Raw genomic sequence first — 57,436 nt, 5'->3', positions numbered from 1 at the left:
GGTACCCAGAAAATTCCGCGCAAAGCGAACATCCTCCGCGTGTGTCGGATCCTCGTCACAACGGCAGCGTGACGCGCATGACCAGGCCGCCGCCCTCGCGGGGCTGCGCCGCGATGTGGCCGCCGTGTGCGCGGGCCACGGACCGGACGATGGACAGGCCGAGGCCCACGCCCTTGTCGCTGCCCGTGCGCTCCGTACGGAGCCGTCTGAAGGGCTCGAAGAGGTTGTCGATCTCGTACGCCGGCACGACCGGCCCGGTGTTCGAGACGGTCAGCACCGCCTGCCCGTGTTCCACCTCGGTGGTCACCTCGACCCAGCCCGCCTCGGGCACGTTGTAGCGCACCGCGTTCTGCACGAGGTTCAGGGCGATCCGCTCCAGCAGTACGCCGTTGCCCTGTACCACGGCCGGCTTGCGCTCGCCGCGGATCTTCACGCCCTTGGCCTCCGCCTCACCGTGCACCTGGTCGACGGCCTGGGTGGCCACCTCGGCCAGGTCGACCGGCTTGCGCTCGACGATCTGGTTGTCGCTGCGGGCGAGCAGCAGCAGGCCCTCCACCAGTTGCTCGCTGCGCTCGTTCGTGGCCAGCAGCGTCTTGCCGAGCTGCTGGAGCTCCACCGGTGCGTTCGGATCGGACAGGTGCACTTCCAGGAGCGTTCGGTTGATCGCCAGCGGCGTGCGCAGCTCGTGGGAAGCATTGCCGACGAAGCGCTGCTGGGCGGTGAAGGCCCGCTGGAGGCGCTCCAGCATGTCGTCGAAGGTGTCCGCCAGCTCCTTCAGCTCGTCGTCAGGGCCGTCCAGCTCGATCCGGCGGGACAGGTCGGATCCGGCGACCTGGCGGGCGGTGCGGGTGATCCGGCCGAGCGGGGACAGCACCCGGCCCGCCATCGCGTAACCGAACGCGAAGGCGATCACGGCAAGGCCCAGCAGGGCGAGCAGGGAGCGGCTGAGCAGGTCGTCCAGTGCGGCCTGGCGCTGTTGGTCGACGCACTGGCTGATCGCGTCCTTGAAGTCCTGCAGCGGCAGGCGGGTGGTGTTGATCGCGGGGCAGTTGTCGCTGGAGACCTTGAGGTCCTGGAAGCTGACGATCTTGAACAGGGGCTGGTTGCCGGTGCTGATCGCCTGCGCGGCCAGCAGGTAGATGATCGACAGCAGCAGGATGCCGGCGATCAGGAACATGCCGCCGTACAGCAGCGTGAGCCGTATGCGGATGGTCGGGCGCAGCCACGGGAAAGGGGGCTGCGGCCGCCGGGGGTCCCAGGTGGGTTTCGGAGGCGCCTGGGGCGGCGCGGGTGTCGCGGCCACGGCGGATCAGATCCGGTAGCCGGAGCCGGGCACGGTGACGATCACGGGCGGCTCGCCGAGCTTGCGGCGCAGCGTCATGACCGTCACGCGCACCACGTTGGTGAACGGGTCGGTGTTCTCGTCCCAGGCCTTCTCCAGCAGCTGCTCGGCCGAGACGACCGCGCCCTCGCTGCGCATCAGCACCTCCAGGACCGCGAACTCCTTGGGCGCGAGCTGGACCTCCTTGCCGTCGCGGAAGACCTCGCGGCGGTTGGGGTCGAGCTTGATGCCGGCGCGCTCCAGGACCGGCGGCAGGGGCACGCTCGTACGCCGTCCGAGGGCGCGCACGCGCGCGATCAGCTCGCTGAACGCGAACGGCTTGGGGAGATAGTCGTCGGCGCCGATCTCCAGGCCCTCGACCCGGTCACTGACGTCGCCGGACGCGGTGAGCATGAGCACGCGCGTGGGCATGCCCAGCTCCACGATCTTGCGGCAGACGTCGTCGCCGTGGACGAGCGGGAGGTCGCGGTCGAGGACGACCACGTCGTAGTCGTTGACGCCGATGCGCTCCAGGGCGGCCGCACCGTCGTACACGACGTCGACGGCCATGGCCTCCCGGCGCAGTCCGGTGGCCACCGCATCGGCGAGCAGCTGCTCGTCCTCGACGACGAGTACGCGCACGTCGGTTGTCCTTCCTGTGTCCGCCCGCGCAGCGCTCTGTGACCGCGCGCGGGCAGGGGTGTCCGTGGGATGTGACCTCCATCCTGCCCTTTTCGGCCATAAGTCGGCGGTAAGACGGGGTCCGGACCGCAGGGATCCCGCTGCCGGGGCGGGAATGCGGGATTTTCTCGAGTGGTTGAGGTTTCCGCGGAAGGGAGCGGGGGGAGGACGGCTTTACACCCCGCGATCACGCTCTGCACGTGCCGCAACACCATGCGGTACTTCGCGATCCGCTTCCGCAGAGCGGGCGTGGGTGTCCGGCACCGTCGCCGCCCGGCAGGGCAGCGCTGGGCACCTGCGAGAGACGTGATCGCCCCTTCTGAACGGCACACCCCCGTGCCACCGACCCACGACCCAGGACGAGGGGGCGCAGCATGGACGCATTCACCGCAGGACTTCTGCAGCGCATAAAGGCGACCGAGTCCGACCTGTCGCGGGCTCGTGACGAGGGCGACGACTTCCTCGCCGAGGTGGAGCAGGCAGAGCTCGACGACCTGCGCCGCCTCGCCGCCGAACACGGTGTGGAGGTCGGCGCGTCACGCGTCTGATCGGCCCGAAACGCACAGGGCAGGCCCCCCCGGTGAATCCAGCGCCGGGGGGCCTGCTTTTTTGCCCGGAACTGCCGGACGCGGCGCGGCCCCCGTCAGTCGTGCCACGCCCCGAAGCCGTCCAGCAGCCGCTGGAGCGGCTCGAAGACGCCGGGGCTACCGGCGACCGTCAGATCGCGTGACGGGCGCTCTCCGGGCCGTCCACCGGTCAGCGCACCCGCCTCCCGCGCGATCAGGTCCCCCGCGGCGAAGTCCCAGGCGTTGAGTCCCCGCTCGTAGTACCCGTCCAGCCGGCCGCAGGCCACGTCGCACAGGTCGACCGCGGCCGACCCGCCGCGCCGGATGTCCCGCACCAGCGGGATGAGCCGGGCGGCCACCTCGGCCTGGTGCGCGCGGACGTCGGCGACGTAGTTGAAGCCGGTGGAGACCAGCGCCTGGTCCAGCGGGGGCGCGGGGCGGCAGGACAGCGAGCGCTCGCCCTCCCACGCGCCGGCGGCCCAGGCGCCGCCGCCGCGTACCGCGTGGTACGTCTCGCCGCGCATCGGAGCCGCGACCACCCCGACGACGGTCTCGCCGTCCTGCTCGGCCGCGATGGACACGGCCCAGGTCGGCAGCCCGTACAGGTAGTTGACCGTGCCGTCGAGCGGGTCGATCACCCAGCGGATGCCGCTCGTGCCCGCGGTGTCGGCGCCCTCCTCGCCGAGGAAGCCGTCGCCGGGGCGGCGGCCGGAGATCAGGTCGGTGATCAGCTTCTCCGCCGCGATGTCCATCTCGGTGACGACGTCGATCGGACTCGACTTGGTCCTGGCCACCGCGAGGTCGGCAGGGCGTCCGTCGCGCAGCAGCTCACCGGCGCGGCGGGCGGCCTCCTGGGCCAGGTCGAGCAGTTCCCTGTGCAGGGGGTCGGTCACGGGTCTCCTCACGCGTACGGGGGTGTCTTCTGGATCAGGTCGGCGGAAGGAAACGGTGCCTGGCCGACCTGAGCGGGGTCCGGGGGAAGCGCGCGCCGGACTCCGCGTCGCCGGCATGGTCCGGGCGACACCCCGCTAAAGGCTGTCGGCGCCCGCGGCGGCCGGGCGGGGGGTGCGGGACGGGCAGCAGCCGACCGGGCAGACGTTGTGGCTCGCGCCGAGCGCACCGAGGGCGCACGGCATGACCTGCTCCCCTCGCTCCACGCCCGCACGCTCCAGGATCAGCTCGCGGATCGCGGCGGCGAACCGCGGGTCGGCGCCCACGGTGGCCGAGCGGCGCACCGGCAGGCCCAGTTCCTCGGCCCTGGCCGTGGCCTCGGTGTCGAGGTCGTACAGGACCTCCATGTGGTCCGAGACGAAGCCGATGGGCGCCATGACGACGGCCGGGACGCCGGCGGCATGCTGCTCGTCGAGGTGGTCGCAGATGTCCGGCTCCAGCCAGGGGATGCGCGGGGCGCCGGAGCGGGACTGGTAGACGAGCCGCCAGGGGTGGTCGACGCCGGTGCGCTCGCGGACGGTGTCGGCGATCAGCTGGGCCACGTCCAGATGCTGCTCGACGTACGCGCCGCCCTCGCCGTGGGCCTCGACCGGGCCGGAGGTGTCGGCGGCGGCGGTCGGGATGGAGTGGGTGGTGAACGCGATGTGGGCGCCGGAGCGTACGTCCTCGGGGAGGTCGGCGAGGGAGCGCAGCACTCCGTCGGCCATGGGCTCGACGAAGCCGGGGTGGTTGAAGTAGTGCCGCAGCTTGTCGATCTCCGGCAGTTCCAGGCCCTCGGTCTGGAGGGCGGCCAGCGCGTCGGCGAGGTTCTCGCGATACTGGCGGCAGCCGGAGTAGGAGGCGTAGGCGCTGGTGGCGAGCACCAGGATGCGGCGGCGGCCGTCGGCGACCATCTCGCGCAGGGTGTCCGTCAGGTACGGCGCCCAGTTGCGGTTGCCCCAGTAGACCGGCAGGTCCAGGCCGTGGTCGGCGAAGTCCTTGCGCAGGGCGTCCAGCAGGGCGCGGTTCTGGTCGTTGATCGGACTGACCCCGCCGAACAGGAAGTAGTGCTGCCCGACTTCCTTGAGGCGCTCCTTGGGGATGCCGCGCCCGCGCGTGACGTTCTCCAGGAAGGGGACCACGTCGTCCGGGCCTTCGGGGCCGCCGAAGGAGAGCAGGAGCAGGGCGTCGTACGGTGTGGCATCGAGCGCGTCTGGCATGCCTCGATCCTGCCACCCGGCACCGACAGCCGGGCAACAGCGGGGTGAAGAGTCGAGTTCCAGTGGGTTTAGTCCGGTATTTCCCGCTGTGATTCCCGATGCGATGAGGGTGACCTAACTCGTAACCTGTACCGGCAGCCTTCGCGCCTTACCGACCCGCCCCGGAGACCACGTGCCCAGCCCTTATCGCGCCCTGTTCGCCGAGCCCGGCACCAAGGGCTTCTCCGCCGCGGGTTTCGTCGGCCGGATGCCGCTGTCGATGATGGGCATCGGCGTCGTCACGATGGTCTCCCAGCTCACCGGGCGCTATGGCCTCGCGGGCGCACTGTCGGCCACCATCGCGCTGTCCGCCGCCGCGATCGGGCCGCAGATATCCCGGCTGGTGGACCAGCACGGCCAGCGCCGGGTCCTGCGCCCCGCGACCCTGGTGGCGCTCCTGGCCGCCGCCGGGCTGCTGCTCGCCGCGCATTTCGAGTGGCCCGACTGGGTGCTGTTCGTCTGCGCGGCCGGGATCGGCTCGGTGCCGAGCCTGGGCGCGATGATCCGGGCCCGCTGGGCGGCCCTGTACCGGGGCACGCCGAAGCTGCACACCGCCTACTCGTTCGAGTCGGTGGTGGACGAGGTGTGCTTCATCTTCGGGCCGATCATCTCCATCGGTCTGTCCACGGCCTGGTTCCCGGAGGCGGGCCCCCTGCTGGCCGGCTGCTTCCTTGCCGTCGGCGTCTTCTGGCTGACCGCCCAGCGCGCCACCGAGCCGGAGCCGCACCCGCGCGAGCGGCACGAAGGCGGCAGTGCGCTGCGCGCGGCCGGGCTCCAGGTCCTGGTGGCGACCTTCGTGGCCACGGGGACGATCTTCGGGTCCGTCGACGTGGTCACCGTCGCCTTCGCCGACGAGCGCGGCCACAAGGCCGCAGCGAGTGTGGTGCTGGCGCTGTACGCGGCCGGTTCCTGCCTGGCCGGCGTGATCTTCGGACTGCTCCGCTTCGCGGGGAAACCGGAACGTCGCTGGCTGCTGGGCGTGGCGGCGATGGCCGTGAGTATGATCCCCCTCCTACTGGTCGGAAACCTGCCGCTTCTGGCCGTGGCGCTGTTCGTTGCGGGGCTGTCCATCGCACCGACGATGATCACGACGATGTCCCTCATCGAAGAGCACGTACCTCGCGCGAAACTCACCGAGGGGATGACCTGGGTGAGCACCGGCCTCGCGGTCGGCGTCGCGCTCGGCTCCTCCGTCGCCGGCTGGGTGATCGACGCAGCCGGCGCGCGTGCCGGGTACGGGGTTCCGGCCGTGTCCGGTGCCGTCGCGGTCGCGGTCGGTTTCCTCGGGTACCGCCGGCTGCGCAGGCCGGCCGCGGGTCGGGGAGGCACCGTTGAGCACCACAGCGAGCGCGAAGAACGGCACCTGGCGTAACTGGGGCGGCAATGTCGCCGCCCGCCCTGCCCGGCAGGTCGCACCGGCCTCGGTGGAGGAACTGGCGGCGGCCGTACGCAGGGCCGCCGAGGACGGCCTGAGAGTGAAGGCGGTCGGCACCGGGCACTCCTTCACGTCCATCGCCGCCACCGACGGTGTCTTGATCCGCCCTCAACTGTTGACCGGTATCCGCAACATTGACCGGGACGCCATGACCGTCACGGTCGAGGCGGGCACCCCGCTCAAGAGACTCAATGCGGTCCTGGCGCGCGAGGGGCTCTCGCTCACCAACATGGGCGACATCATGGAGCAGACCGTCTCGGGGGCCACGAGTACGGGCACGCACGGCACCGGCCGGGAGTCCGCCTCCATCGCCGCCCAGATCAGGGGACTCGAACTCGTGACGGCGGACGGCTCGGTGCTCGCCTGTTCCGAGAAGGAGAACCCGGATGTCTTCGCGGCCGCGCGCATAGGCCTCGGTGCCCTCGGCATCGTCACCGCGATCACCTTCGCCGTGGAGCCGCTCTTCCTGCTCACCGCGCGCGAGGAGCCGATGACCTTCGACCGGGTGCTGGCCGAGTTCGACCAACTGTGGGCCGAGAACGAACACTTCGAGTTCTACTGGTTCCCGCACACCGGCAACACCAACACCAAGCGCAACAACCGCAGCGCGGGCCCCGAGCAGCCGGTGGGGCAGCTCGCGGGCTGGTTCGAGGACGAGTTCCTCTCCAACGGCGTCTTCCAGGTGGCCCAGTGGGTCGGACGCGCCGCGCCGGCGAGCATTCCCGCGATCGCCCAGGTCTCCAGCAAGGCCCTGTCCGCGCGGACTTACACCGACATCCCTTACAAAGTCTTCACCTCGCCGCGCCGGGTGCGCTTCGTGGAGATGGAGTACGCCGTCCCGCGCGCGGCGCTGGCCGAGACGCTGCGCGAGCTGAAGGCCATGGTCGACAACTCCGGCCTGCGCATCAGCTTTCCGGTCGAGGTGCGCACCGCACCGGCCGACGACATCACCCTGTCCACCGCCTCCGACCGGGACAGCGCCTACATCGCCGTCCACATGTTCCGGGGCACGCCGTACCAGGCGTACTTCACCGCAGCCGAGCGGATCTTCACGGCGCACGAGGGCCGGCCGCACTGGGGCAAGGTGCACACGCAGGACGCGGAGTACTTCTCCGAGGTGTACCCGCGCTTCGGCGAGTTCACGGCACTGCGGGACCGCCTCGACCCCGAACGACTGTTCCAGAACGACTACTTGCGGAGGGTTCTGGGGGCGTAGCCGTCGCACCGGACCTGTTGGGCATGGGGGCCGAGGCGACCGGGTCACCGCTCGGTCCCCCTCGACTCCCCTCGGCAGTCACGAGAAAGGGACGTACGGACGAAACCAATAGTTCCGTTTCTGGTGATTGCGTGAAGTTCGCCACGTTCATGATCCGCGAATCCGCTCACGGACGGCCAAGTCGCAGCCCTTGCCAGAAGTTGGGCGGCGCGCCAATCCACGCACGTGGCCCAAATGGAGTACTGTTGCGAGCCCTGGGTCCGGCCTCCCACCAGGGTGTCCGCGGCCTTGCAGGACCGCCGGGAGGGGGCTAGTTGCACAGGGTGATGGAGTTCGTCACTTAGCGTTGCGAATAGGTAACCGTGCCATAACGGCGGACCAGGGCCCGTGCCCGACACGCCGGGCAACTCGGCAAGGTTGTGGCAGGCTGCACCCGGGCAGGCCACACTCGACTAGCGGAAGCAGCGACGCACGTGACGTCGGCAGGCACCACCCGGGAGGTCCCCATGCCCGAACTGCGTGTCGTGGCCGTCTCGAATGACGGCACACGGCTGGTGCTGAAGGCTGCCGACGCAACGGAGTACACGCTTCCGATCGACGAACGGCTGCGTGCCGCCGTGCGCGGCGACCGGCCCCGCCTCGGCCAGATCGAGATCGAGGTGGAGAGCCATCTCCGCCCCCGAGACATCCAGGCCCGTATACGCGCAGGTGCCACCGCGGAAGAGGTCGCCCAGCTCGCCGGCATCCCCGTCGACCGGGTGCGGCGCTTCGAGGGTCCGGTGCTGGCCGAGCGCGCCTTCATGGCCGAGCGGGCCCGGAAGACCCCGGTCCGCCGCCCCGGCGAGAACTCCGGCCCGCTGCTCGGCGAGGCCGTCCAGGAGCGGCTGCTGCTGCGCGGTGCCGAGAAGGACACCGTGCAGTGGGACTCCTGGCGCCGCGACGACGGCACCTGGGAAGTGCTGCTCGTCTACCTGGTCGCGGGCGAACCGCACTCGGCGAGCTGGACCTACGACCCGCCCCGGCGGCTCGTCCAGGCCGTCGACGACGAGGCCCGCTCGCTGATCGGCGAATCCGACGACCTCGCCGCACCGGAGCCGAGCTTCCCGTTCGTCCCGCGCATCGCCCGGCTGCCGCGCGAGCGTTCGATGGACCGTGCCCTCGACCGGGGCGACCGGGAACGGCCGAGCCTGCCGGCGCAGTCGTCCGAGCCCGCCGAGGAGAGCACGGGTGAACGCGACTCGCTGACCAGCCTGCTGGAGGCCGTGCCGAGTTTCCGGGGCGACATGGTGGTCCCGGAACGGCCCGTGGAATCCCCGGAGGAGCCCCCCGAGGAACCCGCCGCGGAAGAGCCCCCGGCGCCCGCCGCCTCGGCCGGCTCCGCCTACGCGGACGTCCTCATGCCCCGCTCGGTGGGCAGCCACCGGGACCGGCTCATCGGCGCCACCGACCGTCAGGCGGAGGCCGACGGTGTCCGCCCCGGCCGCCGCGCCGCGGTCCCGAGCTGGGACGAGATCGTGTTCGGAACGCGGCGCAAGAAGCAGGAGTAAACCGGCCGTACGGCCGTATGACGTGGGGGCACGCGTGCGTGCCCCCACACGGCTTCCTGCCTACAGCGGGTCCGGCCCGACCGCCACCGGACGGGACGGATCCGAGGACCACTCCGACCACGAGCCGACGTACAGCGCCGCCGGGATGCCCGCGACGGCGAGGGCCAGCACCTCGTGCGCGCCCGAGACACCCGAGCCGCAGTAGACGCCCACCGGCGCCTCCTCGGACACGCCCAGGGCCTTGAAGCGGTCCCGCAGGTCCGCCGCGGACAGGAAGCGGCCGTCCGGCCCGACGTTCTCGTTCGTCGGCGCCGACACCGCGCCCGGGATGTGCCCGCCGACCCGGTCGATCGGCTCCACCTCGCCCCGGTACCGCTCCCCCGCGCGCGCGTCGAGCAGAACGCCCGAGCGGGCCAGCGCCGCCGCCCCGTCCGCGTCGAGCAACCCGGGCGCGTCCGGCGCCGGTTCGAAGTCTCCCCCGGCCGGGACGGGCGCGTCCGTCGAGAGCGGACCCTGCCAGGACGGCAATCCCCCGTCGAGGACCCGCACGTCCGGGTGACCCGTCCAGTGCAGCAGCCACCACGCGCGCGCGGCCGCCCAGCCCTGTCCGCCGTCGTAGACGACGACCGACCGGCCGGCCGACACGCCCGCACGGCGCATGGCGGCGCCGAACTCCGCGAGGTCGGGCAGCGGATGGCGGCCGCGTTCCCCGGGGGCCGAGGCCAGCTCCCGGTCCAGGTCGACGAAGACCGCGCCGGGGATGTGCCCGGCCGCGTACTCGGCCCGGCCGTCGAACGCCGGGGCGCCCGCCGCCTTGGCCACGCTCAGCTGCCAGCGGACGTCCAGCAGGACGGGCGGGGTCCCCCCGGCGAGGTCCTCGGCGAGTTCGGTTGCGGTGATGATGGCTGTCATGACGTCCATCCTTACGCCAGGGGTGGCCGCGGAGTCCAGGTACGGCTACTCTGCTCGGCCGGGCAGGCTCGATCACGAGGCGTACGGGATCGGGCACACGCTGTACAGCTGACGGACACCCGTCGGCCACCGTCAGGAAGCGGCGAGAGACGGCAGACCAGGCATCCTTCCCGAGGTGGCGCCGGCAGGCCGGCGCCGACCGGCCTGCGGCACCTCGGAGGATGCGGGTACCGGCTCGGGCATGCCCACGCCGGCGGCACACCCCTTCCGGGGGAGCGGATGCGACACGGCCACCGCGAGGGGCCGGGGAGAGAGTGATCGATGACCGAGGCACCGGAGTCGGCCGGCCCGCACGCTCGGCGTGCGCCCGGCGCACCCTGCTGGGTGAGCCTGATGGTGCACCAGCTGGCCGCCACCGAGGAGTTCTACGGAGAACTGTTCGGCTGGGAGTTCCGGCCGGGCCCGCAGCAGCTCGGCCCCTATGTGCGGGCCCTGCTGGACGGGCACGAGGTGGCGGGCATCGGCCAGTTGCCGCCCGACCGCCGGCTGCCGGTCGCCTGGACGCCCTACCTCGCCTCGGACGACGTGGACGAGACGGCCGACCAGGTGCGGCTGTGCGGCGGCACGGTGGCCGTCGGACCGCTGGACGCGGCCGAGGCCGGGCGGATGGCCATCGCCTCCGACCCCTCCGGGGCGGTGTTCGGGATCTGGCAGCGGGCGGCTCACGCCGGCACGGCGCTCAGCGGCGTCCCGGGCACCCCCGCCTGGAACGAGCTGCTCACCTTCGAGACCGCGAGCGTCGCCAAGTTCTACGAGACGGTGTTCGGGTACGAGGAGGAGCCGGTGGTGTCCGCCGACTTCGACTACGTGACCCTGCAGCTCGGGAGCCGCCCGGTGGCCGGCCTGCACGGCATGGGCCACGGGCTGCCCCGGGACCGGGGAAGCCACTGGCTGACGTACTTCGAGGTCGCGGACGCCGACGAGACGCTGCAACAGGTCGCCGGGCTGGGCGGGCGGGTGCTCAGGCCGGCCCGCGACAGCGCGCACGGGCGGGTCGCGACGGTGACCGACCCGGAAGGCGCGGTCTTCTCGGTGATCCAGAGTCCGCACTAGGGCCGGTCCGGCGGATCAGGCCGCGGGAAACCGGCGGTGACTCAGTGCCTGCGGCATGACCCGCTGGACGGGCCCTGAGCCGCTCCCGGCGGCCTCAGACCGAGGACACCGGCAGGACGTCCGGGGACAGGACCGCCGCCCGGGCCGATCCGGCGGTCATCCGGCGCCGGTGGTGGCGGCGGCACAGGACCTCGTAGCCGACCTCGCCGGCGGACTGGTTGACGTCGCCGACGACCACCTGGGCGCCCTCCACCACCATCTCGCCGTCAATCGTGCGGGCGTTGTGCGTGGCACGGGCGCCGCACCAGCACAGCGCCTCGACCTGGAGCACCTCGATGCGGTCGGCCAGCTCCACCAGCCGCTGGGAGCCCGGGAAGAGCTTGGAACGGAAGTCGGTGGTGATCCCGAAGGCGTAGACGTCCATGCCTAGGTCGTCCACCACGCGCGCGAGCTGGTCGATCTGCCCGGGCGCGAGGAACTGCGCCTCGTCCGCGATCACATAGTCCGCGCGCCCGCCCTGCGACAGGTGCTCGACGATGTAGGCGTACAGGTCCTGGCCGTCCTCGACCTCCACCGCGTCGGTGACCAGGCCCAGCCGGGAGGACAGCTTGCCCTCGCCCGCCCGGTCGTCCCGGGTGAAGATCATGCCGACGAGTCCGCGCGCGGAGCGGTTGTGCTCGATCTGCAGAGCCAGCGTCGACTTCCCGCAGTCCATCGTTCCGGAGAAGAACACCAGCTCGGGCATGAGGAGTTGAGCACCTTTCGGTGAGTAGTCACAGGGCGGTGAGGTTCAGGAGCGTACTTCGAGCAGCGGGACCAGCTGCTCGGCAGGGGTCATCGAACCGTGATTGCCGACCAGCGCCGACTCCTTGGGCTCCCGCTCGGAGGCGATGATCAGGACGTCGTCGTGCGCGGCCGCGACGACGTCCCCGATGCGCGCGTACACCCGGTCGTCCACCTGCGGCCCGAACCAGCCCGCCGCGATCGCCTCGTCCCGCGAGGCCACCCAGAACTGCTCGCCGAGCACCTCGCGCCAGCAGGTCAGTACGTCGCTCTCGGCGCCCGGCACCGCGTACACGTGCCGCGCCCGCCCCTCGCCGCCGAGCAGGGCGACTCCGGCGCGCAGCTCCCAGTCCTCGTCGAAGTCGATGCGGTGCTGCTCGTCGAACGGGACGTCGACCATGCCGTGGTCGGCGGTGACGTACAGCGCGCTGCGCGGCGGCAGCTGCTCGGCGAGGCGCTGGGCGAGCCGGTCGACGCACATGAGCTGTCCGCGCCAGGTGTCGGAGGCGACCCCGTAGCGGTGTCCGGCGCTGTCCAGCTCGGCGTAGTAGGTGTACACGAGGGAGCGGTCACCGGCGGCCAGTTGTTCGGCCGCGAGGTCCATGCGGTCCTCGCCGGTCAGCCGTCCGTGGAAGCTGCCGCCGCTGAGCGCGACCTTGGTCAGCGGGGTGTTCGCGAAGGCCGGCGAGGACACCTGGGCGGCGTGCACGCCGGCCTCGTGGGCGAGCTGGAAGACGGTGGGGTACGGCTGCCAGGGGCGCGGGTCCGTGTACGGCTGCCAGCGGAGCTGGTTCATCAGCTCGCCGGTGGCCGGGTTGCGCACCGTGTAGCCGGGCAGGCCGTGGGCGCCCGGCGGCAGGCCGGTACCGACGGAGGCCAGGGACGTCGCGGTGGTCGCCGGGTAGCCGGCGGTGAGCGGGCGGCCGGTGCCGCCGCGCGAGCTGCCGAGCAGCGAGGCCAGGAAGGGAGCCTCATCGGGGTGCGCCCTGAGCTGCTCCCAGCCCAGTCCGTCGATCAGGAAGACGCAGACGCGGTCGGCCGCGGTCAGTTCCTCGATCGTGGCGGTCATGCCGGGGACGCCGAGACCGGCGGCCAGTGTGGGCAGGAGGTCGGCGAGGGAGCCGGTGCCGTACTCGGGCAGCGGCGCGGTGTCCAGGGCGAGCGGTTCGGGGTGGTCCCACTGGGAGGAACCAGGAGGGGTGGGCACGGAGCGCCCTCGGTCATGGGCGGCGGAGGGAGACGGGTGGGACATCAGCGCGTGATGTCCGCGGTCGCCTCGGAGACGGCCTGGGCGAAGGCGAGCGTCTGGCGCACCGTCTCCGGGCCGTCCCCGGCCTCGCTCACGCGCAGGCTGAGGTCGTCCGCCGTGGAGCTGCCCGTGTAGCCGTGGTCGGCCTCGCAGTTGGGGTCGCCGCAGGCGGCGGGCTCCAGGTCGATACGGCTGACCGCGCCCCAGCCGATGGTCAGCACGACCTCGCGGGGCAGCGTGCCCGGCGTGTACTGCTCCGGGTTCGCGACCACCCTGCTGACCACGACCGACGAGACCCGTCCGAGCTTCACGGACTCCGTGGACGTCGTGGCGTACGGCGTCGGGGAGGTGCTGTCGGCGGCCTGCTCGTCGGTGTGGCTGACGATGAAGCGGTTGCCGGTGAGGACCAGGACGGTCACGTGCCGGCGCACCTCGTTCTGGTCGAACGTGGTCTCCTGGTGGACCAGGTACGACCGGATGGGCTCGCCGCCCACAGCGGCCTCCACCGCCTCGGCCACGAGGGCCGGGTAGTAGCCGCTGCGCTCGATCGCCGCGCGCAGCCCCTGGGTCGTCGTACTGGTCTTGGCCATGGCGTCCATCCTAATCCGTGGGCAAGGGGGGTCCGGGCCAGTCGCGGGCACCCGGGGCGGCCTCGGCCCCCGGGCGCGGGTGCCGAGGGACGAGCCCCGGCGGGATGCCCGGCCGCTCGGCGGGGACCGGGCAGGAGACGGGTTCCCTACCACCTGCGTCCGCTGCGAACGCGACCACGAGGGGCGGTGTTTCGTCCGGTTCCCGCGCGAGACGTGCCGTCTCCACGGCCGTGGGCGCGACGGTCACGTCCCCGTCCCTCCGGCCGTCCTCGGGCAGCCGGTGTCCGGCGTTCTCCACGCGGTGCCCCCTCCCCTGCTCAGTAGGCCGGCAGCGTGCGCGGGCCGAGGTCGTCGCGGGCGGGCGGCGGTGCGAGCCGCAGGGTGGCGCCCAGGACGCTCACGCCCTGCTGGGCGACGACGACCGGCTCCAGGGTGACGGCGACGACCTCGGGATGGTCGTCCACGAGCCGGGAGACGCGCAGCAGCAGCTCCTCCAGCGCGGGGGTGTCCACGGGCGTGGAGCCGCGCCAGCCGAACAGCAGCGGGGCCGTCCGGATGGAGCGGATCAGCGAGGTCGCCTCCCGGTCGGTGACCGGGATCAGCCGGTGCGCCGTGTCCCCGAGCAGCTGCGAGGCGGCCCCGGCCAGCGAGAAGGACAGCACGGCCCCGGCGGCCGGATCGATCACCGCTCGTACAACCGTGTCGACTCCCCGGGGGGCCATGGACTGCACGACCGGGCGCAGTTCCTCGGGCTGCCCGAACAGCGCGGACAACTCGGCGTACGCCCGACGCAGTTGCAGCTCGTCCGCCAGGTCCAGCCGTACGCCGCCCAGGTCGGCCCGGTGCCGCAGGTGCGGGGCGGTGGCCTTGAGGGCCACGGGGTAGCCGAGGGTGCGGGCGGCCTCGGCGGCGGCGTCGGGGGTGGGAGCGGACAGCGCCCGGCGGACGTGGATGCCGTACTTGTCGAGCAGCTCGCACGTCTCGGTCTGCCCGATCGTGAGCCCCTGCCCGCGCTCGAGCAGCCCGCCGATCAGCTCGGCGGCCCCCTTCTCGTCGATGTCGTCGTACTCCGGCACCTTCCCCGGATCGGCGGCCTCGCGCCGCCACTGCCCGTACTTCACCGCCTCGGCGAGCGCCCGCACGGCACGCTCGGCGGCGGGGTAGGCGGGGATGAGGCGGGAGTCGCTGCCATCGGCGGCGGCTGCCTCTGCGGTGGGCAGACCCTCCGCGGGGTGACGGGGGTCGCCCGGCTCGGGTGAAGCCGAGAGCGGGGAAAGGTGGGCGCCGCCCTCGGCGCGGGGCTCCTTCGCACCTGCCTGTGGTGCCGTGCTCGTCGCAGCCGACAGAGCCTGCGCAAGCCCCCCGAGCTCCACGTGCACCACCAGTACCGGCTTGCCCGGAGCCGCAGCCGCCGCAGACCGCAGTGCGTCCGCCAGCTCCGCGTCGCCCGGCGACCCCTCCCCGATCGCCGGAATCGCCGTGACGACGACGGCGTCACATGTCGGGTCCGCCAGCGCCCGCGCCAACGCCCGGCGGAAGTCCTCCGCCGTCGCCCCGGTCGTCAGGTCCAGCGGAGGCGACGGCCGCAGTCCTTCCGCGAGAGCCCGGTCGTACGTCAGCACCCCCAGCGACTCGGAGTTCCCGAGGATCGCCACGCGCGGCCCCGCGGGCAGCGGCTGCCGGGCGAGCAGCAGACCCGCGTCGACCAGTTCGGTGATCGTGTCCACCCGGATCACCCCGGCCTGCCGCAGCAGCGCGGAGACGGTCGCGTGCGGCAGCCGTGTCGCCCGTACCGCGTGGCCCTGCGGCGCGGACCCCACCCCCTGCACCACGACCAGGGGCTTGGCAGCCGCCGTGCGCCGGGCGAGGCGGGTGAACTTGCGCGGGTTGCCGAGGGACTCCAGGTACATCAGGACGACATCGGTCTCCGGGTCGTCGTACCAGTACTGGAGGACGTCGTTGCCGGAGACGTCGGCCCGGTTCCCGGCGGACACGAAGGCGGACACGCCGGTGACCCCGGTGACCCCTCCCCCGCGCCGGTGCAGCCGGGACAGCAGCGCGATGCCGATGGCCCCGGACTGCGTGAACAGGCCGATCCGGCCCGGACGGGGCATCTCGGGGGCGAGCGAGGCGTTGAGCCGGACACCGGCCGCGGTGTTGATCACGCCGAAGGCGTTCGGGCCGATGATCCGCATGCCGTACGCGCGCGCCTGCTGGACGAGGGCCCGCTGCCGCTCGCGCCCCTCGGGCCCGCTCTCGGCGTACCCGGCGGACAGCACGACCAGCCCCTGCACCCCGTGTTCACCGCACTCGGAGACCACGGCCGGCACGTACTCGGCCGGTACGGCGACGACCGCGAGGTCCACCGGGCCCTCGATGTTCCCCACCGAGCGGTACGCGGGCACCCCGTCAACCTCCTTGAGGTCCTCGGGGAAGGCCTTGTTCACGGCGTACAGAGGGCCGGAATAGCCGGCGTCCCGGAGGTTGCCGAGGACGCTGCGGCCCACCCCGCCGGGCGCGCGGCCGACGCCGACGACCGCGACGGAGCCGGGTGCCAGCAGCCGCCGTACCGAGCGGGCCTCGGCGCGCTGCTCCCGCGCGCGCTGCACGGCGAGGGAGCGGTCGGTGGGCTCCAGGTCGAACTCCAGGCGTACGACGCCGTCCTCGAAGCTGCGCTTCTGGGTGTACCCGGCGTCAGTGAACACCTTGATCATCTTGGTGTTGGCGGGCAGCACCTCGGCGGCGAAACGCCGGATGCCCCGCTCGCGCGCGACGGCCGCGATGTGCTCCAGGAGGGCGGAGGCGACCCCGCGGCCCTGGTGGGCGTCCTGCACCAGGAAGGCGACCTCGGCCTCGTCGGCGGGGGCGGACGCGGGCAGGCCGTCGGGGCCGATGCGGTCATAGCGTACGGTGGCGATGAACTCGCCGCCGATGGTGGCCGCGAGTCCCACCCGGTCCACAAAGTCGTGGTGCGTGAAGCGGTGGACGTCCTTGGCGGACAGGCGCGGGTACGGCGCGAAGAAGCGGTAGTACTTCGACTCGTCCGAGACCTGCTCGTAGAAGCTGACCAGGCGGTCGGCGTCATCGACGGCGATGGGCCGGATGCGCGCGGTACCCCCGTCGCGCAGCACCACGTCCGCCTCCCAGTGGGCGGGGTACTCGTGCCGGTCGTGCCGGTCCGCCGGGCTCTGCATGGGGCCCAGAGTACGGCTCGCGTCCGACAAGGGCGCGAGGCAGTCTGTGGAGGACGGAAGCCGGACCGAGGCCGCGGTCCGGCGACCCGACCGGAGCGGGACGAAGGTCTGCTCCGGGCACGCTTCGCGATATGGGAAACTGGTCTAGACAACCCTGAACACCGAAGGGCAGCAACACATGGCTGAGCGCCGCGTCAACGTCGGCTGGGCCGAGGGCCTCCATGCCCGCCCCGCCTCCATCTTCGTCCGAGCCGCCACGGCCGCAGGCGTCCCGGTGACGATCGCCAAGGCCGACGGCAACCCCGTCAACGCGGCCTCCATGCTGGCCGTCCTGGGCCTGGGCGCCCAGGGTGGCGAGGAGATCGTCCTCGCCTCCGACGCCGAGGGCGCGGACATCGCCCTGGACCGTCTGGCCAAGCTGGTCGCCGAGGGCCTGGAAGAGCTGCCCGAGACCGTCTGAGCTGCGCCAGGAAGCCGCGTCACCCTTTCCGGGTGGCGCGGCTTCCGCGTTTTCTGACAGTCGACGCTTTTGCGGCAGTCGGCCCGATGAATTCACCACAGGCATACGAAGGGCGTGCGACGCCGAATTTCGGGGCACGCCGGAAAAGGGCAGCGGAAATATGCGTCCGCTAAATACCCTCTCTTTGTATACGGCGCCCGTGTTAATGCCGCAGACTCGACATGTTTACGGCGTGTTGCGAGTTCCTCACACGCTCCGGGCGATCTCCGCCCGCGGTGAACCGCAGCCGGTGCGCGGTCGTGGAGCGCTCGGCGTGCAGCGCCGTGACCGCCCGCGCACGCTCGCTGTCACCGCGCGCCACCGCGTCCACGATCGCGCCGTGCTCCGCCCAGGACTCCACGGGAGCCGACGGGGCCTCCACCGTGTACATCCAGGCGACCTTGTGCCGCAGCTGGGTCAGCATCGAGCTCAGCGACGGGCTGCCGGAGGCCTGGGCGAGCGTCTCGTGGAACCAGCCGCCGAGCGAGCGCAGATCCTCGCTGTTGCCCCGCCTGGCCCGCTCCTGGCCCAGCCGGACGAGCCCGCGCAGCACCTTCAGATGGGCCTCGGTGCGCCGTTGGGCGGCCCGGGAGGCGCCGAGCGGCTCCAGCAGCATCCGCATCTCCAGCAGGTCGGCGGCCTCCTGCTCGGTCGGCTCGGCCACGCACGCGCCCGCGTGCCGTCTGGTCACCACGAAGCCCTCCGCCTCCAGGGTGCGCAGGGCCTCGCGGACGGGGACCCGCGAGACGCCGTAGCGGCGGGCCAGGACTTCCTCGGTGAGGCGGCTGCCGCGCTCGTAGACACCGGCCACGATGTCGTCCCGGATCGCCGTGCACACCGAGTGCGCCGGAATACGCATGACCGACCTCCGCCTTAATCCCCGTGAAACGTCGACGATGGACGCCTGTTCCGTGACTCTATTGCAATGGGCCGGAATTTCCGACGGCAGACCGGAATCCATGGATATTTTTTGGTCAGCGGAGGCTGCGGGCACCACGGAAAACGGCGAAAGCCCCGGCTCGTGAGCCGGGGCTTCGGGATGTCGTACGCCGGAGCGTCAGACGTTCACGCCGTGCCCTCGGAGGTAGGCGACCGGGTCGACGTCCGAGCCGTACTCGGGGGTCGTACGGGCCTCGAAGTGCAGGTGCGGTCCGGTGACGTTGCCGGTCGCGCCGGACAGGCCGATCTGCTGGCCCGGGGTGACCTTCTGGCCCACGGTGACGCCGATGGACGACAGGTGGCCGTACTGGGTGTACATGCCGTCGGCCATCCGGATCACGATCTGGTTGCCGTACGCCCCGCCCCAGCCGGTGGAGACGACCGTGCCGGAACCCGCCGCGTGGACGGTCGTCCCGCTGGCCGCATGGAAGTCGATCCCGGTGTGGGAGCCGGAGGACCACAGGGAGCCGCCGGTCTTGTAGCCGGTGGAGACGTACGAGTGCGCGATCGGGGCGACGAAGGCGTTCAGGCGCTTGCGCTCGGCCTCACGGGCGGCGCGCACCTCGGCCTCGCGCTCCTTCTTCGCCCGCGCGGCGGCCGCCTTCACCGCGGCCTCCTCGGCCGCCTTCTGGTCGGCGGCCTCCTGCTGGGCCTCGGCCTGCGCGTCGATCTGCTCGGCGACCGAGTCGCTCACGGTGATGACCGGGGTGAGGCCGGTGTCCTCGACGGAGTTGTCCGCGGCGAGCGCCGGAGTGGCCGCGAGGGTGCCGATGACGCCGGTGGTGGTGAGGGCCGCGATGCCTGCCGCCTGAGCGGTGGTGCGCTTGACCCGGCCGGGCTTGCGGTGCTTCCCGGTGGCGCACATGAACGCCATGAAGTGGCTGGTCCTTTCCTTCCCTCTCGCCTACCGGGTTAGCTGACGGGTTCGGAGCAGGAAGGTCTCCTACGGACCCCCTCGCTCGCGCGCGGGCGTCCGATTCACCCCAGGGACTACGGTTGGGTCCCCGGCTCCCCTGGCTCGCGCCGTACGGGGACTCGGCGATGACTGTCCGGTGCCGCGGATGCGGCGCACTGCCTGACGAACAGCCCGGAAAACGCTAAAGGCGCCGCCTTTCGATCCCCAAACGGATCCGGGCTTTTGTAGCGCATCCCACAGGTCAGACAGGCAACCTCTGCCCCAATTCGGACATCTGGGGAAGGGCTGCGCACAGCAAAGGGCCCTGATGACCCGTCGGTCCTCAGGGCCCCGCGCGCGTGTGGCGCCGTCCGGCTGCTACTCGGCCGCCACGACGGTGACTTCGCCGATGCCGAGCGCCTCGACCGGCTCCTTGATCTGGGCCGCGTCACCGACGAGGACGGTCACCAGGCGGTCCACCGGGAAGGCGTTGACGGCCGCCGCGGTGGCCTCCACGGTGCCGGTGGCGGCGAGCTGCTGATACAGCGTCGCCTGGAAGTCGTCGGGCAGGTGCTGCTCGACCTGGTCCGCCAGCGTGCTCGCGACGGCCGCCGCGGTCTCGTACTTCAGCGGCGCCACGCCGACGAGGTTCTGCACCGCGACATCTCGCTCGGCGTCGGTCAGGCCGTCCGCCGCGAGCGTGCGCAGCACCGTCCACAGGTCCTGCAGCGCGGGACCGGTGTTCGGGGTGTCCACGGAGCCGCTGATGGCGAGCATCGCGGCGCCCGTGCCCTCCGGAGCGGAGCGGAGGACCTGCCCGAAGGCGCGCACGCCGTAGGTGTAGCCCTTCTCCTCACGCAGCACGCGGTCCAGGCGGGAGGTGAGCGTGCCACCGAGGCAGTACGTGCCGAGCACCTGGGCGGGCCACACGCGGTCGTGCCGGTCGGGGCCGATCCGCCCGATGAGCAGCTGCGTCTGGACGGCGCCAGGCCGGTCGACGACGACCACGCGGCCGGTGTCGTCGGCGGACACGGGCGGCACGGGCCGGGGCCGGCCCGCGGTGCCGGTCCAGGCGCCCAGGGTGTCGCTGAGCAGCGCGTCCAGGTCGGTGCCGGTGAGGTCGCCGACGACGACCACGGTGGCCGTGGCGGGTCGCACATGGCGGTCGTAGAAGGCGCGTACGGCCGTGGCGTCGATCTTCTCGACGGTCTCCTCGGTGCCCTGGCGCGGGCGCGACATGCGCGAGGTGGCCGGGAACAGCTCCTTGGAGAGTTCCTTGGCGGCCCGGCGGGCGGGGTTGGCCAGCTCGTGCGGGATCTCGTCGAGGCGGTTGCGGACCAGCCGCTCGACCTCGCTCTCGGCGAAGGCGGGCGCGCGCAGGGCGTCGGCGAGCAGGCCGAGGCCCTTGGCCAGGCGGGAGGCCGGGACCTCCAGGCTGAGGCGGACGCCGGGGTGGTCGGCGTGCGCGTCGAGCGTGGCGCCCGCGCGCTCCAGCTCGGCGGCGAACTCCTCGGCGGAATGCTTGTCGGTGCCCTCGGAGAAGGCCCGCGCCATGATCGTGGCCACGCCGTCCAGGCCGCTCGGCTCGGCGTCCAGGGGCGCGTCCAGCAGCACCTCGACGGCGACGACCTGCTGGCCGGGGCGGTGGCAGCGCAGGACGGTCAGAGCGTTGTCCAGCGTGCCGCGCTCGGGCGCCGGGAACGCCCAGGGCTTGGCCTCGCCGGCCTGCGGCTGGGGGTGGAAGTCCATCGTGGCGAGCTCGCTCACTTGGCCGTCTCCTCGTTGTCGTTACCGGCCTCTACGGTCGCTTCCTTCTCCGGGTCCTCCGGGATGTCGGCGTCCGCGACCGTCTCCGGGGACTTCGGCTCGTAGACGAGGACCGCGCGGTTGTCGGGACGCAGACGCGCCTTGGCGACCGCCTTGACCTCGTCGGAGGTCACCTCCAGGACGCGCTGGACGGCGGTGAGGGCGAGCTGCGGGTCGCCGAACAGGACCGCGTACCGGCACAGTTCGTCGGCGCGGCCGGCGACCGTGCCGAGCCGGTCCAGCCACTCGCGCTCCAACTGAGCCTGGGCGCGCTCCATTTCCTCGGGCGTCGGGCCCTCCTCGGCGAACCGGGCCAGCTCCTCGTCGATGGCGGTCTCGATGACCGGCACCTCGACGTCACCGGAGGTCTTCACGTCCAGCCAGCCCAGCGAGGGCGCGCCGGCCAGGCGCAGCAGGCCGAACCCGGCGGCGACGGCCGTACGGTCGCGGCGCACGAGCCGGTTGTACAGGCGGGAGGACTCGCCGCCGCCGAGGACGGTGAGCGCCAGGTCGGCCGCGTCGGACTCGCGGGAGCCGTCCTGCGGGAGCCGGTAGGCGGCCATCAGGGCGCGCGCCGGGACCTCCTCCACGACGACCTCGCGCAGCTGCTCGCCGAGGATCTCCGGCAGGGCGCCGTCGCGGGGCTGGGGCTTGCCGTCGTGGGTGGGGATCGAACCGAAGTACTTCTCGATCCAGGCCAGGGTCTGCACGGGGTCGATGTCGCCGACCACGGAGAGCACCGCGTTGTTGGGCGCGTAGTAGGTGCGGAAGAACTGGCGCGCGTCCTCCAGGGTGGCCGCGTCCAGGTCCGCCATCGAGCCGATCGGCGTGTGGTGGTACGGGTGGCCCTCCGGGTAGGCGAGGGCGGTCAGCTTCTCGAAGGCGGTGCCGTAGGGCACGTTGTCGTAGCGCTGGCGGCGCTCGTTCTTGACGACGTCCCGCTGGTTCTCCATGGACTCGTCGTCCAGGGCGGCGAGCAGCGAGCCCATGCGGTCGGCCTCCAGCCAGAGGGCGAGCTCCAGCTGGTGGGCGGGCATGGTCTCGAAGTAGTTGGTGCGCTCGAAGCTGGTGGTGCCGTTGAGCGAGCCGCCGGCCCCCTGCACCAGCTCGAAGTGACCGTTGCCCTTGACCTGTGCCGAGCCCTGGAACATCAAGTGCTCGAAAAGGTGAGCCAGGCCGGTACGTCCCTTGACTTCGTGGCGGGAGCCGACGTCGTACCAGAGGCACACCGCCGCCACCGGGGTCAGGTGGTCCTCGGAAAGCACCACGCGCAGACCGTTGGCCAGGCGGTGCTCGGTCGCTGTCAGGCCCCCGGAGCCTGCCTCGGCTGTGGTCGTGTGACCCATGGGCATGTACGTCCCTTCGCGAGCGGAGGCGGTCGTCGAAACCGCGGTTTTCCTGCCGGTCCTGCCACTGTATGCAAGCGGGCGGAGCCTCGGCGAAGTTCCCGCCGGACGTACGCCCACAGCGGATCGCGTAGCCTGCGTCGGGCGTGCCGTGGGACGGCTTTCCGGCCACGCGCCGAGCCGCTCCCCAGGCCGGGCCGGGCCACGGAGACCGGGTCGTGGCGCGGGTTGTCAGTGCCGCGGTCCACAATGGTCCGCGTCAGATCCGTCAAACGCTTCAGCAAGAGCGAGCTGTAGGGGCGCGTCGATGTCGAGAGGGCGAGCGCGCGGAGGCCCGAAGGGGTGAGCACGGTCGCCCTCTCGACATCGACGTGAGCGCCCCCGTAGGCGAGCGACCAGATAGAAGGAGCCAGGCAGGATGGCCCGCCGCAGCACGAAGACCCCGCCGCCCGACGATTCGTACGAGGAGAAAATCCTCGACATCGACGTCGTGGACGAGATGCGTGGCTCCTACCTTGAGTACGCGTACTCGGTCATCTACTCGCGCGCCCTGCCGGACGCCCGCGACGGCCTCAAGCCGGTGCACCGCCGGATCGTGTACCAGATGAACGAGATGGGTGTGCGCCCCGACCGCGCCTACGTGAAGTGCGCGCGTGTCGTCGGCGAGGTCATGGGCAAGCTGCACCCGCACGGCGACGCGTCGATCTACGACGCCCTGGTGCGCATGGCCCAGCCGTTCTCGATGCGCGTCCCGCTGGTCGACGGCCACGGCAACTTCGGCTCGCTGGGCAACGACGACCCACCCGCCGCCATGCGGTACACCGAGTGCCGGATGGCCGCGGCGACGAGCCTGATGACCGAGTCCATCGACGAGGACACGGTCGACTTCACGCCCAACTACGACGGCCAGGAGCAGGAGCCGGTGGCGCTGCCCGCCGCCTTCCCGAACCTGCTGGTCAACGGCTCCTCGGGCATCGCGGTCGGTATGGCGACGAACATGCCGCCGCACAACCTGCGCGAGGTCATCGCGGCGGCCCGCCATCTGATCAGGTACCCGAACGCGGACCTGGACACGCTGATGAAGCACGTCCCGGGCCCCGACCTGCCCACCGGCGGCCGGATCGTCGGCCTGGACGGCGTCCGGGACGCGTACGCGACGGGCCGCGGCACCTTCAAGATCCGCGCGACGGTCTCGATCGAGAGCGTGACCGCCCGCCGCCAGGGCCTGGTCGTCACCGAGCTGCCGTTCACGGTCGGCCCGGAGAAGGTGATCGCCAAGATCAAGGACCTGGTCAACTCCAAGAAGGTCCAGGGCATCGCGGACGTCAAGGACCTCACCGACCGCGAGCACGGCCTGCGCCTGGTCATCGAGATCAAGAACGGCTTCGTGCCGGAGGCGATCCTGGAGCAGCTGTACAAGCTGACCCCGATGGAGGAGTCCTTCGGCATCAACAACGTGGCCCTGGTGGACGGCCAGCCGCTCACCCTGGGTCTGAAGGAACTGCTGGAGGTCTACCTCGACCACCGCTTCGACGTGGTGCGGCGCCGCAGCGAGTTCCGCCGCAGCAAGCGCCGTGACCGCCTGCACCTGGTCGAGGGCCTGCTCACGGCACTGGTCGACATCGACGAGGTCATCCGGCTGATCCGCTCCAGCGAGAACTCCGCGCAGGCCAAGCAGCGCCTGATGGAGCGCTTCTCGCTGAGCGAGGTCCAGACGCAGTACATCCTCGACACGCCGCTGCGCCGCCTCACCAAGTACGACCGGATCGAGCTGGAGGCGGAGAAGGACCGGCTCACCAGGGAGATCGAGGAGCTGACCCGGATCCTGGAGTCGGACGCGGAGCTGCGCAAGCTGGTCTCAACCGAACTGGCCGCCGTGGCCAAGCAGTTCGGCACCGACCGGCGCACGGTCCTGCTGGAGTCCGGCGGCGCGCCGGTGGCCGCCGTGCCGCTCCAGGTCGCCGACGACCCGTGCCGGGTGCTGCTGTCCTCCACGGGCCTGCTGGCCCGTACGACGAGCAACGAGCCGTTCTCGGAGGACTCCGGCGCCCAGCGCGCCAAGCACGACGTGATCGTCTCCGCGGTCCCGGCGACCACACGGGGCGAGATCGGCGCGGTGACCTCGGCCGGCCGCCTGCTGCGGATCAACGTGGTCGACCTGCCGCAGCTTCCCGAGACGGCGGCCCCGCCGAACCTCGCCGGAGGAGCGCCGCTCGCGGAGTTCGTGTCCCTGGAGGACGACGAGACGCTGGTCTGCCTGACCACGCTGGACGAGTCGTCCCCGGGCCTGGCGCTCGGCACCGAGCAGGGTGTCGTCAAGCGTGTGGTGCCCGACTACCCGTCCAACAAGGACGAGTTGGAGGTCATCACGCTCAAGGAGGGCGACCGGATCGTCGGCGCGGTGGAGCTGCGCACCGGCGAGGAGGACCTGGTGTTCATCACGGACGACGCGCAGTTGCTGCGCTTCCAGGCCTCCATCGTCCGCCCGCAGGGCCGTCCGGCCGGCGGCATGGCGGGCATCAAGCTCACCGAGGGCGCCAAGGTCATCTTCTTCACGGCGGTCGACCCGGCCGCCGACGCACTGGTCTTCACGGTGGCGGGCTCGCGCGGCACGCTGGACGACTCCGTGCAGACGACGGCCAAGCTGACCCCGTTCGACCAGTACCCGCGCAAGGGCCGGGCCACCGGCGGTGTGCGCTGCCAGCGGTTCCTGAAGGGTGAGGACTGCCTGGCCCTGGGCTGGGCGGGCCCCGCACCGGCACGGGCGGCGCAGAAGAACGGCACCCCGGCGGAGCTGCCGGACCTGGACCCGCGCCGGGACGGCTCCGGCACATCGCTGCCGAAGACGGTGGCCGTGGTCGCGGGAGCGCTGATCTAGGCCTCGTACGCCACTGCGTCGGGTTCCTCCTCGGAGCCCTGTACGTACCGCAGGACGCCCCACATGCCGTGCTCGTCGGTGTGTGGGGCGTCGTTCCTGCACGCCTCCAGCTCCTTGCCGAGCGCGCCCGCGTCGATGCCGGAGCCGATCAGGACGAGCTGGGTGAGGCGGGCGTCAGCGGGCGTCCAGGGCTCGATGTAGAAGCGCAGGAAACGGCCGACGGCATGGACGGCGTACCGGTTGACGGTGTCGTGGGGTCCGAAGTCGACGTACCCCTTGATCCGGTACAGCCCCTCCGGACGGCTGTCCAGGAACTGCATCAGCCTGCGGGGTTCCATCGGCAGGTCGGCAGCGAAGGAGAGGCTGTCGTAGCCGGTGTGCAGATGACCGGCATGGCCGTGGTCGTCGTCGCCGTGCTCGTGCAGGTCGTCGAAGGACAGCTGCCCGATGCGCTCCTCGCTCGGCCGGCAGTCGAAGAGGACCTCCGGGTCGATGCGGCCGTAGGTGGCGGGGACGACGGCGGCACGGTCGGTGAGCGAGCGGACGAGGCCGAGGACACGGTCGGCGTCCGGTGCCCGGTCCAGCTTGTTGACCACGACGAGGTCGGCGAGGGCGAGGTGCCGGTCGATCTCGGGGTGCTCGGCCCGGGTGCCGTCGAACTCGGCGGCGTCGACGACCTCGACGAGGCCGCCGTAGACGATGCCGGGATGGTCGCTGGCGAGCACCATCCGTACGAGTTCCTGCGGTTCGGCGAGTCCGCTGGCCTCGATGACGATGACGTCGATGCCGGCGCCGGGCGCGGCGAGCCGGTTCAGGTAGAGGTCGAGTTCGCTCGCGTCGACGGCACAGCACAGGCAGCCGTTGCCGAGCGAGACGGTCGAGTCGCCGAGGGCTCCGGCGACGGCCATCGCGTCGATCTCGATGGCGCCGAAGTCGTTGACGATCGCCCCGATGCGGCTGCCTCCGCTGCGGTGCAGCAGGTGGTTGAGGAGCGTGGTCTTTCCGGAGCCCAGGAATCCGGCCAGCACGACGACCGGGATCTGCTGCGGGGTACGACTGTTGCCCAACGGGCGCCCTCTCTCACGTGAACCGACTGTCGGTCCAGGATAAGAGCGGGACGCCCTGGTCCCGGGGGCCGCCGGGGCCCGTCAGCGCCTTGCGGATTCTTCATCCCGCGGACGCAGTGACTCCGTCCCTCAGGGCTGAGCCGGCACCGCCACCGGCGGCTGCGGGCCCACGTACCGCGCCACCGGACGGATGATCTTCGAATCCGCCGCCTGTTCCAGGATGTTGGCGCTCCAGCCCACCACCCGGGCCGCCGCGAAGGTGGGGGTGAACATCTCCCGGGGCAGGCCGCACAGTTCCATGACCACGCCCGCGTAGAACTCGACGTTGGTGTGCAGTTCACGGCCGGGCTTCAGCTCGGCGAGGATCGCCTCGACCTGCCGCTCGACCTCGATCGCGAAGGCGACGCGCTGGCCCCCGAAGCCCTGGGCGATCTCGCGCAGCATCCGCGAACGGGGGTCCTCCGTGCGGTAGATGGCGTGCCCGAAGCCCATGATGCGGTCGCCGGCGAGCACCCGCTCCCGGATCCAGGAGTCGATGCGGTCCGGCGTGCCGATCGCGTCCAGCGTGTCGAGGGCACGGCTGGGCGCCCCGCCGTGCAACGGCCCGGACAGTGCGCCCACGGCCCCGACCAGACAGGCGGCCACGTCAGCACCTGTGGACGCGATGACCCGCGCGGTGAACGTTGATGCATTGAATCCGTGATCAATGGTCGAGATCAGGTACTGCTCGACCGCACGCGCCCGCCGCGGGTCCGGTTCCTCGCCCGTGAGCATGTACAGGTAGTTGGCCGCGTACGACAGGTCCTCGCGCGGCTCCACCGCATCGAGGCCCTGCCCCAGCCGGTACAGCGCGGTGAGAAGGGTCGGCACGGCCGCGCAGACCGCGACGGTGTCCGCACGGCGCCGGCCTGCGTCTGTGTCGTACACCGGCCGGAACCCCTGCGCCGCGCCCAGCAGCGACAGCGCCGTGCGCAGCCCGGCCAGCGGGCCGGCCATGCGGCTCGCCGTCGCGACGGCGGGCAGCGCGGCACGCACCTCCTCGGGCAGCCGGCGCAGCTCTGCGGTCTCGGCGAGGAAGGCGGCACGGCGCTCCGCGTCCGGGAGAGCGCCGTGGACGAGGAGGTGCCAGACGTCTTCGAAGCCGCGGGTCTGCGCGAGTTCGACGGCCGAGTACTGGCGGTAGTGGTAGAAGCCCTCGATCCCCCGTACGTCTCCGATCTCGGTGTCGGTGACGACGACTCCCGCAAGGCCGCGCGGTACGTCGACACGGGGTGCGGTCCTGTTGATCGACATGATGTTCCTCCCTGGACTTGACCCGACTGTCGATGATTGACGTATTTCCTGTCAATGTTGATTCGATCAATGTATAAATATCAAGATGTGCAGAGGCGGCTACGGTGGCCTCCATGCGCGATCACGAACCCGCCAAGGACCGTCCCGGGCGAAGGCTGACCACCAGGGAGACCGCCGAACTGCTCGGTGTGAAGCCGGAGACGGTCTACGCCTACGTGAGCCGCGGCCTGCTCAGCAGCAGGCGCGAACCCGGCGGCCGCGCGAGCACCTTCGAGGCGCGGGAGGTCGAGGCCCTCGCCCGGCGCAACCGGCGGGAAGCCGCGGGGAGTCCGGGCTCGGGCGGGGACCTGTCCGTGCGGACCCGGATCACACTGATCGACAGGGACCGGTACTACTTCCGTGGCGTCGACGCCACGGAGCTGGCCGCCCGCCACTCCTACGAGGAGGTCGCGGAGTGGCTGTGGACCGGCCGCATGATCCCGGGCATGACCTTCACCGCACCCGAGAGCACGGTCGACGTCGCCCGCCACGCCGTGAACGCCCTGCCCGAACACACCTCCCCCACCGACCGCCTGCGGGTGGCCGCGATCGCCGCGGCGGCCGAGGATCCGCTGCGCTTCGACCTGTCCGAGGAGGCCGTCCTGAGCACGGCGCGCATCCTCATCCCCACGCTCGTCGCCGCGCTGCCGCCGGTCCTGCACGCCCCCGAGGACGACGGCCCGCTGGCCCACCGCCTGTGGGGCCGGCTGACCGGACGCCCCGCCGACGAGGCGTCGTTGCGCGTCCTGGACACGGCCCTCGCACTGCTGGTCGACCACGACCTGGCCGCCTCCACGCTCGCCGTCCGGGTCGCCGCCTCGGCCCGCGCGCACACCTACGCGGCCGTCTCGGCCGGGCTCGGCGTCCTGGAGGGCCCGCTGCACGGCGCCGCCAGCGGCCTCGCCCACCGGATGCTGCTGGACGTACTCGACCAGGGCACCGCGGTCCCGGTGATCGCGGACGAACTGCGTGCGGGGCGTCGTATCCCCGGACTCGGCCACCGGCTCTACCCCGGCGAAGACCCGCGCGCGCGGGCGCTGTTCGCACTTCTGGAGCAGGTCCCGCGCGCGGAGCCCGCCCTGCTTGCGGCCCGCGACATCGTGGCCACGACCGCCCGCCACACCCCGCTGCACGCCAACGTCGACATGGCCCTCGCCGTGTTCACCGCCTCCTGCGGCATGCCCGCCACGGCCGGGGAGACCGTCTTCGCCGTCGCCCGGACGGCAGGCTGGATCGCCCACGTGCTGGAGGAGTACGGCGAGCGCCCGCTGCGTATGCGCCCCAGCGGTCACTACGTCGGTCCGCGCCCTCCGCAACCCCTCCCGGAGTAGGAAACGGGACGGCCGGAAGTCGCCCCGGGGAAAGTCAGGTTAGGCTCACCTCTGTGAGTAGGTGCGCAACCGTCTCCCGGAACCTCGACGAGCCGGTTTCCGGCACGGCTGCCACGGCGACGACGTGGCTGCTGCTGGAACAGCCCGGCCCCTGGGGTGCCAAGGCGCTCACTTCGAGCCATCTCGACCCCGCGCTGGGCCGCGCCCTGGAGGCCGCCGCCGAGGGCACCGGCGTCCGCGTCGCGCTCATCCGGCACCCCGGCCGCCACGCGGACCCCGGCACCGCCACGCTCCGGCGCGTGTACGTGGCCCACACCGTCCCCGGAAAGATCTGGCTGCACAGCGCCACCACCCACGACCCGCACCGGCTGCTCGGTCTCGACTTCGCCGCTCTCGGTGCCGGCGACCACCGCTCCTTCGACGCGGTGCTCGGTGGCCGGCCGCACACGGGCGACCCGCTCGCGCTCGTGTGCACCAACGGCAAGCGCGACCGCTGCTGCGCCCTCCTGGGCCGTCCCCTCGCCGCCGAGCTGGCCGCCTCGGGGGTGCGGGGCATCTGGGAGGTCACCCATCTGGGTGGTCATCGCTTCTCGCCCACTGTCCTCGTCCTGCCGTACGGCTACGCGTACGGCCGCGCGGAGGCCCACACCGTCAAGGAGGCCCTGCACGGGGTCCAGGAGGGGCGCGTGGTGATCGAAGGGTGCCGCGGGTGCTCCGCCTGGGACCGGCCCGGCCAGGCGGCCGAGCTGGCCGTGCGCTCGGCGGCGGCCGAGTACACGGCCGGCACGCTGAGCGTCGTACGGACCGAGGGCAGGGCCCCGCGCTGGGAGGTCACGGTCGCCCACGCCGACGGCCGCTGCTGGCGCGTCACGGTGGCGCAGGGCACGTCCCTGCCGCCCCGCCCGGAGAGCTGCGGCGCGGCGGTGCTCGGGGCGCCGGCTCGGATGGACGTGGTGGCGGTGCGCGAGTTGCGGACGGCGGCGCTGGCGAGCTGAACCGGGTCTCCCCCGCGCCCCGGGGCGGGCCGAGGCTCCCGCGCGCCCCGGGGCGCGCTGAGTCTCCCGCGCCGGCTTCTTCAAGAACGGGTCAAGAGATCCACACCACATCCCTACGGCGACCGCCGCGCGCCCACGTACCGTCGTGGGTATGAGCCCCACTCCCCCTGCACGCCGCCTGCGCCTCGGTCTGCCCCGGCGGGTGTTCTCGCAGGTGCTGCTGATGCAGGTGGCCATCGCCGCGGGAGTGGCGGTGCTCGCGACCGGGCTCTTCCTGGCGCCGCTGAGCAAACAGCTGGACCAGGAGGCGATGCGCCGCGCCCTGGCCATCGCCCAGACCACGGCACAGGACCCGCAGATCGCCGAAGGTGTCCAGCACACAGCGCCGACCAGGAACGGCCCGGTGCAGCAGGAGGCCGAGCGGATCCGGCACGCCACCAACGCCGAGTACATCGTGGTGCTGGACCGGCACTGGGTGCGCTGGTCGCACCCCACCCCGGGGGAGATCGGCCGCCCTGTCTCCACCGACCCCAGCGACGCCCTGGCCGGCAAGAGCGTGATGGAGATCGACAAGGGCACCCTGGGCCGCTCGGCCCGCGGCAAGGTTCCCCTGTACGACGCCGACCACCGGATCGTCGGGGCGGTCTCCGTCGGCATCGCGTACGACAGCGTGCGCGCCCGGCTGATCAGCACGATCCCGGGGTTGTTCGCCTACGCCGGCGGTGCCCTCGCGGTGGGCGCGCTCGCCGCCTGGCTGATCTCCCGCCGGGTGCAGCGGCAGACCCGGGACCTGGCCTTCTCCGACATCTCCGCGCTGCTCGCCGAGCGGGAGGCGATGCTGCACGGCATCCGGGAGGGCGTGGTCGCCCTCGACCGCGGCGGCCGCATCCGCCTGCTCAACGACGAGGCGCGGCGTCTGCTGGGCATCGGCGACGAGGCCGTCGGCATGTCCCCGGACGAGGCGCTGGGCGAGGGTCGTACGACGGACGTCCTGGCCGGGCGCGTGACCGGCACCGACCTGCTGACCGTGCGCGGACAACGCGTCCTGGTCGCGAACCGGATGCCCATGGACGACGGCGGCGCGGTGGCCACCCTGCGCGACCGCACCGAACTGGAGCAGCTGGGCCGCGAACTCGACTCCACGCGTGGCCTGATCGACGCCCTGCGCGCCCAGGACCACGAGCACGCCAACCGCATGCACACCCTGCTCGGCCTGCTGGAGCTGGAGATGTACGACGACGCCGTGGAGTTCGTCGGCGAGGTCGTCGGGGACCACCGGGCCACCGCCGAGCAGGTCACCGAGAAGATCCAGGACCCGCTGCTCGCCGCACTGCTGGTCGGCAAGGCGACCGTGGCGGCCGAACGCGGTGTCGCCCTGTGGGTGTCGGAACGCACCCGGCTCCCGGACCGGCTGATCGACCCCCGGGGTCTGGTCACGGTGATGGGCAACCTCGTGGACAACGCGCTCGACGCGGTCGGGGGCACCCCGCACGCGCGCGTAGAGGTCGAGTTGCGCACCGAGGGACGCGCGGTCGTCCTCCGGGTATGCGACACCGGCCCCGGAATCCCCGAGGACCAGCGGGAGTTGATCTTCACGGAGGGGTGGTCCACGAAGAAGCCCCCCGCGCACGGCAAACGCGGCCTCGGGCTCTCGCTGGTGCGCCGGCTCGCCGAACGGCAGGGCGGGAGCGCGGCGGTGGACGCAGCGGACGGCGGGGGCGCGGAGTTCACCGTCGTCCTACCCGAGGCACTGACGGAGGCGGAGCTGGAGCCCGCGCTCACCGGGTCCGCGGAATCGGCTGCCACAGCCCCTGCACACGTTCCCGCCGCCGCCCAGGAGGACGCGCGATGATCGAGGTCCTGGTCGTGGACGACGACGCCCGGGTCGCTCGGGTGAATGCCGCCTACGTGGAGAAGGTGCCCGGCTTCCATGTGGCCGCCGAGGCGCACAACGCGGCCGAGGCGCTGCACCGGCTGGAGACGCTGCCGCGGCTCGACCTGGTCCTCCTGGACCACTACCTGCCCGACGACACCGGGCTCGCGGTCGTCCAGGAGATGCGCCGGCGCGGCCACCAGACCGACGTGATCATGGTGACGGCCGCGCGGGACGTGTCGACCGTCCAGGCGGCCATGCGGCACGGCGCCCTGCAGTACCTGGTGAAACCGTTCGCCTTCGCCGGGCTGCGGGCCAAACTGGAGGCGTACGCCCGGCTGCGCCGCACGCTGGACGGCGGCGGCGAGGCCGAACAGGCCGAGGTGGACCGCATCTTCGGCGCCCTGTCCGCGCCGTCCGAGCCGGGCCTGCCCAAGGGGCACTCCCCCACCACCGCCGAGCTGGTGCGCCAGTCGCTGATGAGCGCCGAGGGGCCGCTGTCCGCCCAGGAGATCGCCGAGCGGACCGGGGTGAGCCGCCAGACCGCCCAGCGCTACCTCAAGCTCCTGGAGCGCACCGGACGGGCCCGGCTGACCCTCAAATACGGCGACGCGGGCCGCCCGGAACACCGTTACGTGTGGGCGACCCGCGCGTGAGCCGTGCTACTTGGCGGCCTCGACGAACTCCGTGGTGTACGTCTTGCTGAGGTCGACGTCGGCATTCTGGATGTTCGGGTTGAATGCCTTGAGCACCTTCTCAACGGTCTCGGGCCCATTCGCGGGCATCACACCGTCGTCGGTGAACATCGGCAGTGTGCTCTTGATGGCCTCCGTGTAGAGCGTCTTGTCGCTCTGGGAGTAGTCGGCGGGCATCTTGGCCGCGATCTCGACGGCGCTGTGCGTGGACATCCACTTGAGCGTCTTGACGAATGCATTGGCCAACTTCTGGACGGTGTCCTTGTGTCCATTCACCCAGTCCGTCTGCATGTACAGGCTTGACGAGGGGTACGGCCCGCCCAGCGCCTTCTGCGAACCCTCGGGGGTGCGCATGTCGACGAGAATCTTGCCCGCCTTCTTGTCCAGGACCGTGGCGACGGTCGGGTCGGTCGTCATACCGCCGTCGATCGCGCCCTTCTGGAGCGCCGCTATGAACGTCGGCCCGGCGCCCACGGCGACCGGCGTGAACTCGCTGACCTTCACACCGTTCTTGACCGCGAGGTACTTGGTGAGGAAATCGGTCGAGGAGCCCAGGCCTGTGACACCGAGCTTCTTGCCCTTGAAGTCCTTGGGCGACGTGATGTCGCCGGCCGCCTTGTTGGAGACCATCTCCACCTCGCCGGGCGCGTGCGAGAACTGCACGACGGACTCGACGGACTTGCCCTTCACCTGGAGGTCGAGCGTGTGGTCGTAGAAGCCGACCGCTCCCTGCACCTGGCCGGAGACGAGCGCGGTCTCGGCCTGGACTCCCGCCGGCTCGCTGAGCAGCTCCACGTCGAGGCCCTCGGCGTCGAAGTAGCCGAGCTGCTGGGTGAGCATGGCGGGCAGGTAGATGACCTTGTCCAGGCCACCGACCATGATCTTGACCTTCTCGCCCTTGCCGTCGCCCTTGCTGCCGGTGGCGGTGGAGCTGGCCGCGTCGTTGGCGCAGGCGGTGAGCGAGGAGAGGGCGAGCAGGCCGGCGGCGGCCAGCGAGGCGTATCTGGCGGTGTTGCGCATGAAGTTCACGTCCTTGTGAGAGGGCGGTGCGGGGAGAAGGAGGAGAAGAGCGCTCAGCTGTCGGAGCCGGTCGGCTTCCAGCGGAAGATGCGGCGTTCGGCGAAGGTGAGCAGCCCTTCGGCGGCGAGGGCGACGACCGCGAGGATGACCATCGCGGCGTAGACGCCGGCCGGGTTGAAGGTGTTCTGAGACTGCGAGACGAGCAGGCCGATGCCCTTGGTCGCGCCGATGTACTCGCCGACGATGGCGCCGATGAGCGCGAAGCCGAAGCTGACGTGGAGGCTGGTGAAGATCCAGGAGGTGGCCGACGGGATGACCACCTGCAGGGTCACCCGGCGGTCGCTGGCGCCCAGGATGCGGGCGTTGGCGACGAGGTTGCGGTCGACCTCGCGGGCGCCCTGGAAGGCGTTGAAGAACACCGGGAAGAAGACCAGCACCACGGCCGAGGCGACCTTGGAGGACGGGCCGAGTCCGAACCAGATCAGGAAGATCGGAGCGAGGACGATCCTGGGGATCGAGTTGAGCACCTTGATGAACGGACCGAGGACGTCGGCGAGGAAGTTGATCCGCCCCAGCGCGATACCGAACACGACACCGGTGATGACACCGATGACCCAGCCGAGCAGCGCCTCGTAGAGCGTGTACCAGATCTGCTCGCCCAGGGAGCCGAGCGCGGTGCCGTGCATGACCCAGGTCCAGATCTGGTCCCAGATCTTCGACGGCATGGAGAAGTTGAACGGGTCGATGACCTTGGCCCGGGACAGGAGCTCCCACAGGCCGAGGAAGGCCACCAGGAGCAGCATGCGCACGGCGAACACGATCGCCTTGCGTCTGCGAGCCGCCTGGGCCCGCGACTGGGCGCGGTCCGGGGCCTTGGCCGTCTCGACGACCGGTGTGCTGAGGGTGTCAGGCGACATGAGCGGCGCCCCTCTCACGGGTGATACGGACCTCTTCGCCGAGGGACTCCCAGATCTCGCGGTAGATCTCGATGAACCGCGGCTCCAGGCGTACCGACTCGACCTTGCGCGGCCGGGGCAGGTCGATGTCGAAGACCTGCTTCACGGTCGCGGGGCCGGCGGTCATCACGACCACCTTGTCGGCCAGCGCGATGGACTCCTCCAGGTCGTGGGTGACGAAGACGACGGAGGCGCCCGTGCCCTCCCACAGCTCCAGCAGCTCGTCCGACATCAGCGCCCGGGTCTGCACGTCGAGCGCCGAGAACGGCTCGTCCATCAGCAGGATCTCGGGGTCGTTGACGAAGGTGGCGGCGAGGGCGACGCGCTTGCGCTGGCCGCCGGAGAGCTGGTGCGGGTAGCGGTCCTCGAAGGCCGCGAGTCCGACCCGGGCCAGCCATTCGCGGGCCTTCTGCCTGGCCTCCGCCTTGGGCACGCCCCGGAAGCGGGGGCCCGCCATGACATTGGACAGGACCGTCCGCCACGGGAAGGTGGCGTCCTGCTGGAAGACGAAACCGACCTGGCCGCCGACGCCGTCGACCGGCTGCCCGGCCACCAGCACCTCGCCCTCGGTGGGCTCTTCCAGACCGCTGACCAGGGTCAGCGTGGTGGACTTCCCGCAGCCGGTCGGCCCGACGACGGCCACGAACTCGCCCCGCTGGACAGTGAGGTCCAGGCCGCGCACGGCCGTGTGCAGAGCCCCCGACGGGGTTTTGAAGATCTTGCTCGCGCCCCGTAGCTCGATGGCGGGGCTGATGTCTGCGCTCATGGGCCGGGACGGTAGGTGTGGCCCCGGCCACAGCAGCAGTCTTGTGAGCACAAGCCGTTCTTTTGCTCGCAAGAGCCTGTTGTGCTCGTTTTGCTCGCGCTACAACTGCGGAGCACGAAACACGGGCTTAACGCTCGCCGGCCTTGAAGGAGAGGCCTGATGATTGACGTCCTGGTGGTGGACGACGACTTCCGCGTCGCAGAGATAAACGCCAAGTACGTGGGGAAGGTTCCCGGCTTCCGGGTGAGCGCCCGCGCGCACAGCGCTGCCCAAGCCCTGGCGGCTGTCGAGCGCGGCTCCGTCGACCTGGTTCTGCTCGACCACTACCTGCCGGACCGGACCGGCCTCGAACTCGTCCACCGGATGCGGGAGCAGGGCCACGGCACCGACGTGATCATGATCACAGCGGCCAGTGATGTGACCACCGTTCAGCAGGCGATGCGCCTGGGCGCCCTGCACTACCTGGTCAAACCCTTCACCTTCGCCGCCCTGCGCACCCGCCTGGACTCCTACGCGGCCCTGCGTCGCACCGTCGACCGCGTGGGCGGCCGGGGTCTGACGGGCCAGGAACAGGTCGACCGGATCTTCAGCGCCCTGCGCACGTCCCCCGCCCCGTCCGCGCCGGGCCTGCCCAGCGGTCACTCGGAACCCACGACGGACCTCATCTGCGGCGTCCTGCACCGCGCGGACCACCCGCTCTCGGCCCATGAGGTCGCCGCCAGAACCGGCCTGAGCCGCTCCACGGCCCAGCGCTACCTCCGCCACCTGGAACAGGCGGGCCGCCTCCGCCTCTCCCTGAGGTACGGCGACACCGGCCGCCCCGAACACCGGTACGCCTGGGTGGCGCCGTAGGCCGGCCGGTCGGCCCTCTGCCGCGATACGGCCCTGCAGACGGCGTCGGCTAGACAGCTCCCGCCCCGGTCAGTGACCGAACCTCGGTCTCCGCGTACTTGGCCTCGTCCGCGGTCTCGTCCGAAGTGACCGTGCCCAGCCAGCCGGCGAGGAAGCCGAGCGGGATGGAGACGATGCCCGGGTTCTGCAGGGGGAAGTACTGGAAGTCGACGTCCGGGAAGAGCGAGCCCGGGCTGCCGGACACCACCGGGGACAGCAGCACCAGACCGAGTGCCGGAACCAGACCCCCGTATACGGCCCACACCGCGCCGCGCGTGGTGAAGGCCCGCCAGAACAGCGAATACAGCAGCACCGGCAGGTTGGCCGACGCGGCCACGGCAAAGGCGAGGCCGACCAGGAAGGCGACGTTGAGGTCGCGGGCCAGAAGGCCCAACGCGATCGCCACGACGCCGATACCGGCCGCCGCGATGCGCGCCACCGCCACCTCGCTGCGCGCCTTGGCCTGCGGCCGTCGCAGCGAGGCATACAGGTCATGCGCCACGGACGCCGAGGAAGCGAGCGTGATCCCCGCGACCACGGCCAGGATCGTGGCGAAGGCGATGGCGGCGACGACAGCGAACAGAATCGTTCCCCCACTGGAACCGGCGCCGCCGCCCAGGTCGAGGGCGAGCAGGGGTACCGCCGTGTTCCCGGCCGCGTTCGAGCGGCTCACGGCGTCCGGCCCCACCAGTGCGGCGGCACCGAAGCCCAGGACGATCGTCATGAGATAGAAGCCGCCGATCAGCCCGATGGACCACACCGCCGAACGGCGGGCCGCCCGCGCGGTCGGCACGGTGTAGAAGCGGGACAGGATGTGCGGCAGCCCCGCCGTACCGAGCACCAGCGCGAGCCCCAGGCTGATGAAGTCGAGCCGAGCGGTCCAGCTCCCGCCGTACTTCAGTCCCGGCGCGAGGAACGCGGTCCCGTGGCCGCTGCGCTCCGCGGCCGTGACCAGCAGCCGGTCGAAATCGCCGTGGAACCGCACCAGCACCAGCACGGTCAGCGCGACCGTCCCGCTGAGCAGCAGGACCGCCTTCACGATCTGGATCCAGGTGGTGGCCCGCATCCCTCCCAACGACACGTAGATCACCATCAGGGCGCCGACCACGATGACCGTCCAGGCCTGCGCCACCCCACTCGTCCGCCCCAGCAGCAGCGCCACCAGACTGCCCGCGCCCACCATTTGCGCAACCAAATAGAGAACGGACACCGTGACCGAGGCAGTTCCCGCCGCGATCCTCACCGGCCGCTCCCTCATCCGCGCGGCCACCACATCGGCCAGGGTGAACCGCCCGCAGTTGCGCACCAGTTCCGCCACCAGGAACAGCACGACCAGCCAGGCCACGAGGAAGCCCACCACATACAGCAGCCCGTCGTAGCCGAACAGCGCGATGAGCCCGGTGACCCCGAGGAAGGAGGCGGCCGACATGTAGTCACCCGCGATGGCAAAACCATTCTCCATCGGGGAGAAGAGCCGTCCGCCCGCGTAGAACTCCTCCGCCGAACCATGGCGCCTTCGGCTCACCCACGTGGTGATCCCCAGCGTGACGGCTACGAACCCGCTGAACAGCAACAGCGCCAGCATCTGGTGATCGCCGGTCACGAGGCGCCTCCCTGGGCTCCACGCGTCAGTTCCTGGGTGTCCCAGCGCAGCTCCAGCGCGGCCCGGTCCCGGCGCAGCCGGGCATGCCGGGCGTACGCCCAGGTCAGCAGGAAGGTGCTGAGGAACTGCCCGAGCCCCGCCAGCATCGCCACGTTCACCGCCCCCACCACGGGACGGGCCATGAGCCCGGGCGCGGTCGTCGCAGCGACCACGTATCCCACGTACCACACGAGAAAGGCGGCGACTCCCGGCACCACGAACCTTCGATACCGCCTGCGCACCTCCTGGAAGGCCTCGCTGCGCTGCACCTCGACGTACACGTCACGAGCGCGCGCATCCGGTCCGTCCTGCTCCCCGCGCGCAGCCGGCACGGACCGTGCCGGCATGCCGGTGCCGTCCAGCTCGCCCCAGCCGGAGGCCAGTGCGTCGTACCAAGGGTCCTCGTACCTCATGTCGCGGGAAGCCGCGCGGGGATCTTGCTGGCTCTCGGCCGCGCTCCCGGAACCGTCCCCGTCCCCGGCTCCACGGTCACGGCCGTTGCTTGACTGCATGCCCAAGGATGGACAGATCGGGAAGATCCCTGACTCTTCTTCCCCCGGCTCTTCACCCCATCAGGTGATTCACTCCGTGCGTGGCCGCACCAGGCCCTTCCTGTACGCGTACCGCACCGCCTGCGCCCGGTCCTTGAGTCCCGTCTTGGCGAAGAGGTTGTTGATGTGCGTCTTCACCGTCGCGGTGGAGACATGCAGCTTGCGGGCGATCTCCTGGTTGCTCAGGCCCTCGGCGATCAGCACCAGGACCTCGGTCTCCCGCGCGGTCAGCCCGTCGGGCACCTGGACTGCGGCCGGTCCGGGCTCGGGGAGCTCGGGTTCCGACAGCCTTTCCAGCAGCCGACGTTGAACGCTCGGCGACAATCCCGCGTCCCCCGACAGGACGCTCTCCACGGCACGCACGATCTCGTCTCCGCCCGCGTCCTTGGTGAGATATCCCCGGGCTCCCGCGCGCAGCGCGGGGAACAGCGACTCGTCGTCCGCGTACGTGGTGAGCACCACGACCTGGGTCCCGGGGTACTCGGACCGGATCCGCCGCGTGGCTTCCACGCCGTCACAGCGGGGCATCCGCAGGTCCATCAGGACCACGTCGGGGGCGAGTTCCCCGACCAGGCGCACCGCCTCCTCACCGTCCCCCGCGGAACCCACCACCTCCACACCGGGCAGCAGCCCGAGCAGCATCACGATGCCTTCGCGGACCACGGTCTGGTCGTCGGCGACCACCACCCGCGCGGGCTTCTTCTCCCCCTCCGTCTCCGTCATACAGGCACCTTCAGCGTCACCATGAACCCCTCCTCCGCCGGCCCCGCGTCCAGCGAGCCGCCCAGCAGTTCGGCGCGCTCCCGCATCCCCAGCAGACCGTACCCGCCGCCGGCCCCCGTGAGTTCGCCCGGGCGGCCGCCCGAGTCCCTTACGTCCAGCGTCACTTCGTGCTCCCCGTAGTCGAGTCGCAGGTGCACCTTGGCGCCGTGGGCGTGCTTGCGGACGTTGGTCAGCGCCTCCTGAGCCACTCGGCGTACGGCCTGGGAGGCCTCGACCGGCAAGGGTCTGCGCTCACCCGTGACGGTGACCTCGGCGCCGTCGGCCGCGCTGACGAGTTCGGTCAGGAAGTTTTCCAGCGGGGTCAGGTCGCCACGGAGCGCGGACAGCGCCTGCCGGGTCTCGGCGAGGCCGTCGCGGGCCATGCCCCGGGCGGCCACCACTCGCTCCAGGATCTGCTCCCGGTCGGCGCCGCGCTCGATCAGCAGGCGGGCCGCCTCGAGGTGCACGAGCTGTGCCGAGAGGCTGTGGGCCAGCACGTCGTGGATCTCCCGGGCGATCCTCGCGCGCTCTGCCAGCGCCGCCGACTCCGCCTCGGCGGCCCTCGCGGCCCGCTCCTGGGCGAGCAACCGCTGGGCACTGCCCCGGGCCTCTGCGTCCAGCCGCAGGACATAGCCGGCGAGGGCCATGCCCGCCACCGTCGCCGCCGTGGTCAGCCACACGTCGTTGTTGAACGCAGAGTACGAGGCCAGCGCCACCGAGGTCACGGGCAGTGCGGCTCCGAGGGGCAGTCTCTCCAGGGCGGCGATCCCACAGCCGCACCAGATCATCAGGGCCGGTCCTTTGAACCCCGTGGCCTGGGCCGCCACCGCGATGCCCAGCAGCACGCTGATGAGCACCAGCGACGGCACCAGCCGATGTGCGTAGGTCGTGTGGAAGAAGCCCCAGGAGACGAGACCTGCGAGCAGGACTGCCGCCGCTGCCGCGAGCACACCCCAGATGCCGACGTGCTTGTGGCTGAACGCAGCCCACAGGAGCAGGGCGATCACCACCAGCCTGACCGCCCAGGCGAGCATGCGGCGGGGCCGGGAGGTTCCGGCGCGGCCGAGCGCTTCACGCGACGGCCAGCGCGTCCAGGCGTTCTCCTTCACGCGCGCTCCTTCCAGGCCGACCGCAGGTCGTCACCGTACGCCGGGGCCGGGTGGCTCGCGGAGCCGACCGACTGCGCCCGCCAGGCCAGGATCCCGGCACGGACCAGCAGGGTGCCGGCGAGGCCGAGCATCAGCGCCGAGCTGTCCTGGTGCACGCCGGACACGCTGCCGAGGGCGAAGACGCCGACCCGCAGGGCTATGCCGACGATCCATACGACGACGCTGGCCTTGGTGCTCTTGGTCCACACGACGCCGTCCGGTGCCGTCCATATCCGGGTGGTCCAGGCCCAGCCGGCGCCTGTGGCCAGACCGATGAGCACCTCCACCGCGAGCAGCACGGCGGATGCGGTGCGGTGGTGGGCGTCGAGTATGCCGGGCTCGCGCAGTGCGACGACAGCGAGGATCACGGGCAGCAGCCACCAGCGCCGGTCGGTGTCGATCGCACGGGCGCGGAACTGCCGCCCGATCACTATGGCAACGACGGCCACGATCACCAATGCGTTGACGAGCCCGGACATCAATGCCTCCGTGAGCGAGAAGGTGGTGTCGGAAGCGAGCGCTGCCGACGTCTTCGAAGTTACGGAAAATCGCAGGTCAGGAGATCGGAGCACGGGTGGATCACGGGTGGAATCCTGCGACCGGCGCGGCTCCACCCAGGGGTGGAGAAGTCCGCGGTGAGGTATGAGGTGCGGGCCGTCGTCGCTGGTCGGCCGCGGGGCCTGCCGGGCGCGGGTCGGGGGCGGGGCGGGGTCCGGGGCCGGCCTGGACGAGCGGCGGAGAGGGAGACGCAGAGGGGATGGCAGACGTCGGCCGGCATGGGGGGGGCGGTCGCGAGGCCGGAACGGGGGTCGGTCGCAAGGCCGGGACGGCAGGGCAAACCCTGGGGTCGGTGAGTTCATCCGACAGCAGGCTGTGTCCTGCCTCAAGGCCCGTCCACAGTCGGCCGCCCTTGCAGCCGACCCCAACCCCGCACGGCTGACCGCAGGCCACCGCCCCCATCAATCCAGCCCGGCGCCGCCGGCCGATGCGCACGCACGGCGGCCGACCGGCCCGCTCCCGACGGGCAGACCGGTCGGCGGAAGCCCGCGCAGCGGCTACGCGTCGATGCGCGAACGGTCCAGCGTTGCGGCCGAGCTGGAGATGAACTCCTTGCGCGGGGCCACGTCATTGCCCATGAGCAGGTCGAAGACCTGTTCGGCGGCCTCCAGGTCGGAAAGGTTGATCCGGCGCAGGGTGCGGTGGCGCGGGTCCATCGTGGTCTCGGCCAGCTGGTCGGCGTCCATCTCGCCCAGACCCTTGTAGCGCTGGATGGAGTCCTTGTACCGGATGCCCTTGCTCTGGAACTCCATGAGCTTCTCGCGCAGCTCTCGGTCCGAGTACGTATAGACGTACTTGTCCTGGCCCTTCTTCGGCTGGATCAGCTCGACGCGGTGCAGCGGCGGCACCGCGGCGAAGACCCGGCCCGCCTCGACCATGGGCCGCATGTAGCGCTGGAACAGCGTCAGCAGCAGGCAGCGGATGTGGGAGCCGTCCACATCGGCGTCGGTCATCATGATGATCTTGCCGTACCGGGCCGCGTCGATGTCGAACGTACGGCCCGACCCGGCTCCTATGACCTGGATGATCGCGCCGCACTCGGCGTTCTTGAGCATGTCGGTCACCGACGACCGCTGCACGTTGAGGATCTTGCCCCGGATCGGCAGCAGCGCCTGGAACTCGGAGTTCCGGGCCAGCTTCGCCGTACCGAGCGCGGAGTCGCCCTCGACGATGAACAGCTCGCTGCGGTCGACGTCGTCGCTGCGGCAGTCGGCGAGCTTGGCCGGCAGGGACGAGGACTCCAGAGCCGTCTTCCGCCGTTGCGCGTCCTTGTGCTGGCGGGCCGCGACACGCGTACGGGCGGCGGCGACCACCTTCTCCATGACGACCCGGGCCTGGGCGGCGGCGTCACGCTTCGTAGCGGTCAGGAACGCCTTCAGTTCCTTGGCGACCACGTTGTTCACGATGCGGCGGGCCGCCGAGGTGCCGAGGACCTCCTTGGTCTGCCCCTCGAACTGCGGCTCGGCCAGACGCACGGTGACGACGGCGGTGAGGCCCTCCAGGGCGTCGTCCTTGACGATGTTGTCCTCGGCCACACGCAGCATCTTCTTGGCGCGCAGCACATCGTTCAGCGTCTGGGTGACGGCCTGCTCGTAGCCGGTCACGTGGGTGCCGCCCTTAGGGGTGGCGATGATGTTGACGAAGGACCGCAGGGTGGTGTCGTAGCCCGTGCCCCAGCGCAGCGCCACATCCACGGCCAGCTCACGCGTGACCTCGGTGGGGGTCATCTGACCGTGCTCGTCCAGGACCGGGACGGTCTCCTTGAAGCTGCCCTGGCCCGAGAAACGGAGGACGTCGCAGACCGGCTTGTCGTTGGCCAGGTACTCGCAGAACTCACTGATGCCGCCGTCGAACCGGAAGGACTCCTCACCCTTGCTGCCGCCCTCTCCGAGACCGAACTCGTCGCGGACGACGATCGTCAGGCCCGGCACCAGGAACGCGGTCTGCCGCGCACGCTGGTGGAGGTTCTCCAGAGAGAGCTTGGCGTCCTTCAGGAAGATCTGCCGGTCCGCCCAGTACCGCGTGCGCGTACCGCTGCGGGTCTTGGGGATCTTCTTGGCCTTGGTCAGCCCGCTCTTGGCCTCGAACTTGGCTTCCGGCCCGTCTCCCCGGAAGCCACCCGGCACGCCGCGCCGGAAGCTGATGGCGTGGGTGTGGCCGCCGCGGTCCACCTCGACGTCGAGACGGGCCGAGAGTGCGTTGACCACGGAGGCACCGACTCCATGCAGGCCGCCGGAGGCGGCGTAGGAGCCGCCGCCGAACTTGCCGCCGGCGTGGAGCTTGGTCATGACGACCTCGACGCCGGAGAGGCCGGTCTTGGGCTCCACGTCCACAGGGATGCCGCGGCCGTTGTCCCGTACCTCGACGGAGCCGTCGTCGTGAAGGATCACCTCGATGTGGTCGCAGTAGCCCCCGAGGGCCTCGTCCACGGAGTTGTCGATGATCTCCCACAGGCAGTGCATCAGGCCACGGCTGTCGGTGGAGCCGATGTACATGCCCGGGCGCTTGCGTACGGCCTCGAGACCCTCGAGGACGAGCAGGTGCCGCGCGGTGTAGTTGGAACCGTCCCGGTCTGCTCCTGCCAGCAGCGCTGTGGACGGCACGGACGTATCGGCGGTCACGCGGTTCGCTCCTCGCTGAATTTCAGGTGACCCCCTTCTGGGTAAGGGGGCGGCTTCGGTTGCCGCTCAGAGGGTACCGAGGCCTGGTAGAGCCGTTGTAACGCCACCCTCGTCGAGAACTCAGCCTAGTCCAGGCTCGCATACACGTTCGATCCCTCGATGGAGTGAAGTACACATCACGTTCCCTTGGAGGCATGAACCATTTAGGCTCCGGGCACGTCCTCATGAACAACCGGCAACCCGGCCGGGAGGACGTGAACCAAAGACAGCGCGAAACCGTAAGCACGCAAGACACGCACTACGGCACATTCGCCGCCAACCGGCAGCAGACAGCCGCCCCGGAAGATTCTTTCGAGGAAAAGCCACGAGCGGGAACGTTTTCGGGCTGGTTGGATGTTGACCCTGGTACGACAGCTCGTCGAGCTAGAGAAGAGGCGACGTGACTACTGTTCTGACCCCCGCGAGCCCGCTGACGGCCGCCGATCGCTGCGACCGCTGCGGCGCCCAGGCATACCTGCGCGTTGTGCTGCTCAGCGGCGGAGAACTGCTCTTCTGCGCCCACCACGGTCGCAAGTTCGAGCCGGAACTCAAGAAGATCGCCGCTGAGATACAGGACGAGACGGAGCGGCTGACGTCCGTTCCGAACACCGTTTCCGACGAAGAGCGCTGATTCTCGCACTACGACGAGCCAGCGCCGGCACAGGCCGGTGAACGGGCGGCCGCTCCTCACCAGGAGCAGCCGCCCGCGCTCATGCCCGCCCGCCCCTGCTCAGGAGCCCCTGTGGGACCCTTGCGGACCCGCGGCGGCCCGTCCCAGCGTGCGCAGGACGTCGGACACGCGCGTGTACACACCGGGGCTACCCGGCCGCCCACAGCCGCTCCCCCAGGACACGAGCCCGATCAGCCGCCCTGAGGCCACCAGCGGGCCTCCGCTGTCGCCCTGGCAGGCGTCCGGCCCGCCCGCGACCTCTCCGGCGCAGAGCATGGAGTCGGCCCGGTAGGTGCCGTCGGGGCCGCCCGGGTAGGCACGGGCACAGAGGTTGTCGGCCAGTACGCGTACGCGTGCGGCATGCAGCCGGCGCGTATAGGCGCCGTCGCCTGTCGTGTCGCCCCACCCGGACACCAGGGCTTCCGTCCCTGCCCCGTACGCCGGATCGCCCGCCGGGGCCGTGGGGACGACGGCGCTCTGCGGTAGCGGCCGGGCCAGCGTGAGCACGGCGAAGTCACCGGCGTTCGAGGCGGCGTCGTAGCGTGGATTGACCCGAACGTCCTGTACGGGGATCTCCTCCCCCTCGCCGGACAGCAGGTCGGTACGGCCCGCGATGACCTCGAGGTCGCGCACCCGGTTCGGAGGCGCCCCCAGGACCTCGTCGGCCATGCAGTGGGCCGCTGTGAGCACGGTGGTCCGCGAGACCGCCACCCCGCCGCAGAACTGCCCCGCGCGCGTACCCCCGAACCGGTCACGACTGGACAGCGCCACGGTCCACGGGGCCTGGGAGACGTCTATCGGAAACCCCCCTACGACCACGGTGTCTGCGGCCACGGGAGCCGCTCCCATCAGGGGTATGCCGGTCAGCGTGGCCGCCAGGACGAGCGGCCGGATCAGTGCCCGGACAACGGAACGGCGCATGCATGCTCCTCACTCTGGGATGGGTACTGGGACACCCAGAGTCATCCATGGCACGGCTGTGCGCAGCACGAAGGCCCGGCTCCCGCGAGGGGAACCGGGCCTTCGCCGTCGTAGACGCGGGACCTAGTCGAGGTAGTCGCGCAGCACCTGCGAACGAGACGGGTGGCGCAGCTTCGACATGGTCTTGGACTCGATCTGACGGATGCGCTCACGCGTCACGCCGTAGACCTTGCCGATCTCGTCGAGAGTCTTCGGCTGACCGTCGGTGAGACCGAAACGCATGGAGACGACGCCGGCCTCACGCTCGGACAGGGTGTCCAGAACCGAGTGCAGCTGCTCCTGCAGAAGCGTGAAGCTCACAGCGTCGGCGGGGACGACGGCCTCGGAGTCCTCGATGAGGTCACCGAACTCGCTGTCGCCGTCCTCACCCAGCGGGGTGTGGAGCGAGATGGGCTCACGGCCGTACTTCTGGACCTCGATGACCTTCTCCGGGGTCATGTCGAGTTCCTTGGCCAGCTCCTCCGGGGTGGGCTCGCGGCCCAGGTCCTGGAGCATCTGGCGCTGCACACGCGCGAGCTTGTTGATGACCTCGACCATGTGCACCGGGATACGGATGGTGCGAGCCTGGTCGGCCATGGCGCGGGTGATCGCCTGACGGATCCACCAGGTGGCGTAGGTGGAGAACTTGTAGCCCTTGGTGTAGTCGAACTTCTCCACCGCGCGGATCAGACCGAGGTTGCCCTCCTGGATGAGGTCCAGGAAGAGCATGCCACGACCGGTGTAGCGCTTGGCCAGGGACACCACCAGACGGAGGTTGGCCTCCAGGAGGTGGTTCTTGGCGCGGCGGCCGTCCTCGGCGATGATCTCCAGCTCGCGCTTCAGCTTCGGGGCGAGCTTGTCGGAGTTGGCCAGCTTGTCCTCGGCGAACAGGCCCGCCTCGATGCGCTTGGCCAGCTCGACCTCCTGCTCGGCGTTGAGCAGGGGGACCTTGCCGATCTGCTTGAGGTAGTCCTTGACCGGGTCGGCGGTGGCACCGGCCGCAGCGACCTGCTGGGCGGGCGCGTCGTCCTCGTCCTCGTCGGACAGGACGAAGCCGGCGCTCTCGGTACCCTCGGGCTCGTCGGCGGCCTTGGTCTCCTCGAGGACCTCTTCCTCGAGAATTTCGCCGTCGTCCTTCTTGGCCGTGGTCTTCTTGGCCGCCGTCTTCTTGGCGACGGTCTTCTTCGCGGCCACCTTCTTGGCGGTCGCCTTCTTGGCTGCTGCTGCCTTCTTGGCGGGTGCGACTTCCTCGGCGGGGTCGTCGGCTGCCGGGGCGGCGGGCACGGCCGGTGCGGCCGTGGTGGCGGTGGCCTTCCTGGTGGTCACCGTCTTCGCCGCGACCGTCTTGGTGGCGGTGCGCTTCGCCGGGCTCTTCGCTGCGACGCTCTTTCGGGTGCGCTTGGGCTCTGCTGCACTGACCATCAGCGTCACACCCTCTTCCTCAAGGATCTGGTTGAGGCTGCGCAGTACGTTCTTCCACTGAGTGGCCGGAATCTGGTCAGCTTCGAAGGCCCGACGCACATCGTCGCCGGCGATCTGCCCCTCAGCCTTTCCCCGCTCAATGAGCGCCATGACAGAGACGGACTCGGCGATCTCCGGCGGGAGCGTACGGGATGTGCTGGCCGACACGAACAACCTCTCGGAACGTTGGAAAACGGCTTCCGGCCCCGTCCACAGCGGACAGGAGCCGACCACCGGCCTGGGGATGGGCCGACGGAGCGGGCGGGGACCGGGAAGATACACAGCGCCTTTCAAGGCGTCCGTATTCCCTCCGCGGCTGTCACCTCTTAGGTCATCGCGCTGCTCCCGCGAGCGTTACGCCCAATCTGCGTGGCCCGAGTCACACCCCGTAAGCGGTCAAAAGCGGTCAGACACGGTCAGAGGGCATCGCCGAGGTGCCGATCGTGACCGCTCCGCCTGCCCGACGGCCCGCCGCGCCGCCGGGCCCCGCCGGATTCCCGAGGATCCGACGGGGTCCGGCGACGGCCGGTTCCCGGGTCCGGCTCCGCCACGAGGACCGCGAGAACGCGGCACACTGGCGACCGCACCGCCTTCGGTACGGGTCAGTGCTCGCGCGGGGCAGGAACCACGCGCTCCACCTCAGGGTGGACGGTGAGCAGTTGACGCATGGCCGCCTCCGCCGCCGTACCGTCGCCGGTGCCGAGCGCGTCGACGATCCGCGCGTGCAGCGCGAGAGAGGCCTCGTTCGGCCGGTCACAGCCCGTGACCGGACCGCCGGAGACCTGCAGAGCGGCCGAGACGATCCCGGAGAGGTGCTCCAGCATGCGGTTGCCCGCGATCTGGATGAGCAGCGTGTGGAACTCGGTGTCCGCGCGCGAGAAGGTCAGTGCGTCGCCCTGCGCCATGGCATGGCTCATGATCTCGACCATGTCGGACAGACGCTGCTGCACCTCCTCACGTCCGTGCCCGGCGGCGAGACGGGCGGCGAGCGGCTCGATCGTCCAGCGCAGCTCGCTCAGCTCCCGGCGCTGGTCGTCGCGCTGCGGCCCGAAGGCCCGCCATTCGATGATGTCCGGATCCAGGAGGTTCCAGTCACTGACGGGACGCACGCGCGTGCCGACGTTGGGGCGGGCGCTGACGAGGCCCTTGGCCTCCAGGACGCGGAGGGACTCGCGGACGACGGTACGGGAGACCTCGAAGCGCTGGCCGATCTCCTCGGGCACCAGCGGGCGGTCCGCCCCCAGGTCTCCGGAGACGATCATCTGACCCAGCTGCTGAACGAGTTGGCCGTGCAGTCCGCGTCCGCGGCTGCCCGCGGCACGGCGGCCCACGCGGCCCAGCTCGGGGTCCGCTCCGTCCCAGGCGGGCGCTCCGACGCGGTCGGCCACCGGGGCCTCGGCGTAGGGGTAGCGGTCGAGTTCGCCCGGGCCGGTCAGACCTGAGTCTGCGGAGCGGGCGGCGGTCATCATGGTGTGCGCAAGGGTACTCACGGATCCTTTGTCGGCGCCGCCTCCAACTCCCTTGAGGTCTTTGGTGAAAAGCACACGAAAGGGTGATCGCTCACCTCGTCGCAATTGACGCCTTATCGGAAAGAAACGGCCTTTCTCCGGGGAGTTGTGCGCACGGCAGGACTGGAAGCGTACGGATGGCCGTCATCGGACCCTGGCGCGCAGGGTCGTGGCCATATACGCACAGAGCAGAGCGGTCAGCGACAACGTCAGTGCGCCACCGACGGGTTGGGCGACAACCCGGGCCATTGCGAGTAGGTACCGTTCCCCTCCGAAGGGCCACTGCAGCAGGAAGACCTCACGCATCCGCACCGGGAAGCCGGCCGCCATCCGTACGGAGGGACCCTGTAGCACCCAGTGGACGAGGGGGACGACGAGCACGGGTACGGCGACGACTGCGGCGAGGCCCGCCGTGGTGGACCGGAAGACACCGGCCGCCAGAACCCCGGCCCATGCGCAGCCGACGACCAGCGCGAACCAACTCGCACTCGCCGAAAGCCAGCCCGAGGGAACTTGCGTCAGCTCCCGTCCGTACACGAGATAGAGCACTTCGGCGTCGCAGCCCACGGTGAGGAAGGCCAGCATCAGGGCGGTGGTGGCGGCGACGAGGAGTTTCGCGGTGAGCAGCCCCAGCCGGCGGGGCACGGTGCCGCGGTCCGCCGCCAGCGCGGGGTGGCGGAACTCGTCCCCGAAGGCCAGCGCACCGAGCAGACCCGCAGCGAGCGCTGTGGGCGGGAGCGGCAGCTCCCGTGGCCAAGCCGCGAACAGCCGCGCCTGCGGGGTGTGGCCGATCCGCGCCAGGACCACGGCGGTGAGCGCGGACACCGCCAGCACGGCCCCGCAGGTGAGGAAGCCGGTGCCGATTCCGGTGGCGCGCCGGAGTTCGTAGCGCAGGGGCCGAAGGGGGCTGCGGGCAGGGCGGACGGAGATGGGGAGCGGGAGGGGGGACAGAGCATCGCGAGTGAGGGTCGTGTCGAGGTCCGAGCGTGACAGCTGACCGGATTGCTCGGTCCGGGGTTGACGGCTGCCGGGGTTCCGAGCGCCTGGATTCCGTGCGCCGGGGACGGTCGTGCCGGCGGCCAGAGTGCTGACGGCCGCGGTGTTCTTGGCGTCCGCCTCCACTCCCGGATCCGCGGAGGCTTCCGAGGGAGTTGCCTCCGGCGCGGCGACCATGGGGCGAGTGTCACCGCCGATCAGAGGCTCGCCACAGGGAGCCGCCCCGGCAGCGTTGCCCACTCCGTCCATGGCACCGTGGTCGGCGCCGGAGGACGTGCGGTCGAGCCCGGAGGAGGCACCGAGCGACGCGTGGCCGGTTGCGGCGGCGGTGTCGGCCCGCGCCGTCCCCTCGACCGGAGCGCTGTTGACGATCTTCGTGTGGTCCGGCACCGAGCCGAGGCCCTGAACTCCCCCGTGCGACGGTCGCTCGCCGCCGACGCCCGTCGCCGCCTCTGCCTCTACTTCCGGCGCCGATACGCCGGACACCACTCGTTCCTGCTCCCCTGAGAAGAGATCGGCCCCTGCTGGGGAGCGCCGGGCAGCCCACTCCTCCGGCAGAGAGCCGGAGGCGGCCTGCTCCTGCCCCTCCGGCGCGCTGTCCGGTACCGCCTGTTCCCGCCCGGCCTCGTCGGCAGCGCTCGCCTCACTCTCGGACGCCGTCGCCTCGCACGCCCCCATGTCCCCCACCTCGTCCGCGAGTTGGTGGACGAGAATGCCGTGCCGGAACGCGGTCTCTCCGACATCGGCGGTCGTACTGCCGTACACGGAGAGACGATTGCCGTCCTCCCTCACGACCTCGACGGAACGCTTGGCGGTACGGGCCTCCTTGGCGAGCAGGGTTGCCAGGCGGGCCGCATGGGGGCTGCGGACGGCCACGCGTGGACGCAATCGAGTGCGGGAGAACTCCTTGGCCTCCTGGTCGGCGACGAGTCGGCCGTTGTCGAGGGTGACGACCCGGTCGGCCTCGCGAGCGGCCTCCTTGGAGTCGGCCGTCGTGAACAGCACCGTGCCGCCCTGGGCTGCGTGGGCACGCAGCATGCCGTGCAGCCAGCGCGCCTCGCGGGCGGAGATACCATCGGCGGGCTCGTCCAGCACGAGCGTGTGCGGGTCGGGCAGGAGGGCGCAGGCCAGGCCGAGCCTGCGGTCCATGCCGCGGGACAGGGTGCCGAGGCGTTCCTCGCGGAGGCTGACGAGGCCGACCACTTCCAGGACCTCGTCGGCGCGCCGGGCGGGAACTCCCGCCGCCGCGCACAGCATGCGCAGATGCCCGCGGACCGAGCGGGCAGGGTGCCCGGGCACGTCGCCGAGGAGCACACCGACTTCCCGCGACGGATGGGCGATCTGATGCAGGGGCCGCCCCCTGAAGTAGGTGATGCCACGGCCCTGTTGGAGTTCGAGCATCAGCCTGAGCGCCGTCGTCTTGCCCGCGCCCGCTGCTCCGAGGAGCGCGGTGACACGACCGGCGTGCGCCTCGAAGGAGACGTCGTCGACGGCGGGCGGGTGCGCCTTGCGGGGATTGCTGGTCAGTCCGAAGGCCTGGATCACCTACAGCAAGATAGTGCTCAATGTCCGGTTTTTCTGGTATCGCCGGATCTGTTCTTCGGTGGCGCGCAACTCGAAGGGCACTTTCGTCCGCCATTCGAGGGGCGGGCCTCGGCGCACCCCGCGGACAGGCCTGTTCCGGCGGCCGGGTGCCGATGCGTCAGACCTCGGGACGGAGCATCGGAGGGTTGAGCAGGGTGGCCCCGCCGGCCCGGAAGAGCTGGGCCGGTCGTCCGCCCTGACGGGTGGTCGTACCGCCCGTCGGAACCAGGAAGCCCGGTGTCCCGGTGACCTTGCGGTGGAAGTTGCGCGGGTCGAGAGCCACACCCCACACCGCTTCGTAGACCCGGCGCAGTTCCCCGACGGTGAACTCGGGCGGGCAGAACGCGGTGGCCAGCGACGAGTACTCGATCTTGGAACGGGCCCGCTCGACCCCGTCGGCGAGGATCTGGGCATGGTCGAAGGCCAGCGGTGCCACAGGTTCGCCGTCGCGGCCGTATCCGCCCTGCTGGAGCAGTTCCTCGACCGGTGCCCAGCGCGCGTTGCTCGCGTCGCCACCGGCCCGGGGCGCGGGCAGGTCCGGGGCGAGGGCGAGGTGAGCAACGCTGACGACCCTCATCCGGGGGTCCCGCTTCGGATCGCCGTAAGTGGCGAGCTGTTCCAGATGGGCGCCGTTGTCCTGGGCCGGAGCCGAGGGATCGTGGGCGTGCAGACCGGTCTCCTCGGCCAGCTCACGCGCCGCCGCCTGGGACAGGTCCTCGTCGGCCCGTACGAAGCCGCCAGGCAGCGCCCAGCGCCCCTGGAACGGCGGCTCGCCCCTGCGTACCGCCAACGCGCACAGGGCATGGCGGCGCACGGTCAGCACGACCAGATCCACGGTGACGGCGAAGGGCGGAAAGGCTGACGGGTCGTAGGGCATGCGGCGATCATAGTCGTCTGCCTGACGATAAACACTCCCTTCGCCAGCCGCACGGATGGCGGATCCGCTTCGTTCCGGTATGCGGCGCAGGGTGAGCTCCGCTTCGTCGGCAGGTCGCGTCGTACGAGGTCACACTCCCAGTTGCAGGCCGTCCGCCGCCTCCTCGACCATGGCGAGTCCCAGTCGGCTGACCCGCACGGCGAAGGGAGCGCCCGCGACCCGCAGCCCTGTCAGGCTGATCCCGCCGAGGGGAGCGCTCTGCATCGGACGAAGGGTGACGGTGCGGGCGGGGGCATCGGGACGGATACCTGCGAGCGCGGTGAGGACCAGGACCGCGGAGGCCGCGGCGGTGGCCGCCGGGCGGCAGGCCGCCGGATGCGGGAGGGGAGCACTCCCCGCGGACCGCTGCTCCCCCGCGAACATCTCCGGCAGTCGGTGGCCGAAGTGCTCTGCCGCTTCCAGCAGCCCTCTCAACAGGCCGCTCGCCTCCTTCTCGTAACCGGCGGCGGCCAGTCCGGCGACGGCGATCGCGGTCTCCTGAACCCGCACTGCTCCTGTCCGGTGGCCGAACGGATTGTGTCCCGCCTCCTTGGTGCCGAGACCGCGCAGCCCCCAGCCCGCGTCCATGGCCGGGCTGCCGAGCAGCCGGGCGAGCTGCTCGGTCTGCACCTTGTCGAGCAGGCCGGGGGCGAGCCGGCCGGCGCCGAGCAGACCGGTGTCGAGGAGATGCACGGCGGTGGCGCCGAGGTGCGGAACGGGGCGCCCGCCCGGCACCAGGGCCGCCGCGGGGCGTCCGCCGCCGCGGTCCTCGACCCAGAAGTCCCTCCTGAACGCGTTCCGCACGGCCTGCGCCCACTGTCTTAACTCCGTGGCTCCTGGCCTGCCGTAGGCGTCGAGGAGATCGGCGCCTAGGACGGCCGCGCGGTGGGCGTGGGCCTGCGTCTCGCAGCGGACCGGGCCCCCGGGCTGTGGGTCGGGAAGGTACGTGCCGTCCCCGATGACGGTCCGCAGCCAGGTCAGGCAGCGCTCGGCCGCGGGCAGCAGTTCCCGTGTCTCCTGCTCTGAGAGCCCCCAGCGGCGGGCCTCGGCGAGCAGGACAGGGAAGAGAAGCGTGGCCTCCGTACCCGTGCACGCCGGCGGGAGGAGCGCGCCGGCATCGCGTCGCGGGCCGGGGATCAGGCCGGCCTGTGGGCCCGGGCCGGGAAGCTGGGTACGGGCGAGGGTGCGCATCGTGCCCGCGGCGAGCCGGGTGCCCAGAGGCAGTGCCATCCGGGCGGCGGCGAGGGCCTCGGCCGGTGCCATTCCGCAGCGCCAGGGTGCGCCCGCCGCGAGGTAGGTGTCGGAAGGGTGCGCGGGGTCGCGCAGCAGCAGGGCCTGGAGGTCGTCGACGGCGACCTCCACCAGAGCAGCCACCCGGGGGTCGTCGCCCGCCGCCCGGGCGGGTGCGAGGGGGCTGGTCGCGGCCTGGCCCGCGGCGCGCAGCGGCCCTGCTCCGTCGGGGCGTACCCATAGTTCCACGGCTGCCGTTCCTCCCGGAGGCAGTTCCAGTTCCCAGCGCAGGAGTCCGGCGGACGCCAGTGCGTCGGCGGGCGGCGGGTGCGCGGTGACCCAGGCGCTGCCGTCGGCCGAGGACCAGCGCAGGCCCGAGTCGTGGACGCTGGCCGGAATTTCGGGCCCGACCCTGCCGGAGGCGATGGAGCCGAGGTCCGCCAGGTCGGTGCCGAGAGCCACCTCGACCGGGAGGCGGAGCGGGCGCGGGGTGGCGTTGTGGAGGGCGATGCGCTCGGTGCCGTCGGCGGTACGGGTGCGTTCGACGACGACGTCGGGGTCCGGGCCCGCCCCCGGCGAGGCGCGCAGCGTCCCGACGAAGCGGACCCGGTCGGCCCCGGTCATCCTGGCCTGTACCGCGAGCGGTTCCCGCCCGGCGATGCGGACCTGGCACCGCGAGAGCAGGCGCCGGCCGCCCCGGTAGAACCCGTCCAGCCCCTGGCCGGCGAGTTGTCCCTGCTCGCCGGAGATGGCGAGGCCCGGCAGGGCGACGCAGATCAGGGCGGTGTGCGTGGGCGGCAGGTCCGGGGCGGGACGGGGTGTCGGCTGTGACGTGTGCGACGAAGCGCCGGGAGGCGGTGCGGTGGCGGGGCGCCACGGCCGGCGCACGGGCGGGGCGGGGGCTCGGTTCCGGCCGTCGACGGCCGGGGGGTTCGAAGGCTCATCCCAGGACGACGGCGGTTTGGGGACTCCGACGGCTTCCGATGGGGTGATCCCGGCACCGGTCTGGGGGAAGGGCCGGCGCCCGGCCCCGGGTGGGTAGTTGTCGTCGGCGGCTGATTGCCGAGTCGGCTGCTGATGCATGGGGTGGCTTCTTCTGCGTTCGGTGCGCCTCGGACGTGCTGGGCGCGAAGCGAGGCGCCCGGAGGGACAGGGGCGTACGGCGGCACGGCCCGACCAGGCGCTCCACCACTCAGGTGAACGGAAGGGGACTCGTCCTGGTCACGCCTCATACAGGGGAAGCCGACTGAATGGCGGCGTGGCGTGGAGACGGATCCGACTTGCAGGGCCGGTCCGAGAGTGGTCGGACGGCACCCCGTTCTGGCGTCGGCCGCCGCACATCCGCGCGGCTCTCATCCGTCCCCCTCCGTCTCCCGCTGACCGCTGGTCGCCGCCGTGTCGCGGCTCGCGCCGTCACCGGCACGCGTAGGTGTGGTGCTCGGCTTCGCACGGTCCGGCTGCGCACTGCCCGGCCTCCCGCTGCCCGGACGCACGGCTCCGGCGGCCGGAGATCGAGGGTGGGAGCCGGCCGGCCGCCGTCGTACGCCCTCCCCACGCGGCGGACGAGGACTGCTCTCAGCGGCCTCGGCGATCCGCGTTCGGCGACGGCGCCTAGGGCCACCTGTCCTTGAGGCGCGCTCAGCACCGCCACCGTCCGCCTGGAGGGTTTCTGCGGGGCTGGCAACGTCAGCCTCCGAAGGCGCGCACGAGGCCACGTCAGCTGCCCAACCCGCCTGCTCCACGCTCTCCGTCTGTGCACGCCGCCCCGCCGCCTCCTCCACGCGCAGGCAGCGCCGGATGGACTCGGGGTCGAGCCCTTCGTTGCAGGCCTGGTGCAGAAGTCGAGCGAAGAGGTAGTCGGGGTCCGCGCCCAGCGCCATCGCAAGGGCCTCCCGGGCCTCCAACTCGTCGCCGGTCGACCAGGCGACCCAGCCCGCCAGGGTCAGCGGGGCGGCGGCGTGCTCGCTGTACGGCCCGACACAGCGGCGGGCCAGTGCGCGCCAGAGCCTCAGAGCCGGACCGGCCTCGTCGCCCTCCATCCACGCAGCCGCCCGGTCGCGGGTCGTACGGTCCTGGAGCCCCAGGATCAGCGTCGCCGCCTCGTCGTGGGCGAGCAGTTCGTCGTCGCGGAGGTCCGCCGGGTGCGTGCCGGACACCGGTGATGCCGCGGCGAACCTGCGGATGATCCGCCCGGCCAGGTCGAGAGTCTCCTCCGCCACACCCGCGCGGGCCGCGTCGTCCAGGATGCGGGGCACCAGGGCCATACCGGCGGCGTCCAGGGCGACCTCCTGTTCCAGGGCCGCGCTGGTCTCCCAGGGCTGCAGCCTGGCCTGCAGCTCACGGAGCGTGCCGCGTACTTGGATCCCCGCGTAGGTGGCCGCGGCGGCCAGCACCGACGTGCCGGGCAGGCCCATCGCCGTCCCGTCGTCGGGGCAGCAGCCCTTGGTCGCGCAGCAGTACGACCAGAAACGGCCGTCCGAGATGCACAGTGCCTCGACCACGGGCACGTCGAGGTTGCCGCACTCGGTCCGCAGCAGGTCGACGAGCGGCTCGAGCCGGAGCATGACGTCCCTGCCCCTCTCTGCCCGGCCGGGTTCCTGGCAGACGTAGGCGACCATCCGCTGGGGCCGGGCACCGCGTCGCTCGCTACCGGTCACCAGCCCCTGGGCCAGCTGCCGCGCGGCCGCCTTCCAGTCCTCTTTTCCCGCCGGGATGCCGAGCCGGGCTCGGCCGCCGAACCTGCCACGACCTCCCCAATCGTTCAGGGACACCAGCACGATGCTGTCCTCGGGGCGGTAGCCGAGCAGGTAGGGCAGGGCGTCGGCCAGCTCGGCCGGGGTGCGCAGGGTGACTTGGGTGTCGTGGGCGGAAAGCCCGTTCAGTGGCTCTGGTCCCGCGATGTCGCCGTTTTCGAAGGGTCCGGTCGTTTCGCCGTGGTTCGTCATGTGCAGACGATCTCGCGGATCCTGAGATTCCGGTTGAGCCTGTGGATAACTCGAATCAGGGACACGCCAAACCCGGGGCCGTCCCCGCGCTTCGTCCACAGCGGGACCGTCGCGGTCGTCCGCTCCCGGCCGGTGTCCCGCCCGAATGTCAGTCGCGTCCTGTTGGATGGGACGCATGGAGCACACGAGCAACGCGGACCTCCGAACACAGGCCGACGCCGTTCTCGCCCGGCTCGTCGGGGACGCCACGGGCGGGGCCCGGCTGCGCGAGGATCAGTGGCGCGCGATCGAGGCGCTGGTCGCCGACCGACGCCGGGCCCTGGTCGTACAGCGAACCGGATGGGGCAAGTCCGCGGTGTACTTCGTGGCGACCTCTCTGCTGCGGGCCAGAGGCAGCGGCCCCACGGTGATCGTCTCCCCGCTGCTCGCGCTCATGCGCAACCAGGTGGAGGCCGCCGCCCGCGCCGGCATCCACGCCCGGACGATCAACTCCTCCAACACGGAGGAGTGGGAAGCCGTCCAGACCGAGATCGAGGCCGGCGAGGTCGACGTGCTGCTCGTCAGCCCGGAGCGCCTGAACAACCCGGACTTCCGCGATCAGGTCCTGCCCAAGCTCTCCGCGGCAACCGGCCTGCTCGTCGTGGACGAGGCCCACTGCATCTCCGACTGGGGCCATGACTTCCGCCCGGACTACCGCCGGCTGCGCACCATGCTCGGCGACCTCCCACCCGGCGTCCCGGTGCTGGCCACCACCGCCACGGCCAACGCGCGCGTGACCGCCGACGTCGCCGAGCAGCTCGGTACCGGCGGCACCTCGGACGCCCTGGTGCTGCGCGGGCCGCTGGACCGGGAAAGCCTGAGTCTCGGTGTGCTGCGGCTGCCTGACGCCGCGCACCGGATGGCCTGGCTCGCCGACCACCTCGACGACCTGCCGGGCTCCGGCATCATCTACACCCTCACGGTCGCCGCCGCCGAGGAGGTCACCGCCTTCCTGCGGCAGCGCGGGCACGCCGTCGCCTCGTACACGGGCAGGACGGAGAACGCCGACCGGCAGCAGGCCGAGGACGATCTGCTCGCCAACCGGGTCAAAGCGCTGATCGCCACCTCCGCGCTCGGCATGGGGTTCGACAAACCGGACCTCGGGTTCGTCGTGCACCTCGGCTCGCCGTCGTCTCCCATCGCCTATTACCAGCAGGTCGGCCGAGCGGGTCGTGGCGTCGAGCACGCCGAGGTACTGCTCCTGCCGGGCAAGGAGGACGAGGCGATCTGGGAGTACTTCGCCTCACTCGCCTTCCCCTCCGAGGACCTGGTGCGCCGCACCCTGGACGTCCTCGCCCGAGCGGACGGGTCCCTGTCGCTCCCCGCACTGGAACCCCTGGTGGAACTGCGCCGCTCCCGGCTGGAGACGATGCTGAAGGTGCTCGACGTGGACGGTGCCGTGAAGCGCGTCAAGGGCGGCTGGATCGCCACCGGACAGCCGTGGTCGTACGACGCCGAGCGGTACGCCTGGGTGGCCCGGCAGCGCAAGGCCGAGCAGCAGGCGATGCGCAAGTACGCCTCCAGCACGGACTGCCGTATGGAGTTCCTCCAGCGACAGCTGGACGACGAGGGCGCCAAGCCCTGCGGTCGCTGCGACAACTGCGCGGGGCCGCGTTTCACCGCCGACACGTCCACGGCGGCACTGGACGCCGCCCGTGTCGACCTGGGCCGTGCCGGGATCGAGGTGGAGCCCCGCCGTATGTGGCCGACCGGCCTGCCGG

Annotated in this window: 47 protein-coding genes and 1 riboswitch (1 of these 48 running past the window's edge); of the genes, 15 read left to right on the top strand and 32 right to left on the bottom strand. The window is 71.4% G+C overall.

The features are described from left to right. Positions 1-55: 55 nt before the first annotated feature. Together ABZ471_RS15885 and ABZ471_RS15880 are read right to left on the bottom strand one after the other, a co-directional pair. Positions 56-1,303: a HAMP domain-containing sensor histidine kinase gene (locus ABZ471_RS15885; protein ID WP_359066712.1), complete on the bottom strand. Its 1,248-nt coding sequence runs from the start codon at positions 1,301-1,303 to the stop codon at positions 56-58. Positions 1,304-1,309: 6 nt separating this feature from the next. After that, on the bottom strand, positions 1,310-1,963 hold the full coding sequence (locus ABZ471_RS15880; RefSeq protein WP_003993508.1) for a response regulator transcription factor: 654 nt from the start codon (positions 1,961-1,963) through the stop codon (positions 1,310-1,312). Between the two features lie 413 nt (positions 1,964-2,376). Here ABZ471_RS15880 and ABZ471_RS15875 point away from each other — a divergent pair, with 413 nt between their 5' ends. Then, the gene (locus ABZ471_RS15875; protein WP_173456694.1) at positions 2,377-2,550 is read left to right on the top strand and encodes a hypothetical protein; all 174 of its coding nucleotides are present in this window, start codon (positions 2,377-2,379) and stop codon (positions 2,548-2,550) included. A gap of 95 nt (positions 2,551-2,645) precedes the next feature. Here ABZ471_RS15875 and ABZ471_RS15870 read toward each other — a convergent pair whose 3' ends face one another. Together ABZ471_RS15870 and ABZ471_RS15865 are read right to left on the bottom strand one after the other, a co-directional pair. Then, positions 2,646-3,461, bottom strand: coding sequence for an inositol monophosphatase family protein (locus ABZ471_RS15870; RefSeq protein WP_359066710.1), 816 nt, complete (start codon positions 3,459-3,461; stop codon positions 2,646-2,648). 135 nt (positions 3,462-3,596) lie between these two features. Next, positions 3,597-4,718, bottom strand: a complete 1,122-nt coding sequence (locus ABZ471_RS15865) for a ferrochelatase (RefSeq protein ID WP_359066708.1) — start codon at positions 4,716-4,718, stop codon at positions 3,597-3,599. A 172-nt stretch (positions 4,719-4,890) separates the two neighbouring features. Between ABZ471_RS15865 and ABZ471_RS15860 the strand changes: the two genes are divergently transcribed. The 3 genes from ABZ471_RS15860 to sepH all read left to right on the top strand — a co-directional run bounded on the left by ABZ471_RS15860 (position 4,891) and on the right by sepH (position 8,955). Continuing rightward, positions 4,891-6,129: an MFS transporter gene (locus tag ABZ471_RS15860; protein ID WP_359066706.1), complete on the top strand. Its 1,239-nt coding sequence runs from the start codon at positions 4,891-4,893 to the stop codon at positions 6,127-6,129. Further along, positions 6,089-7,408 (top strand): D-arabinono-1,4-lactone oxidase, encoded by a 1,320-nt coding sequence (locus ABZ471_RS15855; RefSeq protein WP_359066704.1) that lies wholly within the window; start codon positions 6,089-6,091, stop codon positions 7,406-7,408. Before ABZ471_RS15860 ends, ABZ471_RS15855 begins: the two co-directional genes overlap by 41 nt. A 506-nt stretch (positions 7,409-7,914) precedes the next feature. Next, entirely contained in the window at positions 7,915-8,955 is a 1,041-nt protein-coding gene (sepH, locus tag ABZ471_RS15850) for a septation protein SepH (RefSeq protein ID WP_359066702.1), read from the top strand. A gap of 60 nt (positions 8,956-9,015) precedes the next feature. Here the strand turns inward: sepH and ABZ471_RS15845 are convergent, their stop codons facing one another. After that, a complete protein-coding gene (locus ABZ471_RS15845) occupies positions 9,016-9,867 on the bottom strand; it encodes a sulfurtransferase (RefSeq protein ID WP_359066700.1) in 852 nt (283 codons plus the stop codon). Between the two features lie 321 nt (positions 9,868-10,188). Between ABZ471_RS15845 and ABZ471_RS15840 the strand changes: the two genes are divergently transcribed. Beyond that, on the top strand, positions 10,189-10,980 hold the full coding sequence (locus ABZ471_RS15840) for a VOC family protein (protein ID WP_359066698.1): 792 nt from the start codon (positions 10,189-10,191) through the stop codon (positions 10,978-10,980). Between the two features lie 94 nt (positions 10,981-11,074). On the opposite strand, the gene ABZ471_RS15835 is transcribed toward ABZ471_RS15840, so the two are convergent. From ABZ471_RS15835 to ABZ471_RS15815, 5 genes are read right to left on the bottom strand one after another with little or no spacing between them, the layout of a single operon-like run. After that, positions 11,075-11,725, bottom strand: a complete 651-nt coding sequence (locus tag ABZ471_RS15835) for a thymidine kinase (protein WP_359066696.1) — start codon at positions 11,723-11,725, stop codon at positions 11,075-11,077. Positions 11,726-11,770: 45 nt separating this feature from the next. Then, positions 11,771-13,015 carry a nucleotide pyrophosphatase/phosphodiesterase family protein gene (locus ABZ471_RS15830; RefSeq protein WP_359066694.1) on the bottom strand — a complete coding sequence of 415 codons (1,245 nt, stop codon included), beginning with the start codon at positions 13,013-13,015 and terminating at the stop codon, positions 11,771-11,773. Then, entirely contained in the window at positions 13,015-13,611 is a 597-nt protein-coding gene (locus ABZ471_RS15825) for a DUF5998 family protein (protein ID WP_359066692.1), read from the bottom strand. The genes ABZ471_RS15830 and ABZ471_RS15825 overlap by 1 nt, the downstream gene beginning before the upstream one ends. 1 nt (position 13,612) lies before the next feature. Beyond that, positions 13,613-13,900, bottom strand: coding sequence for a hypothetical protein (locus ABZ471_RS15820; RefSeq protein ID WP_359066690.1), 288 nt, complete (start codon positions 13,898-13,900; stop codon positions 13,613-13,615). A 19-nt stretch (positions 13,901-13,919) separates the two neighbouring features. After that, positions 13,920-16,796: a GNAT family N-acetyltransferase gene (locus tag ABZ471_RS15815; RefSeq protein WP_359066688.1), complete on the bottom strand. Its 2,877-nt coding sequence runs from the start codon at positions 16,794-16,796 to the stop codon at positions 13,920-13,922. A 178-nt stretch (positions 16,797-16,974) separates the two neighbouring features. Between ABZ471_RS15815 and ABZ471_RS15810 the strand changes: the two genes are divergently transcribed. Then, entirely contained in the window at positions 16,975-17,256 is a 282-nt protein-coding gene (locus ABZ471_RS15810; protein WP_071373146.1) for an HPr family phosphocarrier protein, read from the top strand. Between the two features lie 202 nt (positions 17,257-17,458). Here the strand turns inward: ABZ471_RS15810 and ABZ471_RS15805 are convergent, their stop codons facing one another. Beyond that, a complete protein-coding gene (locus tag ABZ471_RS15805; RefSeq protein WP_359066685.1) occupies positions 17,459-18,154 on the bottom strand; it encodes a GntR family transcriptional regulator in 696 nt (231 codons plus the stop codon). On the opposite strand from ABZ471_RS15805, the gene ABZ471_RS15800 reads away from it, so the two are divergent. Continuing rightward, the gene (locus ABZ471_RS15800) at positions 18,153-18,320 is read left to right on the top strand and encodes a hypothetical protein (RefSeq protein WP_359066683.1); all 168 of its coding nucleotides are present in this window, start codon (positions 18,153-18,155) and stop codon (positions 18,318-18,320) included. The two genes, ABZ471_RS15805 and ABZ471_RS15800, sit on opposite strands and share 2 nt — an antisense overlap. 32 nt (positions 18,321-18,352) lie before the next feature. Here the strand turns inward: ABZ471_RS15800 and ABZ471_RS15795 are convergent, their stop codons facing one another. The 3 genes from ABZ471_RS15795 to ABZ471_RS15785 form a co-directional block, all read right to left on the bottom strand. After that, positions 18,353-19,108: a M23 family metallopeptidase gene (locus ABZ471_RS15795; protein ID WP_359066681.1), complete on the bottom strand. Its 756-nt coding sequence runs from the start codon at positions 19,106-19,108 to the stop codon at positions 18,353-18,355. A gap of 12 nt (positions 19,109-19,120) precedes the next feature. Then, positions 19,121-19,285: riboswitch (cyclic di-AMP (ydaO/yuaA leader) on the bottom strand. A 222-nt stretch (positions 19,286-19,507) separates the two neighbouring features. Further along, entirely contained in the window at positions 19,508-20,896 is a 1,389-nt protein-coding gene (locus ABZ471_RS15790; protein ID WP_359066679.1) for a pitrilysin family protein, read from the bottom strand. Next, on the bottom strand, positions 20,893-22,287 hold the full coding sequence (locus ABZ471_RS15785) for a pitrilysin family protein (protein ID WP_359066677.1): 1,395 nt from the start codon (positions 22,285-22,287) through the stop codon (positions 20,893-20,895). The genes ABZ471_RS15790 and ABZ471_RS15785 overlap by 4 nt, the downstream gene beginning before the upstream one ends. 412 nt (positions 22,288-22,699) lie before the next feature. Here ABZ471_RS15785 and ABZ471_RS15780 point away from each other — a divergent pair, with 412 nt between their 5' ends. After that, complete coding sequence (locus tag ABZ471_RS15780; RefSeq protein WP_359066675.1) at positions 22,700-25,159, top strand: DNA topoisomerase IV subunit A; 2,460 nt, start codon at positions 22,700-22,702, stop codon at positions 25,157-25,159. Here ABZ471_RS15780 and ABZ471_RS15775 read toward each other — a convergent pair. Further along, entirely contained in the window at positions 25,156-26,226 is a 1,071-nt protein-coding gene (locus tag ABZ471_RS15775; RefSeq protein ID WP_359066673.1) for a GTP-binding protein, read from the bottom strand. The genes ABZ471_RS15780 and ABZ471_RS15775 overlap by 4 nt on opposite strands. A 129-nt stretch (positions 26,227-26,355) precedes the next feature. Then, complete coding sequence (locus ABZ471_RS15770; protein WP_359066671.1) at positions 26,356-27,519, bottom strand: citrate synthase/methylcitrate synthase; 1,164 nt, start codon at positions 27,517-27,519, stop codon at positions 26,356-26,358. Positions 27,520-27,632: 113 nt separating this feature from the next. On the opposite strand from ABZ471_RS15770, the gene ABZ471_RS15765 reads away from it, so the two are divergent. The 4 genes from ABZ471_RS15765 to ABZ471_RS15750 all read left to right on the top strand — a co-directional run bounded on the left by ABZ471_RS15765 (position 27,633) and on the right by ABZ471_RS15750 (position 32,413). Beyond that, positions 27,633-28,889, top strand: a complete 1,257-nt coding sequence (locus ABZ471_RS15765; protein ID WP_359066669.1) for a citrate synthase family protein — start codon at positions 27,633-27,635, stop codon at positions 28,887-28,889. A gap of 53 nt (positions 28,890-28,942) precedes the next feature. Continuing rightward, positions 28,943-29,884: a sucrase ferredoxin gene (locus ABZ471_RS15760; RefSeq protein WP_359066667.1), complete on the top strand. Its 942-nt coding sequence runs from the start codon at positions 28,943-28,945 to the stop codon at positions 29,882-29,884. 151 nt (positions 29,885-30,035) lie between these two features. Continuing rightward, positions 30,036-31,736, top strand: a complete 1,701-nt coding sequence (locus ABZ471_RS15755; protein ID WP_359066665.1) for a sensor histidine kinase — start codon at positions 30,036-30,038, stop codon at positions 31,734-31,736. Further along, positions 31,733-32,413: a response regulator gene (locus ABZ471_RS15750; RefSeq protein ID WP_359066663.1), complete on the top strand. Its 681-nt coding sequence runs from the start codon at positions 31,733-31,735 to the stop codon at positions 32,411-32,413. Before ABZ471_RS15755 ends, ABZ471_RS15750 begins: the two co-directional genes overlap by 4 nt. Before the next feature lie 6 nt (positions 32,414-32,419). Here the strand turns inward: ABZ471_RS15750 and ABZ471_RS15745 are convergent, their stop codons facing one another. From ABZ471_RS15745 to ABZ471_RS15735, 3 genes are read right to left on the bottom strand one after another with little or no spacing between them, the layout of a single operon-like run. After that, positions 32,420-33,472, bottom strand: a complete 1,053-nt coding sequence (locus ABZ471_RS15745; protein WP_359066661.1) for an ABC transporter substrate-binding protein — start codon at positions 33,470-33,472, stop codon at positions 32,420-32,422. 53 nt (positions 33,473-33,525) lie between these two features. Beyond that, positions 33,526-34,389: an ABC transporter permease gene (locus ABZ471_RS15740; protein ID WP_359066659.1), complete on the bottom strand. Its 864-nt coding sequence runs from the start codon at positions 34,387-34,389 to the stop codon at positions 33,526-33,528. Continuing rightward, positions 34,379-35,194 (bottom strand): ABC transporter ATP-binding protein, encoded by an 816-nt coding sequence (locus tag ABZ471_RS15735; protein ID WP_359066657.1) that lies wholly within the window; start codon positions 35,192-35,194, stop codon positions 34,379-34,381. Before ABZ471_RS15735 ends, ABZ471_RS15740 begins: the two co-directional genes overlap by 11 nt. A gap of 159 nt (positions 35,195-35,353) precedes the next feature. On the opposite strand from ABZ471_RS15735, the gene ABZ471_RS15730 reads away from it, so the two are divergent. Beyond that, positions 35,354-36,046 (top strand): response regulator, encoded by a 693-nt coding sequence (locus tag ABZ471_RS15730; protein WP_359066655.1) that lies wholly within the window; start codon positions 35,354-35,356, stop codon positions 36,044-36,046. Positions 36,047-36,095: 49 nt separating this feature from the next. On the opposite strand, the gene ABZ471_RS15725 is transcribed toward ABZ471_RS15730, so the two are convergent. The 6 genes from ABZ471_RS15725 to ABZ471_RS15700 all read right to left on the bottom strand — a co-directional run bounded on the left by ABZ471_RS15725 (position 36,096) and on the right by ABZ471_RS15700 (position 43,367). Continuing rightward, positions 36,096-37,688: a cation acetate symporter gene (locus tag ABZ471_RS15725; protein ID WP_359066653.1), complete on the bottom strand. Its 1,593-nt coding sequence runs from the start codon at positions 37,686-37,688 to the stop codon at positions 36,096-36,098. Continuing rightward, a complete protein-coding gene (locus ABZ471_RS15720) occupies positions 37,685-38,140 on the bottom strand; it encodes a DUF485 domain-containing protein (protein WP_359066650.1) in 456 nt (151 codons plus the stop codon). The genes ABZ471_RS15725 and ABZ471_RS15720 overlap by 4 nt, the downstream gene beginning before the upstream one ends. Before the next feature lie 168 nt (positions 38,141-38,308). Beyond that, positions 38,309-39,001: a response regulator transcription factor gene (locus tag ABZ471_RS15715; protein WP_359066648.1), complete on the bottom strand. Its 693-nt coding sequence runs from the start codon at positions 38,999-39,001 to the stop codon at positions 38,309-38,311. Beyond that, entirely contained in the window at positions 38,998-40,149 is a 1,152-nt protein-coding gene (locus ABZ471_RS15710; protein WP_359066646.1) for a histidine kinase, read from the bottom strand. The genes ABZ471_RS15715 and ABZ471_RS15710 overlap by 4 nt, the downstream gene beginning before the upstream one ends. Next, positions 40,146-40,667 (bottom strand): DUF1453 domain-containing protein, encoded by a 522-nt coding sequence (locus ABZ471_RS15705; RefSeq protein WP_359066644.1) that lies wholly within the window; start codon positions 40,665-40,667, stop codon positions 40,146-40,148. Before ABZ471_RS15705 ends, ABZ471_RS15710 begins: the two co-directional genes overlap by 4 nt. Positions 40,668-41,243: 576 nt before the next feature. Continuing rightward, the gene (locus ABZ471_RS15700; protein ID WP_359066642.1) at positions 41,244-43,367 is read right to left on the bottom strand and encodes a DNA topoisomerase IV subunit B; all 2,124 of its coding nucleotides are present in this window, start codon (positions 43,365-43,367) and stop codon (positions 41,244-41,246) included. 439 nt (positions 43,368-43,806) lie between these two features. Here ABZ471_RS15700 and ABZ471_RS15695 point away from each other — a divergent pair, with 439 nt between their 5' ends. Then, positions 43,807-44,037 carry a hypothetical protein gene (locus ABZ471_RS15695; RefSeq protein WP_030647568.1) on the top strand — a complete coding sequence of 77 codons (231 nt, stop codon included), beginning with the start codon at positions 43,807-43,809 and terminating at the stop codon, positions 44,035-44,037. A gap of 99 nt (positions 44,038-44,136) precedes the next feature. Here ABZ471_RS15695 and ABZ471_RS15690 read toward each other — a convergent pair whose 3' ends face one another. From ABZ471_RS15690 to ABZ471_RS15660, 7 genes are all read right to left on the bottom strand, one after another. Further along, on the bottom strand, positions 44,137-44,997 hold the full coding sequence (locus ABZ471_RS15690) for a serine protease (RefSeq protein WP_359066639.1): 861 nt from the start codon (positions 44,995-44,997) through the stop codon (positions 44,137-44,139). Positions 44,998-45,120: 123 nt separating this feature from the next. Continuing rightward, the gene (locus ABZ471_RS15685) at positions 45,121-46,665 is read right to left on the bottom strand and encodes an RNA polymerase sigma factor (protein ID WP_359066637.1); all 1,545 of its coding nucleotides are present in this window, start codon (positions 46,663-46,665) and stop codon (positions 45,121-45,123) included. 434 nt (positions 46,666-47,099) lie between these two features. Then, complete coding sequence (locus tag ABZ471_RS15680) at positions 47,100-47,987, bottom strand: FadR/GntR family transcriptional regulator (RefSeq protein WP_359066635.1); 888 nt, start codon at positions 47,985-47,987, stop codon at positions 47,100-47,102. A gap of 162 nt (positions 47,988-48,149) precedes the next feature. Next, positions 48,150-50,546, bottom strand: a complete 2,397-nt coding sequence (locus tag ABZ471_RS15675; RefSeq protein WP_359066632.1) for an ABC transporter ATP-binding protein — start codon at positions 50,544-50,546, stop codon at positions 48,150-48,152. 157 nt (positions 50,547-50,703) lie between these two features. After that, the gene (locus ABZ471_RS15670) at positions 50,704-51,462 is read right to left on the bottom strand and encodes an NUDIX hydrolase (RefSeq protein ID WP_359066630.1); all 759 of its coding nucleotides are present in this window, start codon (positions 51,460-51,462) and stop codon (positions 50,704-50,706) included. A 129-nt stretch (positions 51,463-51,591) separates the two neighbouring features. Continuing rightward, complete coding sequence (locus ABZ471_RS15665) at positions 51,592-53,814, bottom strand: glycogen debranching N-terminal domain-containing protein (RefSeq protein WP_359066628.1); 2,223 nt, start codon at positions 53,812-53,814, stop codon at positions 51,592-51,594. Positions 53,815-54,083: 269 nt separating this feature from the next. Continuing rightward, the gene (locus tag ABZ471_RS15660) at positions 54,084-55,676 is read right to left on the bottom strand and encodes a DUF4192 family protein (protein ID WP_359066626.1); all 1,593 of its coding nucleotides are present in this window, start codon (positions 55,674-55,676) and stop codon (positions 54,084-54,086) included. A gap of 175 nt (positions 55,677-55,851) precedes the next feature. On the opposite strand from ABZ471_RS15660, the gene ABZ471_RS15655 reads away from it, so the two are divergent. Further along, positions 55,852-57,436, top strand: partial view of a RecQ family ATP-dependent DNA helicase gene (locus ABZ471_RS15655; RefSeq protein WP_359066624.1) — the 5' portion only. Its footprint extends 581 nt past the window's final position; only the first 1,585 of its 2,166 coding nucleotides appear in the window; its start codon is at positions 55,852-55,854; its stop codon lies beyond the right edge, outside the window.

The sequence above is a fragment of the Streptomyces sp. NPDC005728 genome (assembly GCF_040630895.1).
In the GTDB taxonomy this organism is placed as follows: Bacteria; Actinomycetota; Actinomycetes; order Streptomycetales; family Streptomycetaceae; genus Streptomyces.
Note: the sequence above shows the minus strand (reverse complement) of the source record. Positions and strands in the feature narration are given on the sequence as shown.

What these genes read in the sequence shown, in the direction of transcription:
- ABZ471_RS15745 (WP_359066661.1), bottom strand. Translation starts at nt 33,472, where the DNA reads ATGCGCAACACCGCCAGATACGCCTCGCTGGCCGCCGCCGGCCTGCTC.
- ABZ471_RS15690 (WP_359066639.1), bottom strand. Translation starts at nt 44,997, where the DNA reads ATGCGCCGTTCCGTTGTCCGGGCACTGATCCGGCCGCTCGTCCTGGCG.
- ABZ471_RS15705 (WP_359066644.1), bottom strand. Translation starts at nt 40,667, where the DNA reads ATGTCCGGGCTCGTCAACGCATTGGTGATCGTGGCCGTCGTTGCCATA.
- ABZ471_RS15865 (WP_359066708.1), bottom strand. Translation starts at nt 4,718, where the DNA reads ATGCCAGACGCGCTCGATGCCACACCGTACGACGCCCTGCTCCTGCTC.
- ABZ471_RS15735 (WP_359066657.1), bottom strand. Translation starts at nt 35,194, where the DNA reads ATGAGCGCAGACATCAGCCCCGCCATCGAGCTACGGGGCGCGAGCAAG.
- ABZ471_RS15800 (WP_359066683.1), top strand. Translation starts at nt 18,153, where the DNA reads ATGACCGACCTCCGCCTTAATCCCCGTGAAACGTCGACGATGGACGCC.
- ABZ471_RS15810 (WP_071373146.1), top strand. Translation starts at nt 16,975, where the DNA reads ATGGCTGAGCGCCGCGTCAACGTCGGCTGGGCCGAGGGCCTCCATGCC.
- ABZ471_RS15825 (WP_359066692.1), bottom strand. Translation starts at nt 13,611, where the DNA reads ATGGACGCCATGGCCAAGACCAGTACGACGACCCAGGGGCTGCGCGCG.
- ABZ471_RS15840 (WP_359066698.1), top strand. Translation starts at nt 10,189, where the DNA reads ATGACCGAGGCACCGGAGTCGGCCGGCCCGCACGCTCGGCGTGCGCCC.
- sepH (WP_359066702.1), top strand. Translation starts at nt 7,915, where the DNA reads ATGCCCGAACTGCGTGTCGTGGCCGTCTCGAATGACGGCACACGGCTG.
- ABZ471_RS15665 (WP_359066628.1), bottom strand. Translation starts at nt 53,814, where the DNA reads ATGCATCAGCAGCCGACTCGGCAATCAGCCGCCGACGACAACTACCCA.
- ABZ471_RS15785 (WP_359066677.1), bottom strand. Translation starts at nt 22,287, where the DNA reads ATGCCCATGGGTCACACGACCACAGCCGAGGCAGGCTCCGGGGGCCTG.
- ABZ471_RS15765 (WP_359066669.1), top strand. Translation starts at nt 27,633, where the DNA reads ATGCGCGATCACGAACCCGCCAAGGACCGTCCCGGGCGAAGGCTGACC.
- ABZ471_RS15795 (WP_359066681.1), bottom strand. Translation starts at nt 19,108, where the DNA reads ATGGCGTTCATGTGCGCCACCGGGAAGCACCGCAAGCCCGGCCGGGTC.
- ABZ471_RS15750 (WP_359066663.1), top strand. Translation starts at nt 31,733, where the DNA reads ATGATCGAGGTCCTGGTCGTGGACGACGACGCCCGGGTCGCTCGGGTG.
- ABZ471_RS15830 (WP_359066694.1), bottom strand. Translation starts at nt 13,015, where the DNA reads ATGTCCCACCCGTCTCCCTCCGCCGCCCATGACCGAGGGCGCTCCGTG.
- ABZ471_RS15815 (WP_359066688.1), bottom strand. Translation starts at nt 16,796, where the DNA reads ATGCAGAGCCCGGCGGACCGGCACGACCGGCACGAGTACCCCGCCCAC.
- ABZ471_RS15720 (WP_359066650.1), bottom strand. Translation starts at nt 38,140, where the DNA reads ATGAGGTACGAGGACCCTTGGTACGACGCACTGGCCTCCGGCTGGGGC.
- ABZ471_RS15835 (WP_359066696.1), bottom strand. Translation starts at nt 11,725, where the DNA reads ATGCCCGAGCTGGTGTTCTTCTCCGGAACGATGGACTGCGGGAAGTCG.
- ABZ471_RS15715 (WP_359066648.1), bottom strand. Translation starts at nt 39,001, where the DNA reads ATGACGGAGACGGAGGGGGAGAAGAAGCCCGCGCGGGTGGTGGTCGCC.
- ABZ471_RS15670 (WP_359066630.1), bottom strand. Translation starts at nt 51,462, where the DNA reads ATGCCCTACGACCCGTCAGCCTTTCCGCCCTTCGCCGTCACCGTGGAT.
- ABZ471_RS15755 (WP_359066665.1), top strand. Translation starts at nt 30,036, where the DNA reads ATGAGCCCCACTCCCCCTGCACGCCGCCTGCGCCTCGGTCTGCCCCGG.
- ABZ471_RS15875 (WP_173456694.1), top strand. Translation starts at nt 2,377, where the DNA reads ATGGACGCATTCACCGCAGGACTTCTGCAGCGCATAAAGGCGACCGAG.
- ABZ471_RS15740 (WP_359066659.1), bottom strand. Translation starts at nt 34,389, where the DNA reads ATGTCGCCTGACACCCTCAGCACACCGGTCGTCGAGACGGCCAAGGCC.
- ABZ471_RS15780 (WP_359066675.1), top strand. Translation starts at nt 22,700, where the DNA reads ATGGCCCGCCGCAGCACGAAGACCCCGCCGCCCGACGATTCGTACGAG.
- ABZ471_RS15770 (WP_359066671.1), bottom strand. Translation starts at nt 27,519, where the DNA reads ATGTCGATCAACAGGACCGCACCCCGTGTCGACGTACCGCGCGGCCTT.
- ABZ471_RS15660 (WP_359066626.1), bottom strand. Translation starts at nt 55,676, where the DNA reads ATGACGAACCACGGCGAAACGACCGGACCCTTCGAAAACGGCGACATC.
- ABZ471_RS15845 (WP_359066700.1), bottom strand. Translation starts at nt 9,867, where the DNA reads ATGACAGCCATCATCACCGCAACCGAACTCGCCGAGGACCTCGCCGGG.
- ABZ471_RS15730 (WP_359066655.1), top strand. Translation starts at nt 35,354, where the DNA reads ATGATTGACGTCCTGGTGGTGGACGACGACTTCCGCGTCGCAGAGATA.
- ABZ471_RS15805 (WP_359066685.1), bottom strand. Translation starts at nt 18,154, where the DNA reads ATGCGTATTCCGGCGCACTCGGTGTGCACGGCGATCCGGGACGACATC.